This is a genomic window from Neolewinella lacunae (assembly GCF_014349155.1).
GTDB classification, from domain to species: domain Bacteria; phylum Bacteroidota; class Bacteroidia; order Chitinophagales; family Saprospiraceae; genus Neolewinella; species Neolewinella lacunae.
In genome coordinates, this window is sequence record NZ_JACSIT010000104.1 from 1 (window position 1) to 57,671 (window position 57,671).

50 protein-coding genes (1 of these 50 running past the window's edge) are annotated in these 57,671 nt (G+C 58.4%); 28 read left to right on the plus strand and 22 right to left on the minus strand.

What is annotated here, in order from left to right; translation table 11 throughout:
• Window positions 1-594 precede the first annotated feature (594 nt).
• The 3 genes from deoC (at window position 595) to rodA (ending at window position 3,162) form a co-directional block, all read left to right on the plus strand.
• Entirely contained in the window at window positions 595-1,230 is a 636-nt protein-coding gene (gene deoC / locus H9S92_RS11220; protein ID WP_187466812.1) for a deoxyribose-phosphate aldolase, read from the plus strand.
• Window positions 1,231-1,241: 11 nt separating this feature from the next.
• Complete coding sequence (locus tag H9S92_RS11225) at window positions 1,242-1,640, plus strand: SPOR domain-containing protein (protein ID WP_187466813.1); 399 nt, start codon at window positions 1,242-1,244, stop codon at window positions 1,638-1,640.
• 103 nt (window positions 1,641-1,743) lie between these two features.
• On the plus strand, window positions 1,744-3,162 hold the full coding sequence (rodA, locus tag H9S92_RS11230; protein ID WP_187466814.1) for a rod shape-determining protein RodA: 1,419 nt from the start codon (window positions 1,744-1,746) through the stop codon (window positions 3,160-3,162).
• Between the two features lie 64 nt (window positions 3,163-3,226).
• Here rodA and H9S92_RS11235 read toward each other — a convergent pair whose 3' ends face one another.
• Window positions 3,227-3,472: a hypothetical protein gene (locus H9S92_RS11235; RefSeq protein WP_187466815.1), complete on the minus strand. Its 246-nt coding sequence runs from the start codon at window positions 3,470-3,472 to the stop codon at window positions 3,227-3,229.
• A 132-nt stretch (window positions 3,473-3,604) separates the two neighbouring features.
• On the opposite strand from H9S92_RS11235, the gene H9S92_RS11240 reads away from it, so the two are divergent.
• The 6 genes from H9S92_RS11240 to H9S92_RS11265 all read left to right on the plus strand — a co-directional run bounded on the left by H9S92_RS11240 (window position 3,605) and on the right by H9S92_RS11265 (window position 11,400).
• Window positions 3,605-4,117 (plus strand): P-loop NTPase family protein, encoded by a 513-nt coding sequence (locus tag H9S92_RS11240; RefSeq protein ID WP_187466816.1) that lies wholly within the window; start codon window positions 3,605-3,607, stop codon window positions 4,115-4,117.
• A gap of 113 nt (window positions 4,118-4,230) precedes the next feature.
• Window positions 4,231-5,583, plus strand: a complete 1,353-nt coding sequence (locus H9S92_RS11245; protein WP_187466817.1) for a serine hydrolase domain-containing protein — start codon at window positions 4,231-4,233, stop codon at window positions 5,581-5,583.
• A gap of 381 nt (window positions 5,584-5,964) precedes the next feature.
• A complete protein-coding gene (locus tag H9S92_RS11250) occupies window positions 5,965-8,238 on the plus strand; it encodes an aconitate hydratase (RefSeq protein ID WP_187466818.1) in 2,274 nt (757 codons plus the stop codon).
• Window positions 8,239-8,460: 222 nt separating this feature from the next.
• Entirely contained in the window at window positions 8,461-9,102 is a 642-nt protein-coding gene (locus H9S92_RS11255) for a hypothetical protein (RefSeq protein ID WP_222936060.1), read from the plus strand.
• Window positions 9,103-9,115: 13 nt separating this feature from the next.
• On the plus strand, window positions 9,116-9,928 hold the full coding sequence (locus H9S92_RS11260) for a hypothetical protein (RefSeq protein ID WP_187466820.1): 813 nt from the start codon (window positions 9,116-9,118) through the stop codon (window positions 9,926-9,928).
• A gap of 113 nt (window positions 9,929-10,041) precedes the next feature.
• Window positions 10,042-11,400 carry an ATP-binding protein gene (locus H9S92_RS11265; protein ID WP_187466902.1) on the plus strand — a complete coding sequence of 453 codons (1,359 nt, stop codon included), beginning with the start codon at window positions 10,042-10,044 and terminating at the stop codon, window positions 11,398-11,400.
• An 85-nt stretch (window positions 11,401-11,485) separates the two neighbouring features.
• Here the strand turns inward: H9S92_RS11265 and H9S92_RS11270 are convergent, their stop codons facing one another.
• From H9S92_RS11270 to H9S92_RS11305, 8 genes are all read right to left on the minus strand, one after another.
• Entirely contained in the window at window positions 11,486-12,256 is a 771-nt protein-coding gene (locus tag H9S92_RS11270) for an MBL fold metallo-hydrolase (protein ID WP_187466821.1), read from the minus strand.
• 138 nt (window positions 12,257-12,394) lie between these two features.
• Window positions 12,395-12,850 (minus strand): hypothetical protein, encoded by a 456-nt coding sequence (locus H9S92_RS11275; protein ID WP_187466822.1) that lies wholly within the window; start codon window positions 12,848-12,850, stop codon window positions 12,395-12,397.
• The gene (locus H9S92_RS11280) at window positions 12,847-13,323 is read right to left on the minus strand and encodes a helix-turn-helix domain-containing protein (protein WP_187466823.1); all 477 of its coding nucleotides are present in this window, start codon (window positions 13,321-13,323) and stop codon (window positions 12,847-12,849) included. Before H9S92_RS11280 ends, H9S92_RS11275 begins: the two co-directional genes overlap by 4 nt.
• Window positions 13,324-13,367: 44 nt before the next feature.
• On the minus strand, window positions 13,368-13,895 hold the full coding sequence (locus H9S92_RS11285) for a hypothetical protein (protein WP_187466824.1): 528 nt from the start codon (window positions 13,893-13,895) through the stop codon (window positions 13,368-13,370).
• Window positions 13,896-14,186: 291 nt separating this feature from the next.
• Entirely contained in the window at window positions 14,187-15,179 is a 993-nt protein-coding gene (locus H9S92_RS11290) for an AAA family ATPase (RefSeq protein ID WP_187466825.1), read from the minus strand.
• A 157-nt stretch (window positions 15,180-15,336) separates the two neighbouring features.
• The gene (ppgK, locus tag H9S92_RS11295) at window positions 15,337-16,113 is read right to left on the minus strand and encodes a polyphosphate--glucose phosphotransferase (protein WP_187466826.1); all 777 of its coding nucleotides are present in this window, start codon (window positions 16,111-16,113) and stop codon (window positions 15,337-15,339) included.
• Window positions 16,114-16,266: 153 nt separating this feature from the next.
• Window positions 16,267-16,959 (minus strand): sulfotransferase family protein, encoded by a 693-nt coding sequence (locus H9S92_RS11300; RefSeq protein WP_187466827.1) that lies wholly within the window; start codon window positions 16,957-16,959, stop codon window positions 16,267-16,269.
• 11 nt (window positions 16,960-16,970) lie between these two features.
• Window positions 16,971-18,548 carry an aryl-sulfate sulfotransferase gene (locus H9S92_RS11305; protein ID WP_187466828.1) on the minus strand — a complete coding sequence of 526 codons (1,578 nt, stop codon included), beginning with the start codon at window positions 18,546-18,548 and terminating at the stop codon, window positions 16,971-16,973.
• Between the two features lie 426 nt (window positions 18,549-18,974).
• Here H9S92_RS11305 and H9S92_RS11310 point away from each other — a divergent pair, with 426 nt between their 5' ends.
• The 4 genes from H9S92_RS11310 (at window position 18,975) to H9S92_RS11325 (ending at window position 23,818) form a co-directional block, all read left to right on the plus strand.
• The gene (locus H9S92_RS11310; RefSeq protein ID WP_187466829.1) at window positions 18,975-20,636 is read left to right on the plus strand and encodes a M43 family zinc metalloprotease; all 1,662 of its coding nucleotides are present in this window, start codon (window positions 18,975-18,977) and stop codon (window positions 20,634-20,636) included.
• Entirely contained in the window at window positions 20,602-21,624 is a 1,023-nt protein-coding gene (locus H9S92_RS11315; protein WP_187466830.1) for a T9SS type A sorting domain-containing protein, read from the plus strand. The genes H9S92_RS11310 and H9S92_RS11315 overlap by 35 nt, the downstream gene beginning before the upstream one ends.
• Window positions 21,625-21,764: 140 nt before the next feature.
• On the plus strand, window positions 21,765-22,709 hold the full coding sequence (locus H9S92_RS11320) for a class I SAM-dependent methyltransferase (protein ID WP_187466831.1): 945 nt from the start codon (window positions 21,765-21,767) through the stop codon (window positions 22,707-22,709).
• A complete protein-coding gene (locus H9S92_RS11325) occupies window positions 22,706-23,818 on the plus strand; it encodes a VWA domain-containing protein (RefSeq protein WP_187466832.1) in 1,113 nt (370 codons plus the stop codon). Before H9S92_RS11320 ends, H9S92_RS11325 begins: the two co-directional genes overlap by 4 nt.
• Before the next feature lie 151 nt (window positions 23,819-23,969).
• On the opposite strand, the gene H9S92_RS11330 is transcribed toward H9S92_RS11325, so the two are convergent.
• From H9S92_RS11330 to H9S92_RS11340, 3 genes are all read right to left on the minus strand, one after another.
• Entirely contained in the window at window positions 23,970-24,458 is a 489-nt protein-coding gene (locus tag H9S92_RS11330; protein ID WP_187466833.1) for a hypothetical protein, read from the minus strand.
• Between the two features lie 344 nt (window positions 24,459-24,802).
• Entirely contained in the window at window positions 24,803-26,191 is a 1,389-nt protein-coding gene (locus H9S92_RS11335; RefSeq protein ID WP_187466834.1) for a glycoside hydrolase family 140 protein, read from the minus strand.
• A gap of 47 nt (window positions 26,192-26,238) precedes the next feature.
• Window positions 26,239-27,222: a hypothetical protein gene (locus H9S92_RS11340; protein WP_187466835.1), complete on the minus strand. Its 984-nt coding sequence runs from the start codon at window positions 27,220-27,222 to the stop codon at window positions 26,239-26,241.
• 216 nt (window positions 27,223-27,438) lie between these two features.
• Here H9S92_RS11340 and H9S92_RS11345 point away from each other — a divergent pair, with 216 nt between their 5' ends.
• The 5 genes from H9S92_RS11345 (at window position 27,439) to H9S92_RS11365 (ending at window position 32,154) form a co-directional block, all read left to right on the plus strand.
• Window positions 27,439-28,686, plus strand: coding sequence for a dipeptidase (locus H9S92_RS11345; RefSeq protein WP_187466836.1), 1,248 nt, complete (start codon window positions 27,439-27,441; stop codon window positions 28,684-28,686).
• 101 nt (window positions 28,687-28,787) lie between these two features.
• Complete coding sequence (locus H9S92_RS11350) at window positions 28,788-28,973, plus strand: hypothetical protein (protein ID WP_187466837.1); 186 nt, start codon at window positions 28,788-28,790, stop codon at window positions 28,971-28,973.
• 14 nt (window positions 28,974-28,987) lie between these two features.
• Window positions 28,988-29,848 (plus strand): hypothetical protein, encoded by an 861-nt coding sequence (locus H9S92_RS11355; RefSeq protein ID WP_187466838.1) that lies wholly within the window; start codon window positions 28,988-28,990, stop codon window positions 29,846-29,848.
• Between the two features lie 270 nt (window positions 29,849-30,118).
• Window positions 30,119-30,331 (plus strand): YgaP family membrane protein, encoded by a 213-nt coding sequence (locus H9S92_RS11360; RefSeq protein ID WP_187466839.1) that lies wholly within the window; start codon window positions 30,119-30,121, stop codon window positions 30,329-30,331.
• A 185-nt stretch (window positions 30,332-30,516) separates the two neighbouring features.
• Window positions 30,517-32,154, plus strand: coding sequence for a T9SS type A sorting domain-containing protein (locus tag H9S92_RS11365; RefSeq protein WP_187466840.1), 1,638 nt, complete (start codon window positions 30,517-30,519; stop codon window positions 32,152-32,154).
• A 271-nt stretch (window positions 32,155-32,425) separates the two neighbouring features.
• On the opposite strand, the gene H9S92_RS11370 is transcribed toward H9S92_RS11365, so the two are convergent.
• Window positions 32,426-33,004 (minus strand): YdeI/OmpD-associated family protein, encoded by a 579-nt coding sequence (locus H9S92_RS11370; RefSeq protein WP_187466841.1) that lies wholly within the window; start codon window positions 33,002-33,004, stop codon window positions 32,426-32,428.
• Window positions 33,005-33,322: 318 nt separating this feature from the next.
• On the opposite strand from H9S92_RS11370, the gene H9S92_RS11375 reads away from it, so the two are divergent.
• A complete protein-coding gene (locus tag H9S92_RS11375) occupies window positions 33,323-34,726 on the plus strand; it encodes a vanadium-dependent haloperoxidase (protein ID WP_187466842.1) in 1,404 nt (467 codons plus the stop codon).
• Window positions 34,714-35,241, plus strand: coding sequence for a hypothetical protein (locus H9S92_RS11380; protein WP_187466843.1), 528 nt, complete (start codon window positions 34,714-34,716; stop codon window positions 35,239-35,241). The genes H9S92_RS11375 and H9S92_RS11380 overlap by 13 nt, the downstream gene beginning before the upstream one ends.
• Here the strand turns inward: H9S92_RS11380 and H9S92_RS11385 are convergent.
• The 5 genes from H9S92_RS11385 to H9S92_RS11405 form a co-directional block, all read right to left on the minus strand.
• Complete coding sequence (locus H9S92_RS11385) at window positions 35,238-36,677, minus strand: S41 family peptidase (RefSeq protein WP_187466844.1); 1,440 nt, start codon at window positions 36,675-36,677, stop codon at window positions 35,238-35,240. The two genes, H9S92_RS11380 and H9S92_RS11385, sit on opposite strands and share 4 nt — an antisense overlap.
• A 110-nt stretch (window positions 36,678-36,787) precedes the next feature.
• Complete coding sequence (locus H9S92_RS11390) at window positions 36,788-37,636, minus strand: ATP-binding cassette domain-containing protein (protein ID WP_187466845.1); 849 nt, start codon at window positions 37,634-37,636, stop codon at window positions 36,788-36,790.
• A 4-nt stretch (window positions 37,637-37,640) separates the two neighbouring features.
• The gene (locus H9S92_RS11395) at window positions 37,641-38,420 is read right to left on the minus strand and encodes an ABC transporter permease (protein WP_187466846.1); all 780 of its coding nucleotides are present in this window, start codon (window positions 38,418-38,420) and stop codon (window positions 37,641-37,643) included.
• An 11-nt stretch (window positions 38,421-38,431) separates the two neighbouring features.
• Window positions 38,432-40,222, minus strand: coding sequence for an OmpA family protein (locus tag H9S92_RS11400; RefSeq protein WP_187466847.1), 1,791 nt, complete (start codon window positions 40,220-40,222; stop codon window positions 38,432-38,434).
• A gap of 359 nt (window positions 40,223-40,581) precedes the next feature.
• Window positions 40,582-41,169: a hypothetical protein gene (locus H9S92_RS11405; RefSeq protein ID WP_187466848.1), complete on the minus strand. Its 588-nt coding sequence runs from the start codon at window positions 41,167-41,169 to the stop codon at window positions 40,582-40,584.
• A gap of 211 nt (window positions 41,170-41,380) precedes the next feature.
• Here H9S92_RS11405 and H9S92_RS11410 point away from each other — a divergent pair, with 211 nt between their 5' ends.
• From H9S92_RS11410 to infB, 8 genes are all read left to right on the plus strand, one after another.
• Entirely contained in the window at window positions 41,381-41,938 is a 558-nt protein-coding gene (locus H9S92_RS11410; protein ID WP_187466849.1) for an RNA polymerase sigma factor, read from the plus strand.
• Entirely contained in the window at window positions 41,922-42,725 is an 804-nt protein-coding gene (locus tag H9S92_RS11415) for a hypothetical protein (protein WP_187466850.1), read from the plus strand. The genes H9S92_RS11410 and H9S92_RS11415 overlap by 17 nt, the downstream gene beginning before the upstream one ends.
• A gap of 20 nt (window positions 42,726-42,745) precedes the next feature.
• Complete coding sequence (locus tag H9S92_RS11420; RefSeq protein WP_187466851.1) at window positions 42,746-44,149, plus strand: S8 family serine peptidase; 1,404 nt, start codon at window positions 42,746-42,748, stop codon at window positions 44,147-44,149.
• Window positions 44,150-44,157: 8 nt separating this feature from the next.
• The gene (locus H9S92_RS11425; protein ID WP_187466852.1) at window positions 44,158-46,842 is read left to right on the plus strand and encodes a CHAT domain-containing protein; all 2,685 of its coding nucleotides are present in this window, start codon (window positions 44,158-44,160) and stop codon (window positions 46,840-46,842) included.
• Between the two features lie 166 nt (window positions 46,843-47,008).
• Entirely contained in the window at window positions 47,009-48,715 is a 1,707-nt protein-coding gene (locus tag H9S92_RS11430; protein WP_187466853.1) for a SulP family inorganic anion transporter, read from the plus strand.
• Between the two features lie 192 nt (window positions 48,716-48,907).
• Window positions 48,908-49,378 carry a ribosome maturation factor RimP gene (locus H9S92_RS11435; RefSeq protein ID WP_187466854.1) on the plus strand — a complete coding sequence of 157 codons (471 nt, stop codon included), beginning with the start codon at window positions 48,908-48,910 and terminating at the stop codon, window positions 49,376-49,378.
• A 4-nt stretch (window positions 49,379-49,382) separates the two neighbouring features.
• Window positions 49,383-50,624, plus strand: a complete 1,242-nt coding sequence (nusA, locus tag H9S92_RS11440; RefSeq protein WP_187466855.1) for a transcription termination factor NusA — start codon at window positions 49,383-49,385, stop codon at window positions 50,622-50,624.
• Between the two features lie 296 nt (window positions 50,625-50,920).
• Window positions 50,921-53,809: a translation initiation factor IF-2 gene (gene infB / locus H9S92_RS22525; protein WP_187466856.1), complete on the plus strand. Its 2,889-nt coding sequence runs from the start codon at window positions 50,921-50,923 to the stop codon at window positions 53,807-53,809.
• Window positions 53,810-54,017: 208 nt separating this feature from the next.
• Here the strand turns inward: infB and H9S92_RS11450 are convergent, their stop codons facing one another.
• From H9S92_RS11450 to bcp, 4 genes are all read right to left on the minus strand, one after another.
• Window positions 54,018-55,013 carry a hypothetical protein gene (locus tag H9S92_RS11450; protein ID WP_187466857.1) on the minus strand — a complete coding sequence of 332 codons (996 nt, stop codon included), beginning with the start codon at window positions 55,011-55,013 and terminating at the stop codon, window positions 54,018-54,020.
• Between the two features lie 7 nt (window positions 55,014-55,020).
• The gene (locus H9S92_RS11455; protein WP_187466858.1) at window positions 55,021-56,418 is read right to left on the minus strand and encodes an MBL fold metallo-hydrolase RNA specificity domain-containing protein; all 1,398 of its coding nucleotides are present in this window, start codon (window positions 56,416-56,418) and stop codon (window positions 55,021-55,023) included.
• A gap of 194 nt (window positions 56,419-56,612) precedes the next feature.
• Window positions 56,613-57,296 (minus strand): LysE family translocator, encoded by a 684-nt coding sequence (locus H9S92_RS11460; protein ID WP_187466859.1) that lies wholly within the window; start codon window positions 57,294-57,296, stop codon window positions 56,613-56,615.
• A 53-nt stretch (window positions 57,297-57,349) separates the two neighbouring features.
• Window positions 57,350-57,671 carry the 3' portion of a thioredoxin-dependent thiol peroxidase gene (gene bcp, locus H9S92_RS11465; protein WP_187466860.1) on the minus strand. The gene runs 146 nt beyond the window's last position, so only the last 322 of its 468 coding nucleotides appear in the window; its start codon lies beyond the right edge, outside the window; its stop codon occupies window positions 57,350-57,352.

Genomic DNA, 57,671 nt, shown 5'->3' on the forward strand with positions numbered 1-57,671 from the left:
CTGGATCGACCCAGAGGGTCTCAACCTAGGCGGTCCAGGCCCCTAAAGCGCGCACGGGTTAAACCCATTAGATTAGACAGCCTACCCTTAGTGGTTCAAAAAAAGGAGCGAAGCTCCAACGGGTGGTTCAAAAAACGTAAAATGTGCGGGATATGAAGTGTCTCTACCCGAAACGTGGATGTTCGGGTGGGGAAACCCTCAGCCGGGTTCTTCCTATTTGAGTTGGGATACCCTCAACCAGGTTTTCCTGCCACATCTTAGTCCCTCTTCGTGTGCTTAGTGGTTCAAAAAGGAGCGAAGTTCCTCCAATAGCTTAATCCAATGACTGCCAGCCAGTTCTGCCAGCCGTACTTCCCCTGCGCTCGCTAACCGCATTGTATGCCCCCTGCCTACCGGATACTTTTACGCTGAATTTCCGCTCCGTGCACCTATCTTGTGCCCGTTCGGCCGGGTGATTGCCCCCAGTTTATTTCCCCACCCGCCGGATAATTTGCTGTCCAAGGCCCGTTCGTTCCCTGCGTTATGCTGGAATTGATGGGGCCGTAGCCTTAATTAACTGCGGGAAAACGGACTGGTTATAGACGCGTAGACTCCTTGAATAATCTCATTGACCACACCTACCTGGCCCCCGATTGTACGGGAGAAGACATCGAAAGGGTATGCCGCGAGGCCATCACCCACGATTTTTACGCCGTATGTGTACCCCCGTTTTTTATCGGCCGGGCCAGTAAATTGCTCCACGGCAGCAGCGTCAAGCTAGCTACCGTCATTGCCTTCCCTTACGGATACGCGGAAACGGCGGTGAAAATCCAGGAAATTCGCAGAGCCATGGACGAAGGGGCGGACGAGCTGGACATCGTCATCAACCTCTCGGCGTTGAAGTCCGGGGACTGGGCCTACGTGACGGCCGATCTTGCGGCAGCCGCCACGGCGGTGCGTCTGCGGGGCAAGGTCAGTAAGGTCATCATCGAAATCGGTGACCTCAATGAACAGGAACGCCGAAAGGTTTGCGATATTTGCAATGAGATAAAACCAAATTTCGTTAAAACCTCCACGGGAACGCGGGGTGGCGCAAAGGTGGAAGACGTCCTTTACCTGCGTGCACAGTTGTTGCCGGAAATCAAGATCAAGGCCAGCGGGGGCATCCGCACCCGGCAAATGGCCGAGCAGTTGGTTGCCGCTGGCGCAGACCGCCTGGGAACTTCCGCCGGGCCCGCGCTCCTGGGCTAAAAAATACGCTTATGCTACGCTTTACCTTCCTCCTTCTTTTCGCCTTACCCGCTACCTTGCTGGTTGCGCAGTCCTCCGTATCGATAACGGCAGAAACGGGCATTGAAGGCCTGCTGGAGCTTTTCCAAACGAACAACGAGGCCCAGGACAAAGTAGACGGCTGGCGCGTTCAGATCCTGGCTACCCAAGACCGGGCCCGCCTTGAGGCCGTAGAAAGCGAATTTAAGGTCAATTACCCCAGTGTGCCCGTCGATTGGGTACACAACAATCCATACTACAAGCTCCGCGCGGGGGCTTTTGTGACCAAGCAGGAAGCCGAACGCCTCAAATTTACCCTCGGCCGGCAATTCGAAGGCGTTTACCTGGTTAAAGACGAGATCAAAGAGAGTGAGCTCCTCCGGATGTACTAACCTGATCTGCTCCCGGCAACGGCCTGGCCCGTGCCTGTATCCTCCCCTCCTTCCTCATTCCGCCCGTCGCTTCCGGGGCGGGGCTTCCGCGCTTTCCTGAGTTATGATTTCAGCCTCCGCTAATCGATCTTCCATCGATTGGGTGACCTTCATCCTTTACGCCTTCCTGGTGATGTCTGGGTTGATGATGTTGCACGCGGTGGACCGTCCGCCCGACGGTTACGGGCAAGATCTGGCCGCCATGCTCCATACGCCCGTGGGGCAGCAGGGGGTTTGGCTCCTCATTTCACTGGCGGGCTGGTTCGTGATCAATCTGCTGGTGGATCGCAGTTTTTGGGTGTTGGGAGCTTACCCCATTTATATTTTCTCGGTGGTGTTGCTGGTGGCGGTACTGCTGTTTGGCAAGGAGATCAACAATGCCACCTCGTGGTTCAGCCTCTTTGGGTTTACGTTCCAGCCGGGGGAATTTGCCAAATTCGGTGCCTGCCTGGCCATGGCCGCTTACCTCAGCCAATGGACGGAAAAACTCAACCAGCCCGTCCACATTTTCACTGGCGTCATGATCTGGGCCATTCCTGCGGGCCTCATCATTTTGCAGCCCGACCCCGGTACATCGCTCGTCTTTACCTCTTTTTTGCTGGTGATGTACCGGGAAGGCTTACCGGGTATACTCCTGGTTTTCGGCGGCTTCACTGCGGCCATGTTCCTGCTCGGCATCACCCAATCGCCCACTTTCCTTACCATCTGTTTACTCGGTTTGCTGATGGTACTGATGAGTTTTTCCGCGCCCCGCCGTACTGCGTGGTGGCTCGCCTTTAGTCTTGGCATCACCTTGCTGGGAATTTTCCTGTACCGGCAATTGGAGAATGGCTGGCCCGTCGTTGTCGTCATGGCCCTCTCCTTCACCGTGGCAGCGGGCTATCACGCCCTGAGAAAAAATTTCCGGATGGTAATCAGTAGCCTCAGCGCCCTCGTCTGGGGGGTATTGATTGCTTTTCTGGCCAACTTTACATTCAACAATTTCCTGCTGCGTCACCAAAAAGAGCGGATTGACGCGTGGTTGCGGCCCGAAGGAATGAACGAACAAGGTGCGCTCTACAACATCGTGCAGTCCAAACTCGCCATCGCCGGCGGTGGCCTCAAGGGCAAGGGCCTGTACGAAGGGACAATGACCAAGTACGATTACGTCCCCGCCCAGGAAACGGACTTCATCTTCTCCGTAGTCGGTGAAGGAGAGGGTTTCCTCGGGGTCGCCGCCGTCATCCTCGGCTTTCTGGCCCTCCTGTGGCGCATCAGCGTGCTGGCCGAACGCCAGAACCGCACCTTCGCGCGGGCCTACGCCTACGGGGTGGCGGGCATCATTTTCCTCCACATGCTGGTCAACATCGGGATGACGATGGGCCTGATGCCCGTGATCGGTATCCCCCTGCCCTTCATGTCCAAAGGCGGCTCTTCCCTGTTTGCGTTCACCATCATGATTGCCGTATTGCTGAAACTGGACCGCCACCGCAACGAGGTCTGAGCGGGTGACCGCCCCCCACGCTTCGATAACCTGCCGGTGGAGAATAACGGGAATGTAGTTTTGCTCACGCCTTCAACAAACGGCTGTAGGCATTGGCTTTGGCCATCCGGACCATGTGCTCCGCAACGCGGTAGTGTTCCAGTTCAATCGCCTCCTGAAAAGTGAGGGCACGCGCTTCATTCTTAGCAGCCAACTCTTCCAGGCGGATTTCGTCGGCTTCGCTGGTTTTCAAGGCCATCACCCGCTCCGGTGTGGGAAAATCCGGGAGCACATCAATTACCCGACTTAGTAATTCGCTAAGTGCAGCCATGGCCTTAGCGTTGGTTGGTGAACAAATATATCGGGTTATCCGTAGCAAAGGGTTCACGTGGGGTCGATTTACCGCAATTTTTGCCGCTTCGCCTGGGCATTGGCTAACTTGACGGCCCCAAAAGAGGAAGAAATGCAGCGCGTTTTAGTCATCGGTTGTTCCGGCTCGGGTAAGTCCACCTTCACCGATGCCCTGGCCAGGCACACCGGTCTGCCCGCTATTCACTTAGACCAGCACTACTTCGGCCCCGGCTGGCGCGAGCCCGCCCAGGAACTGTGGCGGCAGCGGATCACCCACCTGGCGAGCGGCGAGCACTGGATCATGGACGGCAACTACGGCGGCACCTTCGACCTGCGCATCCCCCGGGCGGATACCATCGTTTTTCTCGACGTTTCTACCGCACGCTGCCTCTGGCGGGTCTTCTGGCGGACCATTCGCAACTGGGGGAGAGTCCGCAAACACTCCCCGCCCGGTTGCCCGGAGCGCCTGGATTGGCATTTTTTTCACTACGTGGCCAACTACAACGTCACCCGCCGCAAGCGCATCCTCTCCCGGCTGGCCACGGCCGAAGCCGAGGGGAAGACGGTACACATCCTCCGCAGTCCCAGCGGCGTTCAACGCTTTTGGGCCGCCCTGGGTGGATGAAAGTGGGTCCCCAATGGATTCCCCAAAGCTGCTGGGATACGCGAATCGACGCCAAGCGTTTTCCTGCCTGGCGTCTCGCCGAAAATGATGGCTGAACTTCCTACCTTGCGTCGATGCAAGCTTCTTTTTCTCCGCTCCGCCGCTGGCTCGCGCTGCTTTTTATCGTCGGGCTGCTCCTGTTTGCGGCTTTCCTGTGGTTGCGGCCGTTGCTTAACATTGGCAGTGGCTACGCGGCCAAACACGCCTGTAGTTGCCACTTTTTGCAGGGCCGCGAACTGGAAGAAATCAGCACCCATGACCTGAATTTTTCCGTGCTGGGCTGGTTCAGTCTGGCGGTAGAGGGCCAAACGGTGCGCGCCAGTCTGCTGAGCCTGGTGGCGCGCGAGGCGCACTACCGTCCGGGCGTGGGCTGCACGCTGGTCAATGATCCTAACCAAGCCTTGGCACCAATTTTGGGCGCGGACGCAGGTGCTCCCCCCCGACCCCCCGAAGGGGGGAGTAAGGACGAAGGAGCAATGCTCGTCAACCCAACGGAGACCACACCCGCCCTCACTGCCGCGCTGGATTTTGGCATGGAACCCGTCCCCGGCGGCGGCGCAAGGGGCATCGTCGTTTTGCAAGACGGCAAATTGCTGGCGGAAACCTACGCCCCCGGCTTTGACCGGACTACGCCCCTGTTGGGTTGGTCGATGACCAAAACCCTCACCGCTCTGCTGGTGGGCCACGTACTGCTGGCCCCCGACGGCAGCAACCTGGAGGAAGTCGTGAATCGCAAAAGACTTTACCCCGCCTGGAACACCGACGCCCGGGCCAACATCCGCCTGGCCGACTTACTGCACATGAATTCCGGCCTGGCCTGGAACGAAGGTTACGGGAGCCTTACCGACGCCACCATCATGCTCCACGAGCAGCCCGCCATGGCCGCCTACGCCAGTGGAATGCCCGCCGAGTTCGCCCCCGGAGAAACCTGGCGCTACTCCAGCGGCACTACCAATATCCTGGCTGATCTCGTCCAGCGCCAGCTCCCGCCCGGTACCGACCTGGCGACATACCTCCGGGCGTACTTTCGGCCCGTGGCGCCCAGCCTGCTCGTTGAGCCCGATCAATCCGGGCTGCCCGTCGGGAGTTCTTACGGATGGGCGACGGCCCAGGACTGGGCAAGACTCGGGCAATTCATGCTACAGGACGGCGTGTGGGGCGGAGATACGCTGTTGCCGCCGGGCTGGATCGACTGGCTGCAGCAACCCGCAGCGGGCAGCGAGGGTACTTACGGCGGGCAGCTCTGGCTCCCCGGGCCCGATATGCCCTCCCTGCCGCCCGATGCCTTCATGATGCGGGGATTTCAGGACCAGAGGGTATTCATCATCCCTTCCCGGCGGCTGGTTATTGCCCGCCTGGGCCACGGCGAGGACAAGGTGACGGACTTTGACGGCCTGGTCAGTCGCATCCTCGCGGCCGTAGAATAATTTTATCTTCGCCTTATGCAGCGCCCCTTCTTTCGTCCTTTTCCCCTGGCTTACGCTTATTTGCTGGGGGCACTTTTGTTGCTTCTCCTCCAGGGCTGCCGGGCGGCGGGCTGTGGTTGCCCAATGTATTAGCCAACCGGTAAGGAAGGCGGCCGCAGCAGGAAAAAAAGCCAAATGAGCGCGGGCAGAGAAAGATAAATGCCTTAAAGGCTCTACTTTTGTCGACTTTCGCGCGGATGATGTGTTAGTAGGGCGGAAACAGGGCCGGGGTTCTTGCGGCCATTGCTCTGTTACGACCAACCTGGCACCTGCGACCGCGCCCCGGCCGCACGCCGCAGCTACTACAAACGCCCACCAAAGCAGTAAAAGAAAAGTTGAAACATGGCATTTGATATTGATCTGATCCAGAAAGTTTACGCGGAACTCCCCGGCAAAGTCGCCGCCGCCCGTAAGGCCTTAGGACGCCCCCTCACCCTGACCGAAAAGATCCTCTACACCCACCTGCACCCCGAAAACCCGCTGCAGGAATACCAGCGGGGTGGCGATTACGTCTTTTTCCAGCCCGACCGCGTGGCGATGCAAGACGCAACGGCCCAGATGGCGCTGCTGCAATTCATGATGTGTGGACGCGAAAAAGTGGCCGTGCCCAGCACCGTGCACTGCGACCACCTCATTCTGGCCAAAGACGGTGCGGACCAGGATCTGGCCGTGGCCAACGCCGAAAACAAGGAAGTGTACGACTTTCTTTCCACCATCAGCGACAAATACAACATTGGCTTCTGGAAGCCCGGAGCGGGCATTATCCACCAGATCGTACTGGAGAACTACGCCTTCCCCGGCGGCATGATGATTGGCACCGACAGCCACACCCCCAACGCCGGTGGCCTGGGCATGGTGGCCATTGGGGTCGGCGGTGCCGACGCCGTGGACGTCATGGCCGGTATGCCTTGGGAGCTCAAGCAGCCCAAGGTAATTGGGGTGAAACTGACGGGCAAACTGAGTGGCTGGACGACACCCAAAGACGTCATCCTCAAAGTGGCGGGCATCCTGACCGTTAAAGGCGGCACCGGGGCCATCGTGGAGTACTTCGGCGAAGGTGCCCGCAGCATGAGCTGTACGGGCAAAGGCACCATCTGTAACATGGGGGCCGAGATTGGGGCTACTACCTCGACTTTCGGCTACGACGAAAGCATGAGCCGTTACCTCAAGGCTACCGACCGGGCCGACGTGGCCGCGCTGGCCGACCAGGTGGCGGAGCACCTCACCGGCGACCCCGAAGTGTACGCCAACCCCGAGCAGTACTTCGACCGCGTCATTGAAATTGACCTTAATACCCTGGAGCCCCACATCAACGGGCCGTATACCCCCGACCGGGCTTTCCCCATCAGCGAATTTGCTGCGGCGGTGGAAGAATTTGGCTTCCCTCCCGTGTTGGAGGTGGGCCTGATCGGTTCCTGCACCAACTCCAGCTACGAAGACCTCGACCGGGCGGCCAACATTGCTAAAGATGCTGCTGCCAAAGGCCTGCGCGCCAAGAGTGAGTTTACCATCACCCCGGGTTCCGAGCAGATCCGCTTTACGGTGGAGCGTGACGGCATTTTGCAAGCCTTCGAAGACATCGGCGGGGTAGTGCTGGCCAACGCCTGTGGCCCCTGCATCGGGCAGTGGGCGCGGCATACGGACGATCCCAACCGGGCCAACTCCATCATCACCTCCTTCAACCGCAACTTCGCCAAGCGCAACGACGGTAACCCCCAGACCCGTGGTTTTGTAGCCAGCCCCGAGCTGGTAACGGCAATGGCGATTTCGGGTTCCATGAAGTTCAACCCCCTGACCGATACGCTGGTCAACGACAAAGGTGAGGAAGTAAAACTGGCTCCCCCCCAGGGTTACGAACTGCCGCCCAATGGCTTTGCCGTGGAGGACGCCGGCTATCAGGCTCCGGCCGAAGATGGCAGCAGCGTAGTCGTCGCCGTAGACCCGGCCAGCGACCGCTTGCAGCTGCTGGAGCCCTTCCAGCCCATCCGCAACGAGCAATTGCAGAATATGCGCATCCTCATCAAGGCAAAGGGCAAGTGTACTACCGACCACATCTCGATGGCTGGCCCCTGGCTCACCTATCGCGGCCACCTGGAGAACATTTCCCAGAACTGCCTCATCGGGGCCGTCAATGCCTACAACGACAAGACGAACACGGTCATCAACCACCTTACCGGGGAGTACCACCCCGTGCCGGAAAGCGCCCTGGCTTACCGCGATAACGGTGTTGGCCAGATCGTGGTGGGAGAAGAAAACTACGGGGAAGGCTCCAGCCGGGAACACGCGGCAATGGAACCGCGCTTCCTGGGGGTCCACGCCGTACTGGTAAAGAGCTTCGCCCGCATTCACGAGACCAACCTGAAAAAGCAGGGGATGCTGGCCCTCACCTTTGCGGAACCTGCCGACTACGATCTCTTCCGCCAGGACGATACCGTAAGCATCGTCGACTTCACGAGCTTTGCCCCCGGCAAGCAGCTCACCATCGAACTCGGCCACGCCGACGGCACCAAGGACACCGTAAAAGTGAACCACACCTACAACGCTGCCCAGATCGACTGGGTACGTGCGGGCTCGGCCTTGAACAAGATTCGCGAAGAAGTGGTGGGCGGGCGTTAATTCTCCTCCCGCGCTAACGGCGGAATGCTACAGGCGGGTAACGGAAGCGATCGGCTTTCCGTTACCCGCTTTTTTTATGGTCGAATTAGGCGGCATACCCGACAACGGTTTTTTATTGACAATTGGAAGGGCGGAACTGCAAAATGCCGCTAACCAAGCAATTAGGGGCGATTTTAACGCAGAGGCGGGCAGCGCTTACGGCGCAATGGGCGTTTGAAGGGCATGCACCGAACCGTTCTCCTCCTTCTGGGCATGGCCCTTCTTTTTTGCAACCTGACTTGTCCGGATGAATGTGACTTCTTCCCCTCCGGCGGCCAGCTTACCGTGCAGTTGGAAAACCCGGCGGATGGGTACGACTTGGGTGAGACAATTTGGCTCAGCGCCGACTTTTCGACGCTTCAAAGCGTTGATGGCCGGGAATACACCATAACTGACAACGGGGGCCTGGTGGTTACGCAGCTCTTCCGTTTGGCCGCAGACAGTATGACTTTACTGCCCGCCCGGACGGCCTTTCGGACCCAAACGACGGAAGGTGAAATTGTGGATGCGGAGGATGGGGGAGACCCCGCCGCCTTATACCTGCGCTACACTTGCTCTGGTGGGCGCTGCGCATTCCGGCAAGGCGTTGTTCCGGATAGTACCGGGCTGTACATCCTGCAAATCACGGGCTCTGCTATTGATGAAGTAAACAGCGCCTTTCACATCTGCTATCCCCCTGCCTTGAGGAACACCACGCTGGAAGGAGGAGGCAATTTGGCGGAGAATGGCCTGGCTGGCCCCTTCAATTATCCACGGGCACAAGGTGGGTTCTTCTGGTCCGAGCCAGGAGCTGAGCAAAATTCCTTCCTGATTCGTGTCGAGTAAAAATCCATCTCTCATGCGTAGCGGCCTAACTTTTCTTTTCCTGCTGGCGGGTTTTGGCCTGGCGGCCCAGATTTTCGGGCCGGCGGCCGTTCCACTTGATCCCAATATGGTGCGCAACCGCGACGAAGGGTACTTCACGCTGGAGGCCAGTGCTGGTATCAACTTCGCTACTTTGCGGGAGCCAGTTGTCCGCTGGGTAGACCCGGGTGAAATGCGCTGGCAGCCCGGCCTGGATTTGGGGCTAGCGGGCCTACTACACATGAGGAGAACCGTGGCGGTAGAACTGGGAGCCCACATTTTACAAGAAAGGGGAGAAAGCCTGGGGTACGGACAATCCTCCTTCGATGGTTTATTTGGGTCTGGGAGTGAATTCGATCCCTCGGCCGACCGCGTACGGCAAGGAGACCTTACTTTTGACGAATGGTGGCTACGGGGACAACTGCTGTTTCGCTTCCGCATCGGCAACTTTTCCATTAACCCTGGTGTAGGGATTTCGGCAATTTTAAGCGGAGAGGAGCGCTTTAATTTCACGCAAACCACCAATGTCATTTACGACAATTCTACGGATACCCGTATTGTTTTAGATCAACCCCTCCAGTCCACTGGCAGCATTGAAGCATCCTACCGCAATGCGCCAGGGTTCCTCAGTGGACTATTGGGGTTGGGCTTTCACGCAACGGACCGCCTGTACCTGAACCTCCAGTTGGAACGGGGGCTCCGCGTCGGCGCAGCCTACACGGAATCCGAACGGAAGCGCGGCCGCCTGGGCCTGACGGCGAACTACCGCCTCCTCGGTGGGGCAAAGCGGAAGCTTGCGGAGCGATGAGTGCGGGGTGCGCTGCAGCTGAAATGCACAAATAAGGGGTTATTTGTGCGGGAATATGCCCTGATTAACCCCTTATCTGTGCAACATTTGCACAAATAAGGGGTTAATTGTGCATGGTTTACTATAGATCCGCCGAAAAGTACCTTGAACAATGGGCTGCAAGCCGTGACCGTAAGCCTCTGCTTTTGCGCGGAGCACGGCAGGTGGGCAAATCTACCTTGGTCAAAAAATTCAGTAGCCATTTCGAGCACTACTTTGAACTTAACCTAGAGCGAGACCGCACCTGGGTAGAAACTTTTGATAAGGCTGCCGACGTAGAAAGCTTTTTGGCCACACTCTTGCTGCGCAATCGTATCTCTTCGCTAGAGGGAAGTACCCTGTTATTTATTGATGAAATTCAGGTGAGCCCAAGGGCCATCTGGATGCTGCGCTATTTTTACGAACAGCGACCGGATCTCCACGTTATTGCTGCCGGTTCTTTGCTGGAGTTTTCCTTAGGAGACGTGAAAAGCTTCCCCGTGGGGAGGGTACAGTACTACTACTTGCATCCGCTCACTTTTGCGGAGTTTCTCGCTTGGCAAGGAGAAGAAGGGCTGCTGGCTGTCTATCAGCAAGTACCCATACCAGAATACGCCACCGAGATCCTTTTTGAGCAATACAACCGCTATCTGTTGATTGGTGGTATGCCTGCGGTAGTCAAAGAGTTTATCGAGTCGGGTAGTTTTGGGGGCTTGCCGGGAGTGTATGATTCCATCTGGCAGTCCTATCTACAGGACATTGAGAAGTACGCTGAAACGCGGAAGGACCGGGACATTCTCCGCTTTCTCTTACAAGCAGCGCCCTCGGAAGGTGGGCGCATCACCTTCAATCGGTTTGGGGGTGGCTCATTCAGTTCCCGGGAAGTGGGTACCGCCTTTCGGACGTTGGAGTTGACCGGCGTTCTTAGTCTCATTTACCCCACCAGCCAACTTGCCCTGCCCATCGTCGCTGATCGTAAAAAAAGCCCCAAACTTCAGCTGCTGGATACGGGCTTACTTAGTCATGCACTCGGTATCCAGGCGGAGTTGATCAGTCTACAAGACCTACAAACCGTTTTCAATGGCCGGCTGGTGGAGCACCATCTTACGCAAGAGCTGGCGGCACGAGCCGTGCTTAAGGACGAGAAGCCGTGCTTTTGGGTGCGGCAAAACGCAAATGCAAGCGCAGAGGTAGACCTGGTTTTTTCCCACGGCAAATACGTCTTACCCGTGGAAATCAAATCGGGCCCTCAGGGTAAGTTGCGTTCATTACACCAATTCATCGAGCGGGCTCCGCACGGAATGGCCATTCGCTTTTTGCGCAACAATTATAGCATCGAGCAGCACGTAACGGTAGGCGGAAAGCCCTACACTTTAATGAACCTGCCGTACTTTTTGATGGGCATGATCGAAGCATACGCTGCTCACCTGGTGGAAGTCGCCCGCCCGGATTGAGCTGGCTGGTTGAACCGCAGTGCGGCGAATATTCACGTCACATTCGCCGCACGGTGGCCCGACCGAGCTCGACCAAGCTCCTCCGCTACTTATACCAATCTTCCAGGCGGACTTCAATGCTCTTATCTCCTTCATTGACGAGGGCGGCAAAGGCCTTAGTGTCCATAAAGGTGCCATCGCCATTGCGGTAGTGGTAGGGGTAAACGACGCGGGGCTTGAACTCCAGCACGGCATCGGCGGCGGCGGCCATTTCCATGGTGTAGGGTTGGTTCATGCACACGAAGGCGTAGTCGATGTCTTTGAGGTTGCGCATTTCGGCGACGTCTTCGGTGTCTCCGGAGAAGTAGTAGCGTTCACCGCCGATTTCGATGACGTAGCCGTTGAACTGCCCGGGGGGGTGGAAGCTGTCTTCGCTGGGCGGCAGGTTGTAGGCGGCCACGGCGGTGATGGTGACGTTGCCGCGTGGAGCGTCGTCGCCGTTGGCCAGCGTGGTGATTTTGGCAAATCCGAGGCTATCGGCTTCGGCGGTGACGGCGGCGGGGGCGAAGAGTTCGGCCCTGCTGAGGTCGAGGCCGGCCAGTACTTCCTTGTTGAAGTGGTCGCCGTGGGTGTGGGTGATGACGACCATGTCCGGACTGGGGAAGGAGTCGTACCTGGCCGCATCATCGTAGGGGTCGATGAAAATGGTTTTGCTGCCTTCCTGTAAGACGACGGCGGCGTGGAAAATAGGGGTCATTCGCACGGGGCCGTCAGGGTGTTCCACGACCATATCCTTGTTCATCCCGGCTTCGGGTGCTTCGCTGCCGCCGCAGGAGAGAAGCGTGGCGGCCAGTAAGATGGGTATTAAAAAGCGCATAGTAGCTTGGTTTTAACAAGCAACTAGGGCTGGCGGGAAAAGGTTCAGGCGGGGCGTGGGACTGGCCTTGCTCCTTGTCCCGTGGAGAGCACCTGCGGCCGCGCCAAAAAGAAAGTGGGACTGAGATTCGTACAACCGCTATTCGCTGTGCTGCGCTTGTTGGAGGGGGATGGGTGCAAAATCAGCATCCTTGAGCAACTCCAATACGTTAACTGCACCCAGAAAAGCCCGGACTTGGCTTTGTTGCTGGCGAGCGTGTAAAAAACCACGCAGCGCGCCAATCACGAGCATAGAAAAATGGACGTATAGGTCCTGTTCAATGCTGACCGAGGTCTGGTCTTCGTTCATCCGTTCCGTCCAGGACGCCTCGGTTATTTCGAAGCTTCCACCAAGCCTAGAGATCAAGTAGATATTCCCTTCCTGGGAAAATTCGGCTGATGCCCGGCAGGTTATGACTTTTTCGGCCGCATCGAAACCGAAATCAAGCGATACCATGGCTTTTCCTTTTTTGCCTCCCTGGTAATTTTTAGGGAAAGTGGCGAACTCCTCGTGGTGAAAGGAGCGGAAGATAAAGTTTGCGGGTTGGAGACTCATGCTGCCATAGCGTAATTGGGACTTTCAGCGGGGGCTGGAGTTTCCTCGGTAATAATAGAAGTTTCGATCCTACCTTGCAGTAGCTCGCTAATGTCAAAATTATAGCGCGGAGCGCTATCGGCGGCGGAGGGCTGCTCGTTAACTTCTCCCTGAAAGCGAGCGTTTCTGGCCGCTACGTACGCCCGGTTACGTTGTTGGCCGAAGGGTAGCAACTGACCGTTCATGCTGTCGTACCGCAAAGGAGTGACTACCAAATCCTTTCCAAAAACCGCGCTAAGCTTACCGATGGTGCGGCAGGTGAAATTATGGCTGGGCTGTAGCCATTTGCTTATTTCGGAAGGGGATTTGCCGAGGGCGTCCGCTAAGTCTTTTTGTGTCCAGTTTTTTTCTTGGAGCGCTAGGTAAATTTGGTCCACAATGTCGTTTGCCAAGTTGACGGTGTAGCGCGCGTCATCGGTGATCAGCTCCTGCATACGCCGCCAAGTGTCGGATGGTTCCCGTTTTCTGTCTCCTCTGCTCATAAATAAATTGTTTCTTTTTCTAGGATGGCTTCCACACGTTCGTAGGAAATCGGTTTTGTTTCTTCCGCTAGCCGTTCGTTAAGTTTTCGGGCCAAAGTATTGGCGAGCATAAAATGGGCTCGGACGCCGTCACTCTCTTGTGCGGTGTCTTCTGCTTTAACTCCGCCACCACAAAGGACCATCACATTGTCTGGCAATAAAACGCAGTAAAGGCGAAGTGGCCCGTCCGTAGGCATATAGCCAGCCGAAACCAGACTGCGATCTTTTGACGGAAGCGCCCTAGCCTCCCTTTCGTGGCGTAACTGGTAGTTTTCAAATCCGTGGGTTAGAATAACATCAATTTGCGCAAGTATTTCCTTGAAGTCAGGTTCCTTCTCCTCTTCCATCTCATAGCGATCAAGAAATTTGTCAAACTCACTTTTGACCGCATTTCCTTCAACGCTCTGGGTATGCAAGATGGCCGTGTAGACCGAAGCCCCTCCTTCCGCAGAGTCAAAATACTTGAACGTAACAAAGGTATTCACTTATAAGTTAATTTGCAAACACGACTTTCTTTGACTTGTTCAGACGTGTTAAGGGTTTATTGTTTTGCAAATGTATAACACTATGACTATCAGTGTGAAAACGATATACTGTAGAAAAGGGTGAGCGGTTTGCTTAGCAAAACCAAATGGAGATGCTTGCTAAAGCTAGGCGAAAAAAGTCAGGCTGGGCGTCGGGCTTGCATTGCTCCATGTCCTAACTCCCCCCTTCGGGGGGTCGGGGGGGAGCACCTGCGTCCGCGCCCAGCATAAAATACTGCGAATTAAAAATCCCTACGGCACCTCCACCACGTTGAGTACGCGGGCGATGATGTCTTCCTGGCGGATGTTTTCGGCTTCGGCTTCGTAGGTGAGGCCGATGCGGTGGCGGAGCACGTCTTCGCACACGGCGCGCACGTCCTCGGGGGTCACGTAGCCGCGGCGTTCGAGGAAGGCGTTGGCTTTTGCGGCCAGGGCCAGGTTGATGCTGGCGCGGGGGCTGCCGCCAAAGCTGATGAGGGGCTTGAGATCGGCCAGGCGGTAGGCTTCGGGTTCGCGGGTGGCGAAGACGATGTCGATGATGTAGCGCTCGATTTTGTCGTCCATGTAAATTTTGCGGACGCTCTCGCGGGCGTGCAGGATTTCGGCGGTGGTGGCTACTGGGTTGACCTGCTCAAAGCCCTTGGCGAGGTTGCGGCGCATGATTTCGCGCTCGTCCTCGCGGGTGGGGTAACCGACGGTGCACTTGAGCATGAAGCGGTCGGTTTGGGCCTCCGGCAGGGGGTAGGTGCCTTCCTGTTCGATGGGGTTTTGGGTGGCTAAGACGAGAAAAGGCTCTTCGAGTTTGAAGGAGTTCTCTCCGATGGTCACCTGCCGTTCCTGCATGGCTTCGAGGAGGGCCGACTGCACCTTGGCGGGCGCGCGGTTGATCTCATCGGCCAAGACGAAGTTGGCAAAAACGGGGCCTTTGCGAACGGTAAAATCGTTGATGCTCTGGTTGTAAATCATGGTCCCGACGATGTCGGCCGGCAACAAATCGGGGGTAAACTGGATGCGGCTGAAATCCGCATTGATCGTTTTGGCCAGGGTGTTGATGGCCAGCGTTTTGGCCAGCCCCGGGAGGCCTTCGAGCAGGATGTGGCCGCGGCTGAGGAGTCCGATCAGGAGGCGATCGATCATGTATTGCTGCCCGACGATGACTTTGGCCGTCTCCTGGCGGATGCGTTCGATCACTTCGGAGTCGAGGCGAATCTGTTGGTTGAGGGCTTCAATATCGATGCTGGCCATGGTAGAATGCTTGGTGCTTTGGAGGAGGTGGTGGGTGGAGTTGGGCGCTAATATCGCTCAATTTATTGATGGGGGCGGGGTGGTGAAGCTGAGCATTAGAGGCGGTCTAATGGATGTACCTACACCCACAGTTGCCCTCTGGTTATTCGGTTATCCCTCACCCCACCCCCTCCAACCGCGCGCACCGCGCAGCGTGGTAGGCCGCGCCGATGGTGCCCGCGTCGTTGAGCAGGGTAGCTTGTTCGAGGATGGCGTTGACTTTGAGGTGGCGTTTGAACTCAGGGAAGTACTTGCTGGCCCCACCGCCGAGGATGATCACGTCGGGGTTGAGGACGAAGTCGACGTGGCTCAGGAACTTGTTGAAGCGCTTGCCGAAGGCTTTGAAGCTCATGCCGCTGTCTTTGCGGATCTTGTTGCTGATGTACTGCTCGGCGATCACCTTTTGGTTGCGGAGGTAGATCTGCCCGATTTCGAGGTTGGGCAACAGGTCGCCGTTGAGGAAGAGGGCCCCGCCGAGGCCCGTGCCGATGGTGACCATCAAGACGGTGGCGTCTTCGGCGTACTGCCGGCCCGCGCCGAACTTCATGGTGGCGATGCCGGCCGCATCGGCATCGTTGAGCGCGTAGAAGCGCAGGCCCGTCCGCTGCCCAAAGACCTCCCCGATGTTGGCCCCGATCCAGCTGTCGTCAATGTTGGAAGCCGAGGAGGCCACGCCCCGTCGCACGATGGCGGGGAAACCGACGCCCACCACGCCCTGGTATTGGAAATGGTCGACCAGCATTTGTACGGTACCGGCCATGGCCTCGGGCGTTGCGGGGGCGGGCGTATCGAAACGCAGGCGCTCGGAGCGCATCGTCCCCGTGCTGACGTCCACCAAGCCGCCTTTGATGCCGGTGCCTCCGACGTCGATTCCGAGAATTACGTGGTCTTCCATAGTTGCAGTGCGGGGTTTAACGGGGGCGGGAGGTCAGCCCCGGGATTCCGGGACGTGAAAGTAAGGCGATCCGGTGGGATGCAGCCTGCGCAGCGTGCATAAATTGCCGCCGGAGTGGGTTTTAGCCCCGTTCCGGCGGCGGGGGGGCCTTGTTTACTTCAGGGTCAGCGCTCCGCCGCCACTGATCATTTTGCCGATTTGCTCCTGGAAATCCTGGCGCTTGTTCTTGTAGGGGAAGGGCTCCGTGGGTTCGGCCAAACCGAGGAATTGGCAGAGTGGCCCCCAGCCGTCGGCGACGGAAAATTCCAGCAGGCGGTCGGCTGGGACGGTCGCGCGCACGGCGTCCAGGTGGGCCTGGTAGGTGGCCAGGGTCTTTTCTTTGTCCAGGAAAGTGCCCCCAAAGAAATCGTTGAGCAGAAAGTCTTCCACCAGGCTCAGGGCGGCTTCGATGTTGCGGAAGCGTTCGTTTTCCACGCCCTTTGCTACCATGTCGGCTTTTTGCTCCGGGGTACGGCCTGCGGCGGGAAAGACGGTTTTGAGCATGCTCTCGTACCAGTCTGCGGGGTCGCGGTAGTTGAGGATAAATTTGGTCGTGGGGTAGTGATCGACGAAGGCGGCAAAATCCAGGCAGCCGGGGAAGTCGGTACTGCTCTGGAACCCCTCGAAAAGGCCAGCGTAGTCGGCCGTCTCGCCCGCCAGGTGACGGCGCCAGCGGGCCGTCAGCGCGGGAGTGTTGAAGAGGTTATCCATGTGCAGGCAGGGGCCGACACCGAGGGTTTCCAACGCGGCTTTGAGGGAAGTGGTGCCCGTGCGGGGCAGGCCCAGGGCAATAACTTGAGGTTGCATTGGGGGAGTAGTTATTGGTTAGGAAGTAAGGGGTAGCGTTCGCCGCGGAACACCAGGTCGAACTGTCCCCAGCTCGGTTCCTTGGTGCCCATTTTGTCTTTGAAGTATAGATCGGCTTCGAAAACGACCTGGTTGCCGGGGTAGGTGACTTCCACCATTTTGGCGTGGCCTTCCTTGCCGCTGGCGCGGAGGTTGCCGGAGGTGATGAGTCGGTTGCCGGTGGTGGGGAGCTGGTCGACGTCGCTGGTGATGGGCGAAGACATTTCCAGTCCCCGTTCTTTGCCGTATTGCCACACCTGCCGGACCGTTTTGCGCTCGGTGTCAATCTGGTACTCGACGGCGCGGGAGTACTGCGGGGCGGGGTCGAAGTGGCGGCGCAGGCCGTTATCGAAGAGCAGGAGGTTGCCGTTGGGCAGTACGTTGAGAGCATGTTGGCCCATGGGCCAGTCGAAATCAGGGGCCGCCACCCGCCCCTCCTGCACTTCGGCGGGGTAGGGGTTGCCGTCGGCGTCAACGGCAGTGAGGAGGTAATCGGCGGTATTGAGGCCCGTGCCATCGAAGCCCGCCTTGCCCCAGCCGACGTGCGGGGCCAGGATCCAACGCAGGCTGTTGTCCTGGTTGATTTTTACCACGCCCTGGTTGCGGCCGGAAACGAGCAGGGTATTATCGGAGGGATCAAGGGCGACGGAATTGACGTGGAACCAGTCGGTAGACGGATCCATCCCGTAGTCGGCGGGGAAGATGGCGCGGTTGACGTCGAGGACGGCCCGCAGGTCCCAGTCTTTGGCCGTGCGGTTGTTGGCGCGGTCCCAGAGCACGACGTGATCGAAGCGGGTGGGGATTTGCTGGCCGTTGCGGACGACGTAGCTGTCTTTTTTGGAGCCCGTCATGAGCAGCATGCCATCGGGCATTTCCAGGAGCTCGTGGTTGCCGGCGTTGCCCCACATTTGTTCTTGTTTGACGGTGCGGCCCAGGTCGTCCACTTCCAGGATGTCGATCCAGTTGAGGTAGAGCCAGTTGCCGTTTTTGAGGCGGTAGGGGGTGTAGGTGATTTGTCCGTTTTCGCTTAGGTCCATGAACCAGCGGATGACGCCCTGGTCGTCGAACATAAGGGTGTAGGGCAGGAATTTGCCGTTGTTGGCGATGAGGAGGTCGATCAGGTGAAAGCCCGGCTCCATGTTTTCGCGCTGGAGGGTGGTGACCTCGATGCTGGGGAAAGTGGCGGGCAATGGCTCGGTGGTCAGGGAGGTGGTGCCCGAGTAGGTTTTGCCGTCTTCGGTCGTCAGGGTGATGCTGAGCTCATTGACCTGGCCGGGGTAGAGGCCGAGGACGGGAATTTCGTGGAGGCGCTGGGCTTCCCGGAAATCCCGCGTAACGGGCGTGGGCCCGGGGATGGTGATGCTGACCCGGCAGGGTTCCTTGGTGGTGAACTTTAAGAGCGCGCCGAGGGGGACGCGGCCGGAGGGGTTCAGGTCGGCCTGCACCTCACCCCTAAGCTGGTCTTCCAGTGGGCCGGGGCCGTTGGAGCAGGCCCAGAGGCCCAAAGTGAGCAGGAGGCCCAGGAGGATAGAGATGCGATAGCTACTCATGTTCGGTTTTGCTTGTGATGAACTCAACGCACAGTTCGGGGTGCAAAATTAGCACCCTTTTTGGGGATCGTTTGGACCTTTTATCCCCGCTGCCAGGGCAATCACAAGATCGCTTCTAGTTTACGGAGTCGCAAAAGGGGACCCAATGTTACACAGCGTTTCTACCTCTAGGGTTTTTAGTCCGCATCAATATTTCGAATGCATTGGAGGGCATGAGGCTTCTCTAGAGGTGAAAATTATGGGTAATGAATTTGCGTGCGTCCAGAGACCTGCTTCTAGGCCAGCACTTGAAACAAGATTAGAGGCTTATTGCGGTTAAATTCTGCCCGACGAATGTTAAATTTTTCACGCACCTGAATTATTTATGAAAACATCAAGCGCTCAGCCTATCTTTGAAGTATTCAAGAAAATAAACCACCCCTTATAATGTTCATCGCTTCATCGCTTCATCGCTACATCGCTTGCCTTGTAGTCATACTTTTGCTAAGTATCTCGGCTTCAGCACAACAAGATGATCCAACCTGTGTGACGGATGAATGGCCCGAAGCCTCACCGCGCACAATTCAGAAATCCGCCTACCCATTCTGCTCTTTTACAGAGAACTACATTAATAGTGGCTGTTTGACCACTTACATTAGGGTAAATATTCACTTTTTTGTTGACTCAGATTGTAGCGGAACTATTGCTGCGGCCGCAACAAGCAACCAACTGGAGCAGCAATTGGCCTTTCAGCGGGCGGACCAGTACATCGCTACAACCAATGATTTTTTAGCCAACATGAGCGAAAACCCCCAATGGAACCAAGCAGAATGGGGGGCACCAGTTACGCCAGGTCAATGCGTAATGCTGCGGTTAGTACTTAACGATGTGTATATTCATTGTGAGACCAGGAACCGCATAGTTCTGGATGGGAATGATAATTCTGCTTACTATAGCCAGTATTTTGGTGAAGCGTTCAATATTTTTATCTCTGACGTAAGCGGTGGATGGAATGGGTTTGCATTGGGACGTGGTTCAACTACATTAGTAAATGAAAACTTTAGTGCCCAGCTTCTAATACACGAGCTCGGGCATGGATTAGATTTACGCCATTCTTTCGGGGGAACAGCACAAAGCAATGATGGTTGTTCCGATACCCCCCTCATTTCCTGGACTTATGACCAAAACGGTGACGGATCTATCGATACCACTGGAAATCGGTGTTGGAACCTATCAAATGTGGTGAATGGCGTTGACCTGTGCCAACCTAACGGGACTACGGTGGTGAACCCTCACCCATGTTGCGAGCAGCGTTACCAGAACAACAACATGATGACCTACGCCTCTTACGCTAGTGATCCCAACGTTTCCGCCTTCACCCCTTGCCAAATGGGTAAGATGCTGGACAATTTGTTGAACGATAAGTGCGACTTGATTGATGAGATTAACCCTGGTTGCCCGCCAGCATCTGCGCATATTGGGTTGTTGCCTATCGTTGACTTCAGTGAAGATTGTAAGTTCAGCTTCTACTTTCAGGCGAGCACTAACGAGGTAGAATATCGGGTTACCTACGAAGTACAGCAACCCAACGGCAGCTTTACTACTTTTCGTCAGACCGATTGGTTAGATGGGCAAGCTGGCCAAGACCGGGTAGCGGTGGGGTCAAATGAACACGATAAATTTGCCAACATCGTGCTGCTTTCCAACACTACGTACAATGTGATCATTGAAACTCGGAATTTGTGTGGTGATACCGATCTCTTTGCTCGGCAGTTCACTACCGGAAGTTGTGATTTGCGGCCAGACGGGGGCGGTCCTTTTAACCCCATTGAGCCAGGCAGCGTAGTAGTTTATCCCAACCCTACAATTAACGGAACCAGTTTAAGCTACGCTACGAATGCTGAAGCGGACATTAAAATTTATCTCACTACTACTTCCGGAAACGGAAACTCAGTGCAAACCTTACTGAAGCAAGCGGATTCCGGAAATAAGGAAGCTGGTACCTACACCGTTTACTTTCCAGCTCACGAACTTGGCGAAGGATTAAACTACATTAGTATTCACGCCGACGATAATGTCTTGGTACGCAGAGTACAAAAAAACAACTAAGACCATGCTGAACAGGGACGTATATTTTTATTTTTTTGCCATTGCTTTTTTTGGTGCTTTCGTCAGTACCCAAGCGCAAGACTCTATCCTGGTCACCATCCCCTTCTACTTTGAAGATGGAGTGGGCAATAAGGATACTGTTACCATAATTATTTCTGACCACCAAAATGATTCGACCAATGTAGCACTTAGTTCAGAGAATACCGTGGATGTGCCTTTTGATAGCGTATTTGAGGTTAGGGCTAGTGATTTTTATAGGCTGGAAAGTTTCGATCCTCCCCGATTTACCTACAAAAAGCAGGTGATTTGGCGGGAATACTTAAGCGAAGACCCCAATAACTGCGGGAATTGGATTATGGACGATTTCATTTCCTTTGCGATGAACGTCAAATATCCACCTTTAAAAATTTCTTGGGATCCCTCTGTCTTTGCAGATGAAAGCCCATTTAACTGCATGGCGGAGAGTTCGTGGATAATTAATTCATTTTCTCCTACCATACTTTTTGAGTGGTGGGAAGGTGCTGCTCAAGGATTATGGCAATATGCATGTATGGCGACGGACTCAACAACGATATTTTACCCGGTTAGAGAATACGGCTCACTGGGGGACAGGTTATTCCGAAGTTACACATTTCTACCCATTGAAGGCAGCTCAAATTTAGTGGATACCCTTGAGCTTATTAATGTTTACTTTTCGCGCCCTGGCTTTGAGCCTTGTTTTAGAAGGGTAGATACGGATTCGCCTGCCCAGCTGGGTGGAGACTTGTTGGTTTACCCCAATCCGGCGGGAGAGGTGTTGTACTTGCGAACGGCGGAGAATGGGCGAATACGTACCTTTAGCGTGTACTCGGTGACGGGGCAACGGATGCCGGTTATTGCCCTGGCTGGCGGCGGGTTGGATGTTTCTCGCCTTCCCACGGGAGCCTACTTTCTTCGTTTGGATTACACCGATGGCAATAGTGCGGTGTGTAAATTCTTGAAAAGGTAAAACCAACCCACCTCGCCCCCGTCCCCCGCTCCTCCAAGCTCCCCCAGCACCTGCGGCCGCGCCCAAAAAACGCTGCGCCCCCGCAAAGCCACTCCCCCACACCCCGCCTTTATCCCACGGTCCTTACCTTCGCCGGGGTCATGGATAAAGACTATTCGCCCTTCGCCAACCGCCTGCGCAAAATGGCGCGCCACTACGATAAGTGGGCGCGCCGCCAGGAATTGGAAGCCTACCGGATTTACGATGCGGACCTCGATGAGTTCCCCATCACCATCGATCGTTACGGCGAGCAGCTCTACGTCTCCGTGTACCACCGGCAGGGCGAGCAGTGGACCGAAGAAGACTGGCAGGAACACAAACTGGCCTACCGCGAGGTCATCACCCAAACCCTGGAAATGGGCCGCGATGCGGTGTTTTTCAAGCTGCGCAAGCGGCAGTCGGGCACCGATCAGTACGAAAAACTCTCCATCGTCCGCCGCGAATTTACCGTCGTGGAAAACAGCCTGGGCTTCATCGTCAACCTCACCGACTACCTCGATACCGGCCTCTTTCTCGATCACCGCCAGACCCGCATGATGGTGGCCCAGGAAGCCAAAGACAAGGTGGTGCTCAACCTCTTCGCCTACACCTGCTCCTTCAGCGTCTACGCCGCCGCGGCCGATGCCAAGCGGGTGGATAGCGTGGACCTTTCCAACACCTACCTCGACTGGGGGCAGCGCAATTTCACGATCAACGAGATCGACCCCGCCGCCCACCGCTTTATCAAGGCCGACGTCATCACCTGGCTGGAAGAACACCACATTGCCAACTACGACCTGATCATCCTCGATCCGCCCACCTTCTCCAATTCCAAGATGATGAAGGAGGTGCTCGATACCCAGCGCGATCACCTCCGGCTGATCAACCTTTCGCTGCGCCTGCTTAAACCCGGCGGAAAACTCTACTTCAGCACCAACTACCGCAAATTCCGCCTCGACGAAGCGGGCGTCATTGGCGCAGCGCACATCCGGGAAATTACCAAGCAGACCCTCCCGCCGGATTTTCGCAAGATGGGCCTCCACCGCTGCTGGATTTTTGAGAAATGATGGAAACCCAAGACCCCCACGACTACCTCCGCAAGTGGCGGCTCATCCTCGGCCAGCAGTCGGACCCCGACGGCGCGGCAGGCATCCCCCTGCCCGATCGCCTGGCCGGCATCGATAACACCCTGGAGGCCCTCTACGCCAACCAGGACCGGAAGGCGGGCCTGGGCAGCTCCAGCCCCAACGTCAACCGCTGGCTCGGCGACATCCGCAAGTACTTCCCCACCGACACCGTCCACCTCCTCCAGCGCGACGCTCTCGAACGCCTCGGCCTCCAGCGGATGCTCCTCGAGCCGGAGCTACTGGAAACGATCGAGCCCGACGTCCACCTCATCGGCACCCTGCTCAGCCTCAAAAACCTGCTGCCAGAAAGGAGCCGCGAGAGTGCCCGCGCGGTGGTCTTGCGGGTCGTTCGCCAAATCGAAGCGCTCCTCAAGCGGCCCGTGGAGCAAGCCATCGGCGGCCGCCGCCGGCAGCACAACCGCAACCGCAAGCCCCGGCACGCCGACATCGACTGGCACCAAACCATCCGCGCCAACCTGCGCCACTACCAACCCGAGTACAAGACGGTGTTGCCCGTTCACCTGCGGGGGCAGGCGCGCGCCAACGCGGGCCTGAAGCACGTCATTTTGCTCATCGACCAATCCGGTTCCATGGCCGCCTCGGTGGTCTACGCCGGGGTACTTTCCTGTATCCTGGCCAGCATCCCCAGCCTGCGCACGCAGGTGGTGTGCTTCGATACCAGCGTGGTCAACCTCACCCACGAGCTGCCCGACCCACTGGAGCTCCTTTTCGCCATCCAACTGGGCGGCGGCACCGACATCGGCCGGGCCCTCCGCTACGCAGAAACCCTCAATACGAACCCCCGCGATACCGTCCTGATCCTCCTGAGCGACCTCTTCGAAGGCGGCTCCGTAGAGGCCATGCTGGCCAGCGTGCGCCGCCTGCAACAGAGCGGACTCACCTTTTTGCCCCTGCTGGCGCTCAATGACGAGGGGGCACCGGCCTACGACCGCACCGTGGCGGCGCAACTTACGGAGCTGGGCTTGCAGCCCTTTGCCAGTACGCCGGGGGCGTTTGCTGAGGTGTTGGCACGGGCGCTTTATAGATGATTTGGGTCCCCCCCCCCCGCTTCGCGGGTTTTTTCACCACTAAGGCATTAAGGGCACTAAGAAACACTAAGGATTGGAGAAGTATAATGCCTTAGTGATTCTTACTTAACTTAGTGTGCTTAATGGTTCAAAGAACAAAAAGCGAAGCTTTTTAAAAGCTGGTATCCACAATCCGCAGCCGTTTGTACTGGCTGGTTTTGAACCGCTTCTGCCCCAAAAAGCGGTTGATCAGGTAGCCGCTGGCGAAGGAAGTGAGGGCAATGGTGGCGTCGCGGCCGGAGAAATTTGTCGTCGGGTCTTTGTCCGTAGCGTAGCCGATGAGGCCGATGCCGGCCCAGGCGGTGCCGAAGGTCATGAGGGAGTAGCCCGCAGCGGCCCCGAAAGTGCTGCCGAGGTGTACCGATTCAATCTCTTCCAAAAGGATGAATCGTTCGTTGATGACCAGTGCCTGGATGTCGGGCCGCATCTCCATAATGCGCCCTTCCTGCCAGAATTTATCGCCCTCCATCCGGAATTTCAGGGCCTCGCCCTCGTACATCCGCTCGGCCTTCGAGTCGGTCATCCGTTCAAAGAGGAGCACTTTTTGGGCGCGGACGCAGGTGCAGAGTAAGACCAGTAAGAGCAGGGTAAGGAAACGCATGGCGGAAAGATAGCACCGGAGAAGGGATTGGTTGGTTGTTGGGCACGGCTATTTTGGTCTACGGGTATTTACCCCTTCAGCGCCACTTTCGGCTGCCGAGTTTCTTTAAGGATCGGCGGCACCTCCGAACAGACTGCCCGGTCTCGGCAAGGTATGCCCCGCATAAACGCCTCTCCGTACCAGCCAGCTTAGGGAGCTTTCTGAGCAAGAGCCTATGGCTGGGCTTCGTGGTACCTGCTTTTCCGGCATTCCCTTTCCACGGTCCAGGACCAGCTGCTTCGGGGCTACGGTTTTCGGGGCGCTGGTTTTTTTTGGCCTTCGGCGGGGGGGCTCGTGGTAGAAACCTAAGGCATTTTCCCCGGCGCAACAAAGCGCCTCCTGGCGTCGTCTACAACCAGGACCCAGTCCTGGCCCGCACCTGCGGTAGGTGGGGTGATGTAGAGCCGGGGTGCCCGTTTCAGGTTGGGGCCCGGGTAAGCATTGCCCGTTCGGGGATCAAACCACCAACTGTTTAATTTGGAACTTGCCAGACTGGAGAAATCAATATTGGTGGCCTTTCCGGTGGGGAAATAGATCATCGCAAAGCTTCCCTCGCTGTCCCGCGTAGCCATCACGTGGTTGTGGTCGTCGGGCTGGGCGTCAACGATCATCGCTGCGGCTGGGATACGGGTAAAGAAGGGGCGGGAAAGCAGCAAATTTTTGAGGTGTTTAACCTGGTTGGCCATGGGCAGATCCAGGGCTTGCGGCCAGGGGCGGAGGGGCTGATTAATGGGTGTTCTGCCCGGCTTATACATCTGCCAGACGTCGTGGCAGCCGTAGGTTTGCCCGCAGGCTCCGGCAAAAACGTTCCAGTACATGATGCGCCGGATATCTTGCGGAATGCTGTGGCCCAGCTCTTTGGCGTTGAAGCAGTTCGGGTGGTCTTCGTAGAGGGGCTCACCGTCCAGTACGGGCTTCGTGGGCTGTAGCTGGTAGTCGTGGGTGATGTGTTGGTAAGTCCCCTGATTGGCGCAATGACCAGTTTGGTGCATATTAAAGTCCAGCCACTCCTGGTGGTGGAACCAGGTAGAAGATCCCCCATTTTCTTTGGGCTGAGGGTGGTAACTCATCATAGTCTTCGCGTAGCCACCCGCAGCCTGGGCAATGCCCTCGGCCAGGGCGTTCCAGACGGCCTCGTCCTGGCTTCCCGCCCGTGGGTTACGGTCTCCGCCGATGATCCACACGATGTTGGGGTATTTGGCGTAACGCGCCCCCAGCCACTTGCCAAAAGCCCGGGCATTTTCGGGGTTCAGCACTTCGGGCCCTTCGCCCCAACGGTCTTTGTAGAGTTTATCGCCCCAGGTGGGCAGCAGGGCCATCGTGATGCCGAGTGTGGCGGCCTTCTCGATGGTGTAGTCCACGTGGGCAAAGTACCCTTCATTCGGGGTGCGGGGGTCATTGTTGATCAGCGGTTTTTCGCCGTAGGGGTTTGGTTCGTTGAGGCCATCCAGTTCGGCCAGGATGACGGCTTGGACTACGTTGAACTCTTGCGCGGCGCGTTTCTCCAGGTACAGGTCCACTTCTGACCGGTCGCAGCGGTGGAACAGCTCCCAGGCAGTATCCGCCAACCAGAAAAACGGGCTGCCATCGGCCTTGGCCAGGAAGCGTCCGTTGGGGCTAACCACCAGGCTCTGGGCACTCAGCCCGAGGGCCAGCGTCAGCAAAAAAAGGAGTGCAAGGATTTTCTTCCGCATGGGTGGTTCAACTGTAAGTATCCGCTATTCCCTGGGTGAAGCCCCAGTTATTTTTGTCGAACAAAAGTGGGAATCTCCTCACCGTCCAGGCCCATCGTGAAATACTGGAGCGTATCGTTAAAAGCACGGATGATGACGTGGCATTGTACGTCAAACTCGCCTTTTTCAATGAGGCAAAACTCGTTGGTCCCTCCCGCGCCACTAAAACCGCAGGCGGTTTCCTGGCAGCCCGGCAGGAATTCCAGTTTATTGCTTAGGGTAAGTGACCCGGCACGGTAGTACAAGACCTGGGTGGGCTGGAACTCCAGTTCCTCTTCGGGGTCAGCGACGGACCGCCAGCGGCCCAGGTAATTGGGAGGGGTGCGGCCCAGGTCAGTGGAAATGGAGATGACCACGGGGCGGGCCTTTCGCAGGGTCGGGTCGTCGCTTTTCAGCTCGGTGCCGTCACCCAGCAGTTCCATTGGCGTCTCCTCGCCTTCGGCGGTAAGGAGGAAGGAGGGAGAGAAACCAGCAGCGAAAGCCCCGCCGTTCCAGTTGACCACTTGCCCGCCATAATCCCAGCCGAAACCACTGATGGTGAATGGCTGCCCGTTGATTTTTTCTACCTCCCCAATGCTGGTACCGATGCTGAGGCCGTTGGTGCTCGTCCAGTCGGAGCGCATTTCTTCGCCCTCTTCGTAGTTGCCGGTGATGCGGATAAAGGAGGGGCGGAGGGTGTCGTAACTTTCGTTGTAATACAGCTCTGCCCTGCGCCGGGGGTTATCGGGGAAAAGGATAACGGCTTCTTCTTCGTAGCCTTCGCCGATGAAGATGGTGCCCAAGACGGCGCTGTCTCCATAAAGGGCCAGGACCTGCGACCGGGAGGCACTATCGGACACAATGGGCCCAAAGCGTTTTCCGGGCTCAAAGGTGAAATCGAGAATGCGGGCAGGTACTGCACTGTTGGCGTCTACCACGGGGCCCTCCGCGTTTTTACAGGCGGCAAAGGCCGTAGCAAGGGCAATAAGAAGGATGAATCTGGGGGTGGACATGGGTGCATACTATGTTGCTGCGAAGGTAAAAAATGGGCAGGCAATTTTTATGAGCACCCGATAAGAAGTTTGCTGGGCGCGGATAGCGTGTACCGGCCGGGGAGGGTGTTGCGGCGGCCCGCCCGTTACCGCAGCGTACCCTATATTGAGCCCTCTTTTCCTCCCTTTACCCCCTTCCTCCTTTACTTCCTTTCTCCTTTATTAAAGCACACCCCAATGTTCCGTCTCACCCTCCTTGCCTTGCTGGCCGGATTCCTCTGCACCTGCGGCCGCGCCCCCCAGGAAGACCCTTCGCCAATGACCGACGCCGAGCTGCGCGCCCACGCCAATGAGCTGGCCCACCGCTACCTGATTACCGACGGACACGTGGACCTGCCCTACCGCCTGAAGGTGAAAAATTTCCGCCTGGACAAAGAATACCTCGGCATCCCCATCGAGACCAGCGAGGGGGATTTTGACTACGTCCGCGCCGTAGAAGGCGGGCTTGACGCGCCGTTTATGTCCATTTACATTCCCAGCGGACTCCAGGCCGAACCCGGCGCCAGCCCCGCCCTGGCCGATAGCCTCATCGCCATGGTCCGGGGCATCGCCGAGGCCCACCCCGATAAATTCCGCATCGCCACCAGCCCCGCCGAACTGGAACAGAATTTCCGCGACAGCGTCATGAGCCTGCCCATGGGTATGGAAAACGGCAGCCCGATCGAAGACAAAATCGAACGCGTCGCGGAATACCACGCCAAGGGCATCCGCTACATCACCCTGACCCACGGCAAAGACAACCTGATCTGCGACAGCAGCTACGATACCACCCGCACCCACGGAGGCCTGAGCGAATTCGGCCGCGAGGTGGTCCGCGAAATGAACCGCGTAGGCATCATGGTCGACATCAGCCACGTGAGCGACTCCACCTTCTGGCAAGTCGTCGAAATGACCGACGTGCCCGTGATTGCCAGCCACTCTTCGGCCCGCAAATTCACCCCCGGCTTCGAGCGCAACATGGACGACGCCATGATCAAGCGCCTGGGGGAAGAGGGCGGCGTGATCCAGATCAACTTCGGCTCCACCTTCCTGGATGGTAAACTGCGCATCCGCCAAGACAGCCTGCGGGGCATCCTTCAGGAACGCCTCGCGGCAGCGGACCTCCAGTACCGCGACGAGGCCGCCAAACCCCTCATCGAAGCCTTTGAAAAGGAATTTCCCACCCTTTACGCCGACGTAGAAACGGTAGCCGACCACATCGACCACGTCGTCGCCCTCGCGGGAATTGACCACGTGGGCCTGGGCTCCGATTTCGACGGCGTAGGGGATTCCCTGCCCACCGGCCTGAAAGACGTCTCCGATTACCCCAACCTGATCTACACCCTGCTCAAACGGGGCTACTCCGACGACGACATCCAAAAAATCTGCTCCGGCAACGTCCTCCGCGTATGGCGGGCCGTGGAAGCGGCCGCTACGGCACAGTAAACATCCGCTGCTGGATTCCCCCCCCATCTTTTCACTGGCTCCGGGCCGCTGGGATGCCTTACCCGCCCAGCGGCCCGGAGCGCCCTTCAACCCCCGTCAACATGACCACAAAGGCGACCTATTACCTCCTGAGCAGCCTCGTTCTGCTGCACATTATTTGGGATTACTTGCTAGAAGACCGGCTTGGGCTTTCCGACACCAACAATGAAACGGTGGAAGGCATTCTCGTCCTCCTCCTCTTGGGCACTTTGGCTTACCATGGTTATTTGCGTTGGCGGGGGAAATAGTCAATTCAAGGCCTATGCTACTTTGCCGCCTTTTGCCCTTGGTCCTGGTGCTGACCGCCTGCGGAACCAGTCACCCGCCCAGGCGCATCCGCTTGCCGCCGGCGCTAACCGAGGCCTCCGGACTGGTGATTAGCGGCGAGCGTTTTCACTGGCACAACGACAGTGGAGACGGCCCCTACCTCTATACCACCGATGCCACGGGGCGGCTGCTCCGCACCGATACCCTGGCCGCCCGGGCCAGCGACTACGAAGACCTGACCAAAGACCCGGCGGGAAACTTCTACGTCGGCGACTTCGGCAATAACGGCGGGCGGCGCAAGAACGCCGTCATTTACCGCTACCAGCCCAGCAGCGGACGCACCGACAGCATCGTCTTCCGCTACCCCGGCCAGAACGGCGCGGGGCGCGACGTGGCCGGCAACTACGACTGCGAAGCGCTGGCCTACCACGGCGGCTATCTCCACCTCTTCACCAAAGACCAGCTCTTCGGGCGCGGCAATTTCCTGACCTACCACTTCCGCGTACCCGCGCAGCCGGGCACGTACGTCGCCGAACTGCGCGATAGCCTCCGCCTGCCCCGGCGGGTGGTGACGGCGGCGGCCATCGATTCGGTGCGCGGCGAACTGGTCTTGACCGCCTACAACTTCAAAATGCTCCTGGGCTTTTTGCCCTCCAGCAGCGCTTCCCTGATCACTTTGCGGGATTATCCCCCGGGGCAATTCCTGCAAGGGCGCGTCCGGCGGCGCAACCTCAGTTGGGGGGTGCCCACCCAGTTTGAAGCCGTGGATTTCTACGACGACCAGTGGCTCTACGTGGCCAGCGAAGGCACCCGCCTGCGTAAGCACGCCCTGGCACGGCGGAAACGGCGGCGCTGAGGCCCCCGGCATGGCGTTCCTCAGGGGAGCGATGCGGAAAAGAGCACGTGAAAAACTGCGGAGCCAGGGTACGCCACGCAAAATGATAAAAAACTTTGGCTTAAGTGACATTGGTCACCGTGCAGGGCCAGGGTGGGCACCACTTTTGCAGGGTACATGAAAGACCCAAAGATCATCTACAAATTCGTACTGATGTGCCTGCTCTGCGTTGGGCTGGTCGCTTCCGCCGTCCTCATCGTGCAGTATTTCACCCGCTAAACTTTTCGCAAAATGAAAAAGAACATGTCTTCTACCGATCGGATCATCCGCGTGATCATCGCCGCCGTACTTATCGGCCTTTTCTTCGCCAACGTCGTGGTGGGTACCCTGGGCATCATCCTCCTCGTCTTAGCCGGCGTTTTTCTGCTTACCAGTACGGTCAGTTTCTGCCCGCTCTACACGCTGTTCGGGATTTCCACCTGCCCGGCTCCGGAGCGGAAGTAGGGAAGCCTCTTTTGGGCGCGGCCGCAGGTGCCAGGCAAGTTGAAGGAGCAAAGTACTGGCCGAACGGTAACTTTTCTTTTTCTTCGTCATAGTTCTACAGGAAAGGGGGCAAAGCTTCGGGCGAAGCTGTGCCCCCTTCTCAGGAAACTCATATCATTATGCCACCTCGTCTCGACTAGTACCTCATGAAACGGATTACCTCGACTTTACTGACATTGGCCTTCGCCACGGCACTTTACGGCCAAACCACCTGGACGGAAGTTCCGCTACCCGCAACCAGCCCAGGGAGCGGCCAACTTTTCGAGCTGAAGCTGGCCGGACCGAATTTGGCCTACGCGGTCGGCAACAAAATTCCTGCTTCCGGCCCCAACGAAGGTTTGATCTTCAAATACGATGGGGCCTCCTGGACGGAAATGCCCAACCCCGTAGTAGGAAATGGTTTGAGGATCAGCAGCATTGCACCCGTTAACACAAATGACCTATACATTTTGTCTGCCACCCGAACGATCCACCACTGGGACGGTAGCAGTTGGACAGATATTTCGGCCAACCTCCCAGGTTACAACGCAAACGAAAATTTTGACAACCGAGAGTTGCGAAAATTGCTGGCCTTTGCGAGCAACAATGTGTGGGCCTTTGGGAAATTTTTCAATACAGCCTCCGGATCAGGCGACTGGGAGACCTACGCTGCCCATTATGACGGAACCTCCTGGTCTTCAGTATCGCTTCCGCAGTCCAGCACGAGGGATGGAAATATTGCTGGACTGGTGATGGAAGTAGACGCTAGCGGGCCAGCCGATATTTGGATCGCCACCAGGGGGTACATCGAAGGCCCCGGTTTAACCCAATTGGGCATTTGGCACTACAACGGTACGGCTTGGTCTTTCACCGGAGAGACCATCGCTGCGGCAGGAAATGTCTTCCTGCGCGATGTCGACGTAGTAGCCCCGAATGATGTATGGTTCACCGGCTATTATTCTCCTGCCGCAGGGACCCTGACGGCCCTTTACGTCCACTTCGACGGAAGCACTTACACCTACACGGAGCAAGTTTTACCCACCACCGACTACCAGCGGTACTGCATCGGGGCCCTGAACGCAACCAATGTATGGGCTGGTCACCAAACCGATGGAACGGATTTTACATTTTTCAACGGAACAAATTGGACCCCCCAAAGCACCATCATCACCAATGACACTGGCGGGGGGATTCGAGACCTCAAAAGGAGAAATTCCTGCCTGTGGGCCGTGGGATACACCGGAGGACCCACCGCAGAACCGTTGTTACTGGAGACCTGTTTGCAGTCATTGCCCGTTGAATTGGCCTACTTTGAGGCGGTCCGGGAAGAAAAAATGGTACGGCTTCAATGGCAAACTGATGTCGAAATCAACAGCGATTACTTTGAGGTGCAGAAATCGACGAATGGCCGCGACTGGATGCCCGTCGGCAGGGTCTACGCCCGTATAAACGGCCCTGGCCCCAACCAATACGAACAAGCAGATCCCAGCCCCGTGGTGGGGGAAAATTTCTACCGCCTCCAAATGCTGGATCTGGATGGCACGTCCACTTTTTCCCCCGTGGTAAGTGTAGTATTTACTCTTGATAAAGGATTTACAGTTTATCCCAATCCCTCCACCGGGGAATTCACCATATCCATGGGGGGCAATACCGGGGAGCTCCTACGGGTCTACAATTTACTCGGGGCACTGGTACATTCCGAAAAAATAGGGGAAAATTACCGGCTTGACCTAAATCATCTGGAGGCCGGGGTTTATCTTCTGAAGAGCAGCAGGGAAGCCCAGTTGGTTTTGATTAAGCATTAAGCGGCATAAGCCGTTGGAGGTTCATGGAGATTTCGTTGGGTGAGGGAGGGCTGTAAACATTGGCTCAGGTTACCGCACAGACAAAAAAAGGAACCCACCGCCAGCTGCTTGCAGTTGTATAACGGCTGATTAATACCACGCAATACTGCGCAGCAAACGGGCTGGGCTGGCAGTGGGAAGAAGTTTAGACGCGCTCTTCTGGGCGCGGCCGCAGGTGCCGGGCAAGTTGAAGGAGCGATGGAGAGAGGACGGAATGTGCTCTCCCCTTCCCTCATCGAAACTGCTTAGGCTTCTGTTGCTGATGCGCCAACTCCGCAATCTCGGTAATGCGTTTTTTCCGGGTCTCGGGCCGTTTGGCGAGGACCAGCCACTGCAGGATGTTTCTTTGGTCGGTCCGGCTTAGGCCCCGGAAATAGCCTTGGGCGCGTGGCCACTTGCCGAACTCCGCCTCCAGGTCGGGGGGGATGATGAGGGCCTCTACCTCGTCCAGGATGGTCCAGGAGCCATCTTGCCTGGCCCGCTCAATCACGGCGTAGCCCGCTGGGGTCATGAGGCCTTCCTGGCCCAGGCGGACGATTTTGTCTTTGTTGATCTTCGACCACACGCTCCGCGGCTTCCGCGGACAAAAAAACTGCCGGAAGCGCTCCTCGTCCAGCTTCTGCGTTTTGCTGTCGATCCAACCGAAGCAGAGGGCTTCGTCGACCGCTTCGCTCCAGGAAAGGGAGGGTACCGCAGACGTTTTGCGGTAGTAAAGAAGCCAGACGGAAGACGCCGTGGCGTGGTGCGCTTGCAGCCAGGCCCGCCACGCTGCGCGGCTTTCTGCGTAAAACAGCTCGCTTTCTTTTTCCATGTTGCTGGCTTATAGTGCGCTTGGATAGACGGCGGCGTGGGGGAGGGCCGCTGCGGCTGCCAGCGCAAGGGCAAGAATAAGGGAAAGATTGTTAATTTTAAAACAAATTGTAATTTTATTTTACGTTTCTCCTCGCTCCGTGGCAAAAATAGCTTTGGCAAACTGGCCTTTGGGCCAACTTCCTTGGTTCTCAAGGAGGAATTCCCCGGGCAGGCTTAAGTCAGAGCGGGCAAAATCGGTAAGTTTGTCTGCATTCTTGCTGTCGGAATCCGACACCTTCTCAAAAAAAATTATCTTTGTGGGCCAATCATAATTTCCATGAAAGAAAGCTACAAACACTTACCTGCCAGGTACTTCTGGCCAGTTTTATTTTTCCTGGCCGTGTTCATTTCTGGATGTCAGCCCGACGATGACGATATCTTTGACGCTGAGCTCCCTTCCCCTGCGGCCATCGACGCTGAAGTGGCCCTGCGCTACCACGAGCTGTTCCTGGACCTGGAGCGCTTCACCCCTGGTTACCGCCCGCCGGTATCGGCCCGTGCCGCTGCCTACGTTTCCTGGATCGGTTACGAGACCCTGGTGCCCGCCATGGGCGGCAGCAACTCGCTGGCCCCCCACTTTAACGTTAGCGGCCTGCCCGAGCCCGAGCCCGGCCGCCCCTACCACTGGCCAACGGCCCTGGTGGAAGCCTACACGCAGTCGCTGGAATACTTCTTTCCCAATGCTCCGGCTGAACGTCTCTTCGCCATCTACGAATTGCGCAACGAGTTCTTTGAAATCTACAAGCAACAGGTTTCCCACGAAACCTTCACCCGCTCTTCCGCCTACGGCCGGGAGATGGCCGCCGTCATCTGTGCCTGGTCGGCTACCGATGCTGCTGGCCACGAAGCTTACCTGCGCAACAGCGACCCCACCTACGTCCCACCAACTGGCCCGGGATTGTGGCAGCCGACTTTCCCTGACTTCACCCCCGCCCTGCTGCCCCGCTGGGGTACTGTCCGCACTTTTGCTGCCGACGAGACCGACGTCATTCCCCCGCCCCTGGAGTACAGCACCGATCCCAGCTCCGCCATCTACCAGGAGGCCCTGACGGTGCGCAACATGGTCGTCGAAATCAAAGCCGGTGGCCTGGAAGAAGACCGATGGATCGGGGAATTCTGGAGTGACGATTGTCCCATCCTGACCTTCACCCCCGCTGGCCGCTGGTATGCAGTGGCCAACCAGCTGGTGCAGGGTGAAAACCTCCGCCTTGACCGGGCCGTTACCCTTTACGCCCACCTTGGCATGGCGCTCAACGATGCGGGCGTACGCGCGTGGGCCGAGAAATACCGCTACAACTACGAGCGGCCGATCGATTACATCCGCCGCGTCATGCCCGGAAATGAAGACTGGAACACCATCATGTGCCCCGATGGCTCCGGAAACTACTTCACGCCACCTTTCCCGGCCTACCCCTCCGGGCACGCCACCTTTGGCGCGGCAGCCGTGGTAACCTTCGAAAAATTCTTCGGCACCAATGTGGGGATGACCGACCGCTGCCACGAAGGCCGTACGGAGTTCCGGGGTGACCCCCGCACCTTCGCCCGCTTCCGCGACATGGCCATCGAAAATGGCTACTCCCGCATCCCCCTTGGCGTTCATTTCCAAATGGACTCCGACTTTGGCCTCGACCTGGGCTACCGGATCGGAACCAAAGTCAATGCCCTGCCATGGGGACGGTAGTGCCCCGCCCGCTTCTCCTGTTGGTCCTCACGCTGGCGTGGGCATCTTGTGACCAAGGTGCCCACGCCAGCGTAGACGAGCACTGGGAACAGTTGCAACCCCTCGTCCACAGGCAGCAACGCTTGCGCTGTACCATGGACAGCTTACGACAGCAGGCCGTCCAGCTCTGGGATGGGGTAGTGGAAACACTGGATGCCCAACTGCCAGCAACGATGCCCGCCGAAGAGCGACGCAATATGCTTGCCGTGCGCAATCGCTCCCTCATCCAGATGTTTATGGCCTACGACTCGCTCTCGCCCGGCATTCAACAGCGCGTGGAAATTGCCGGAGTGCAGGATTCGCTCCTTGCCCTGGCCATCAAAGCCAATAATGCCCAGACGGAAGCCCTCGCCCGTACCTTGGACAGTACCCTGATGGCCCTGAAGCCGCAGATGAGCAGCGCCGAATTCCGGACCCTTACGGAACAACTTGCGGGGGGCAGCGACAAGAATGCCTCGCCGCCCTGTGCCCATTAATCCTGCTTTCCTGCGCTAATAATCCGGATGGTTTCCGCCAGCACCTGGTCTTCGCCGGGGGCTAAGCCAGCGGACAGCGGGTGTTGAACGGGCACGCCATAACCGAATGCCCCCAGCGAGGAATTGGACACTATCTGGTAGCGGGGGATGCGCACCCGAATTGCCGAATGGGGCAATACCAGATCGTAATAAACCATCGCGTTCGCCCCGCTTTCCGTCCCCCCCGTTTCGCCGCCGAAGAAGGTAGCTCCATGTTCGTGGAGGTGGGCAGCCACCAGGGCTGCCTGCGAGAAGGTGCTTCCGTTGGTAATTACGTTCACTTTTCCGGTGTGAAGGACTTTGCTGGGCTGGTAGGTGAAAGTGTGGGTCTTTTGGCCCGCAATTTTGTGCTTGCTGGGTTTGATGGAAAAGGCCATTCTGGTGAGCTTGTTCCAGAAGTCCATACTGACGTGCTTATTCTTCGTGACTTTGCGCTTGGGCTCGTTGAAGTTGAACTCGAAGGGATCCGGCGTCAGGTGGCTCAGCAGGCGGTTGCCGTTGCCGAAATAGCCGCCGGAATTGTTGCGCAAATCCAGGACCAACTGGGCTGCGGGGTATTGCTGGAGGTGCTCAAACACCTCCGCGTAGTATTTTTTGAACGCCTTCCGGTCGCTGAAACTGCTGATTTTAAGGTAGGCCAGGTTTTGCGTTTCGTCCAAGGCATAGGTGCTCCAGTCGTTGGCGTAAACGACCTCAAATGCACCGGGCAAGGCCGTCTCCACGGGGGCTTTTAGGGGGCTGTTTGCGTTGTTGACCCACGTTTCCTGGACGTCACCGGCCTGGTTTTTAAAGCCCACCAGCACCTCCCGCTGGATGCCGCAGAGAAAGAGGAAATAGGTTCTGAACTTGCGAATGGTTTCCGCTTCCACCAGGGCGGTGGTGTAGCCGTCCCGTTCCTGGAACTGGGCCATTTCTGCTAGAACATCTTTAATAGGGATGCTATCAAGGCTAAGGAGTTCATCGTTGGTGGAAAAGGGCAAGTCCTCATCGGTGGTGTTGGCGATGTAGATTTTCCCCTCGGCGCGCTTGATCTCAAAAGGCAGGAGTATTTTTTGCCCTTTCAAGGAATTGTACCAGGCCTCGGAGGGTTTCCCAAAGGTGTGGCCACACTTGACCCGGGCAATCAGGTGACGGGCTACGAGGTGAAACTTCAGTTCCGTCAGGCTATCGGGCAAGGCCTCCCGCTGGCTTTCGTAAAAGGCGCGGAATTCTGCCTCGGGAGTGTAGTGGAAAGGCGCGGGGTGGTAGTTGATTAAGGATGCGTACAGTACGTCGTAATCTTCCATCAACTGGGCCTGGGTCAACATCTTCTCGTAGGGCCCTTGCGGGTCCTGGGCGCTCAGCATCCCCCAACTCCCAAACAGCAATACGTATGCACACAATTTTTTCATTTTCATCTTTTCACTGGATAACTACGGGTTTGCGTTGACAACTGCCTTTGCCCTGGACTTGCCCCGCTCTCCTCCGGCTCCTAACCTGGCACCTGCGGCCGCGCCCTGGTGCTACGCTAACTCGCTAAAATCGCCTCCTTGATCTCTTCCACCAGGGCCTTGTGTTCGGGGCTGAAGTGATCTTTCCAAGCCAGGCCGCGGGTTTTGAGATCGAAGTGTTTGACCAGGGTACCGACGGGGTGCAAGGTGCCGTCGGCATTCGTGGGGTAGCCCAGCACGTAGAGGGAGTCGGCCATCTCCACGGCCAGGTCAATATCGTGGGTACAGAAAATGATGGTGGCCAGTTCGTGGCTCTGGTTGATGAGCCTGAAGGCGTTGATGGCGTTCTGGATATTGCCCACGTCGAGGCCCGAAAAAGGCTCGTCCAGAATGATGTAGTTGGTTGAACTCAGCACTTGTTCCAGGATGGCCGTGCGCTGCCGCTGTCCGCCGGATAGCTCATTGGGGTACTGGTGCCTGACGGCATAAAGGCCCCAGTCTTTGAGGTACTGGGTGATTTTTTTGTCTTTTTCCGCCGCCGGGAGGCTTTGCTTGCGCATGGCAAATTCCATGGCCTGCTGGATGGTCTTGTGGCGGAAGAGGACGTAATTCTGGCTTACGAAGCCTACGTCGCCTTCCCGCACCTTGCGCAGCGGTGGGTTCTCCCCCTCCTTAATGGGGGCCTGGAGATCGGAGATCATTACTTCGCCCTGGGTAGGTTGCTCCAGGCCCGCCAGGGAGCGGAAGAGGGTGGATTTGCCCCGCCCGGAGCGGCCAACGAAGGCAATCGTCTGCCCCTGCACCACGTCGGGCCGTAAGACGTCTTTTTCCGTGAACGTGATGTGCTCAATGATCTGTTTTTCGCCGTAGGCCACCCCCACGTTTTCTACGTGCAGAATCGCCTCGGCGTGTTGATAGGTAGCCATGGCCTCAGATTTTGGAATAGCGGAACAGCATGCGCCGTAAAAAATTAAGGAAAACGTCAATCCCCAGCCCCACCAACAGAATGATGATTTGCAGCGCAACAATGCGGCCGTGGTTCATGAATTTATCGCTGTTCTTAATCAGTACGCCCAGGCCACCGGCCGCCACCAGGATGGACTCCACCGTCACCAGCATCATCCAGGTGATGGCCAGGTTTTGGCGCAGGACTTCAATGACGTAGTCCAGGCGGCCCTTGATGACCACTTCCCAGAGCACTTCCCAGCGGCTGCACTGCAAAGAACGGGCGTGGTCGAGTTCCTCCTGCGGAATAGCGGTAATGACGCCGAGCAGGGAAGTGATGAAGTAGAGGCTCATGAACACTACCAAGACGAGGATCTGCATATCCCGCGCGTCATTGACCACCATCGCCAGGTAGAAGGTGATGCCGGTAAGTGGCAAATAGCGCATCCGCGATAGCATGATGGCGACGGGACGAAAAAAGGGGACCACCGAGAGGTAGGCGAAAAAGAGGGAGATCAGGATGGAGATCACCGTCGCCTGCAGGCAAAGCCAGAGGCTGGAGGCGATGTGGCGTACGAGGCCTTCGGCAAACAGATCCCGAAAGCCTTCCCAGGCCAGCGACGGCGGGGGAAAGAGTTTGGTGGGCCCGGAGGTCCCGATGAACCAGAGGCCGAGCAGCAGCACCACCCAGATCCCGGAGATCAGGGCGGTGTGCTGGCGGGCTAGCCGTTCGAAGGGTTTAAACCAACTTCCGATAGTGGGCACTTTGAGGAGGATTAGTTGAGCAAGTTAATCACCACGCGGCGGTTCTGGGCGCGGCCGGTAGCGGTGGCATTATCGGCCACGGGCTCCGTTTCACCCTTACCCTCCACTTTCTGGAAGCGGTTGGCGGGGATGCCGCGCTGAATCATGTAGGTTTTCACCGCTTCGGCCCGCGACTGCGAGAGTACGAAGTTGGCGTCGGCGTCTCCCTCGGAATCGGTGTGGCCTACCATTTCCAGCTTGGCGTCTTCGGCCTGGATGAGCAGGTTGTAGATCTGGTCTAAGACGTCCTTAGCCCCGGGTGCGAGCGTGGCCCGGCCGCTGGCGAAGTTGATCTTCCACTCCCCGGAAGCGAGGACGGAGCGGGCCTTCTGGGTATAGTCGGTCGTGTAAGCCGCGCCAGCGTCGATGTCTTTGACGTTGGAGAGGAAACTGAGGTTGACGGCCTCGGCGTAGGGGACGATGCGCTTGACGTTCTGGTTGAAGCCGGCGGGGTTGAGTTCCTTGAGGTAGTATGACACCTGGTCGTAAACGGCCTGGTAGCGGTTTACGCCGTCGGTAAGGCCATAGTACTGCCGGGCGTCGGCGAGGTTGAAGACCCGCGAGCCGCCCATGTTGTAGCTGATGCCGCCTTTTTCGCCCTTCTGGCCCTGGAACATTGCCTTCCAGTAAGCGGCGTCTTCCATCTGGTAGGTTGCCGTTACGGCCTCGGCCGCGCGCTGCCGCCAGGAGTCGTAGAGCTTCAGCTGGTTGGAAGAGGTGAAGGAAGACTTGAGGATATTGCTCACCATTGCGGGGTTGCGCTCACACCATTCCTTGACGGCGATGAGGGTGGTGGCCATCTGGTTGTTGAATTCTTTGGTGGAGACGATGTCGGTAAAACCCGTCAGGGCGTCAAAGACCATTTTGTCGCCCGGCGTCCAGGTCGCACAGCCATCGATGGCCTTATTAATGGTGTTGCCCGTCAGTTTGCCGTCGACGATTTCCTTAAGGGGGATCGTCCAGCCTTCCCGTTGGGACTTGATCAGTTCCTTGGCCGACTCGATGTAGTCGTCGTTGGCCGAGGGGTAGAAGTTGACGGCGTTGGGGTCGTAGGTAGACGGATCGGGGTTGACGGGGATGCCGTTGGCGAAGGCGTAGTTGACGGAAGTCACCCAGTCTCCGTCGCCGATGACGGTAGAGATCAGGGCACCGCGCATGGACTGCGGGTCGAGCTTCCACTTCGGCGGGCCGATGAGTTTGTCTTCGCCGTAGCTGAGGCCTACCGCGCCGATGACCTGTACGTGGTACTTTCCGGGGCCGTACTTATCGTCAATGGCTTGCTGTACGGAACTGATGTAATAAGGTGCGCCGTCGCCCATCATCATGATGGCAAAAACGCCTTCCTCGGGGTGGGCTTTGCCAGCGTCAAATTCCTGGATGAACTTCATCTGGAGATTGCGCAACTCGGAGAGCCAGTCCTGGCGGATGATTTCCAGGTTGACGTTGTTGCTTTCCATGACGGAGCCCTCGGTGGTGAAAGGGCCACCGTTGGCGGCGATGATGCCCGACTGGGCGTTCCAGGCGTAGGCGGCGATGCGCGCCAGGGGTTGGCTGGCTACTTTTTGGGAACGGGCCTCGCCGGGCAGCGGAATTTGGGCAGCGTCGGTTACGTTGTTAACGTCGCTATCCGTTACCTCGATGCTTTCCAGTTGCCGGGATTCTTCTACCTTGATGCCCGGGGCAAACTGGTAGAGGAAGTAAGCAATCACGCCCACGATCAGCAGCGTGATCAGGAGCTTGGAAAAAGTGGTGAGTCTGGCCATTGCGTGTGGGTATTTTATGCTTGGATGAATAAGGCAGGAGCGGAAAAGGCAAGCTTTTTCGCGGAAGAACGGGTGGGATTTCGCAGCCAAGATAAGTGATTGTTGGCACCTGCGGTCCATGCGGCCCCCGAAAACACGATCAACGGGTTGGAACGACGATGAACTTCCCCGAAAAGTCGATCAGGGTGCCTCCGTTGGGACGCTGAGAGGTGGGCCCCGGACCTCCCCGGCTTTCCCCGGGGAGCCTCGCCCGGCACCTGCGGCCGCGCCCGAGCGTTGCGGATTGACGAAAAAACAGGCCGCCCCCAAAATGACTTCGGAGGCGGCACTGTTACGGGTTTGATGATAATAATTTGGGGCTACTGCACCCGCACCTTGTACTGGAAGGTATTGCCAACGGATTTGCCGTCGAAGTGGATGCTGATGATGTAGCCATTGACGTTGTTGAGCTGGTGCTGCCGCGTTTCGCTTTTGTTGCTCTGCTGGGAATTGATTTCGTTGAACCAGCCCGTGTGCAGTTTGGTGTAGTTGCCGTTTCTATCGACTTTGCAGATGACGTAGCTCGTCTTGCCTTTGCCATCGAGTTCGTTGATGTTGACCGTCATCGAGTTCTTGTTGGAAGGGACGCACGAGAGGTACATGCGACCGCCGGTGCTGACGATGCGGCCTTCTTCCCAGCTGCCGAAGTCGAGCCGGCGCGGGCCGATGGTGGACCAGGCGCTGGAGCGCTGGTTCCAGTACTGGACCATCTTGCTCGTCAGGCCCGTGTAAGTACCGGGGTTCGCCAGGCAATTAGGGAAGCTGGCGGGCGAGCAGCCCTTTTCTTTCAGCACCTTATCGATTTCCTTATTCAAGTCGGAGATGACGCTGGGAGCAGACTGGCAGCTCTGGGCCGTGGCAAAACCGATGCCGCACAGCAGGAGCAGGGTAGAGAAAAAGTAACGCATGAAGAACGAATTTTAAGGGAGGAAAACCGGTGGCGGAAGCTCCGGCGGGATGAAGCATTGTCGCCGCCCGGGCGAGCGGCGGGAGAAAGGCTGCAGCGGCAGTTGGCGACGGCCATTTTCCGGATTAGGGACGGTGCCGCAAATTCAATTCCACACGGCCCCCGATTTTTTTTTATTTTGGCGGGGCCATAACACTAGTTTGCTCTACACTATGCAAGGAATGACCGACCTGGAACTGGTCCGGGCCTTCTGCGCCGAAGACCGGCGGCAGGCCTTGGGGATCCTCTACCAGCGCTACGGCCATCTGGTGGTGGGCCTGTGCCTGGACTACCTCAAGGAACGGGAAGCGGCGCGCGACGCGACAATGGAGATTTTCGAGAAGGTCACGCTCAAAGTCTGCGACCAGCCCATCGAAACCTTCCGGGCCTGGCTCTTCTACACCAGCCGCAACTACTGCATCGACCTGTTGCGCAAGCAAATCCGGGAACGGGAGCGCCAGGAAAAAATACCCGGGCCGGAGCTTATGGAAAGTGAGGCCGGGGAGCGTCCCTTAAGTGAAGCAAGGCTGGCCCTGCTGCCCGAGGCGCTGGCCCAACTGCCAGTTGCCCAGGCCCGTTGCGTCCGCCTTTTTTATTTATCAGGGATGACTTACGTACAAGTTTGCGAGCGTACCGGCTACGACCTCAAGCAGGTAAAAAGCTACCTGCAAAACGGCCGCCGCAATCTGCGTATTCACTTAGAAAAACTGGCGCATGAGCGATCAGAGTAAACAAGAAAGGGAAAAATGGCTCCGGGGCAGCGCGCCCGCAGGTGGCGACGACGACTTTGCCCGCCACGCCGCGCGCGGCCGCCAGGAACTGGCTTCCGAGGAGGAGGCCAGTGCTTTGCTGGCTGAGCTGGACGGCCTGCTCGCCACGCGCTTCGGGGCTGCACCGCCGCTGGCGCAAACGGACTTGGGCGCGGCCGCAGGTGCCGAAATAAAGACAGGGAGCAAGGCACACCAAACCCGGGTGCGTCCGCTAAGCCGGTGGTGGACCGCCGCAGCTGCCGTATTGCTGCTCGTGGCCGCCGGCCTCTGGTACACCAGCCAGGGAACCGGACCGACGCCGGAAGAAGCCTACGCCCAGGCCTTCACCCCCTACGCCAACGAGCTCAGCGGACGCAGCATGGGCGATACCCCCGAGACCCCCGAACGCAGCGCCGACCTGGAGGCCGCCCTCCTGGCCTACGACCGCCGCGACTACGCTGCTGCGGCGACGTTCTTTGCCGATTACCTCAACACGGCACCTGCGCCCGCGCCCGCAAACGCCACCGCCGCCCGCCTGTACTACGGCATCAGTTTGCTGGCCGCCGGCAACGCGACGACCGCCGACACCATTCTGGCTCCGCTGGAAAGCGACCCCCGCTACGGCCCGCCCGCCCGCTGGTACCGCGCCCTGGCCCTCCTGCGCAAAGGAGACCTGCCCGCCGCCCGCCTGGCCCTCGAAAGCATCATCAACTCGGCCGAATCTCCCTTCCGCAGCCGCGCCGAAAGCCTCTTAGCAATCATTTCTTAGTCTTCCAATCCTCATCCCACATGCGTATCTACACCCTCCTCTTGCTGGCCAGCCTCGCCTGGTCAACACTGGCCAGCCAGCCTGGCCCACCCGACCCCCTGGACCCCGCCTACGCGCAAATCTTCCAGGCTTACAAAAACAAACTCCAGGAGCACGGCTACCCCGTCGGGCGGGCCGGCAACAGCGCCTACGTGCCCGGGCAGTACGTCCTTAAATACCAGGGCAGCAACGCCAGCAGCGATTTTGCTGCCGACCTGGCGAAACTGAAAATGGACTTCGGCCCCAACAACGTCAAACTCATTAGCCAGTGCGGCTGCGGCAGCGATTTCCAGATCTACGCCGTCGAATTCAGAACCCTGGGCGGTGAAGAGAAGGGCAAAGCGGGCAAAACCCAGGTGGCCCAAAGCATCGGGCAGGAAGAGGTGGAGCCCAACTTCTACGTCGTCCCTGAACTCCCCCAGATTCAGGACCGCCCCGCCTACAACCAGCTGCCCCCCAATTTCGCCGTCCTGCCCAGCGGGAAGCCCGGCACCCCGGTCACCATCGCCCTGCTCGATTCCGGCATCGACCCCTATTTCCAGCACCCCCAGGTAACCAACGGCTACGCTCCTCTCTACCTGTGGAAGAATGAAAGTAAAGACCCCGACCCCTTCTGCCTGCCAAACGACGTCTTCGGCTGGGACTTCATCAACGACGACAATGCGCCGGTCGATGACAACTCCCACGGCACCCACATCGCCAGCCGCATTGCCCAGCAGCTGAAAACCAACGCCCCCGACGTCAACTACCGCTTCATGTCCGTCAAAATGCTCGACCACGACGGCGTTGGCACTACCTTCCACGCCGCCTGTGCTGTGTACTATGCCGCTTACCATAAAGCCGACGTCATCAACGCCAGCTGGGGTTTTTACGGAGAACGCGATGCCATCCTCCGCGGTGCCTTCGAGTACGCCGAAAGCCAGGGCGTTGCTACGCTGACCTCGGCGGGCAACGAGCGGCAAGACATCAGTGAGGTGAATCATTACCCGTCCTCTTTTACCCTGGAGAGGGACCCCTTGAACAGCATCTTTTTCACCTCCGCAGCGCGTACGAAAACCCAGTTATGGCCCCTGACCAACTACTATTTCGACGAAACGGCCCGGGGCAGCCACTTCCGGGCCGCCCCCGGTGCTAACCTGTGGGGACTTATGCCCCATCACCTTGGCTTGCCGGATAATGTGGCCAGGAAATCGGGCACCTCCATCGCGGCACCTTTTGCTACGGCGCTGGCTGCGTACTACCACCATCTGCACCCCGGCGCCGACCCCGTGGCGCTGACGGAGGCGCTGAAGGCCGCCATTGAAGACCAGGGCACCGCAGCTACACTGAACTATAATGGCCTGGCCATACCTTATAAAGTCTTCAGTTGGGTTATCTTGCAATAAACCATTGCATGAACAACCCGAAAATGCAGCACTGGCCGCTGCTGATCGCCCTGGTGGTCAGCAGCGGCCTCTGGGGTCAGTCCAGTCCCGCACGATCGGCTTACGACTCGCTCTACCAGCTGGCCGAGACCTACCCCGATGATTCCATCGCCCGTAAGTCCTGGCTCCTGCACCAGGCGGGCCGGCAGGCGAGTGCGGATGGTGACCTGCCCGCAGCCGTAGCGGCCACTCAGCGGGCCCTGGAGTTGCGCCTTTCCGACGAGATCAATTTTACGGACGAGGTACTCGTCTCTGCCTTCAACATCGGGAGCTTCCTCAGCATCCAGGGAGCTTACCGCGATGGCCTGGAATACTACAATATGGTATTGCGGCGCTCTCCCAACCGCAAAGTAGGCCAGGCCCTGTTTCAGGTGGGCTTCAACAATGGCGCGATGGGGGAATTTACCGCCGGCGTCCGGGCCATGGAGGCGGCGGCCAAATTGCCTCCCTTCAGTGAAGACGATTACACGCTGGGTTTCCTGAAAATGGAGCTGGGCCACCTGCACGTGCGCAAGGGCAACCCCGAGGGCGGCCGGGCGGCCATCCCCGTCCTCCACGAAGCCCTGGCCCTTTTTGCCGGTTTTGAAGATTCCGACTACGAGCGGATGCTGTGCCTGAATTACCTCGGCTGGGCTTACCTGGAGGCGGGTGCGCCGGACGAGGCAATCCGCCAGCTGAGCACCGCCGAAAAGCTGGCCAAAAGCCTGGAGATTTATGATGAAGACCTCTCGGCCATCTACGGCAACCTGGGCCTGGCCCACCGCCGCGCCCACCGCCCTGAACTGGCCCTGGACTATTACCGCCGGGCCCTTCGCGTAGAAAAGGCCCAGGGCGAAGACGTTCAACCGCCCAACGCGGCCATTGCGACTTTCCTGGACAACATCTCCACCGCCAAGCTCGCCAGTGGCCAGCCCGACTCCGCCCTCCACTACGCCCGCGAAGCCCTCCGCTGGGGCGTCAAAGACTACCGCCCCAGCCCCAACACTGCGGATAACCCGGCCCTGGAGTTGCTGCGCGACCAACCCCTCTCCTTGCTCATTTTCCTGCAGGACAAAGCCCGTGCCCACTACGCCCTCGGCCAACGGGGCGCGCCCGCTGAGTACCAGGCCGCCCTGGCGACCTACCGCCGCGCGGATGAATTGCTGGACCAAATGCGCCGCGACCAACTCCTCGAAGACACCCGCAATTACTGGCGGGCCGACGCCCGGGCGCTCTACGTCGAGGCCCTCACCGTTGCCGTGGCCGCCCAGGATGCCGCCGCCGCCTTTTACTTCATGGAAAAAGCCCGCGCCCGCCTCTTGCTCGATGAACTCAGCGCCGGTCGGGCCATCGAGCTCCTGCCCGAGGCAAGCCGCGAACGGCTCCAGGCTGCCGCCCGAGCAACCCGGCAAGCGGGCAATACCCCCGTCGATTTGCAACGCTTTCGCCAGCTTCAGGACAGCATCTTCACGGCCTTTCCCGCCTACGCGGCCGCCAGCATCGGTGCATCCCCCCCCGCCGCTACCGCACTGAAAACCTTGCTGGGCGACCGCGCCCTGGTGGAATACTTCATTGCCGATGACCTGGCCGTAGCGCTGGTCTGGAGCCATGCCCAAGGACTGCAAATCATCGAGCTGTCCCCTCCCCGGGGCTGGCAGCCGACCCTCCGGACCTGGCTGCAGGAGGTGGCCAATCCTGACCAGCAACTCTCCGCGGCTGCGGCCAAACGCCTTTACGACGTACTGATTGCGCCACTGGGTTTGCCAGCGGGCGCTCCGCTGCTCATTGTGCCCGACGGCGATCTGTACCTGCTGCCCTTCGGAGCCCTGCTTACGGGGCTGCCCGCAGAGCAGGCTGGCTACCAGGATTGGCCCTGGCTGGCCGCCGAACGCAGCGTGCACTACGCCTTCTCCGTGCAGTTGCTCGACTTCGCCCGCCTCCACCGGGGCCGGGGCAACGGGCGCGCCCTCGGCCTGGCACCGGTTGCCCGCCTGGGGCCTAAGGACAGCCTGGACGTCCACCTGGAACTGCCCGCCACCCTCCGCACCGTGCGCCACCTGGCCCGCCTCTTTCCCACCGATACCCTCGTCAATGCCGACGCCCACCGCGCCGCCTTCCGTGCGCGGGCCGATGCCTACAGCCTGATCCACCTGGGCACCCACGCCTATTTGGAAGACGGCGGCAGCTTCTTACTCCACAACGCCGCAAAACCCCGCTATACGATGCTCGACCTCGCGGAACACCAGTTGCTGGCCGACCTGGTCGTCATCGGAGCCTGCGAAACGGGCAAAGGCGATCAGCTGTTGGGAGAAGGCATCGCCAGCCTGGGCCGGGGCTTTGCCCGCCGGGGTGCCCCGAGCCTGGTGATGAGCCTGTGGTCCATCGACGATGCCACCACCGGGGAGTTGCTGCAAGACATGTATTCCGAACTGGCGCTGGGCGCTGGCCCCGGAACTGGCCTACACAACGCCGCCAAGCGTTACCTGGCAACCGTTACCCACCCCGGATTTGGCCACCCTTACTACTGGGCCGGGCTGGTTTACTACGGACCGGACCTGGCGGTGGAAACAGGGGGAACCGGGGGGTGGCCCGCCTGGATTTGGGCTTTACTGGGGGTAGGGGGGCTGCTGGTCCTGGCGGGGTGGATCTTCCGACGGCGAAAGCTGATGGCTTAATTGGCTTACCTTTCCCTGCTCCTTCGTCATCACCCGAGCACCTGCGCCCGCGCCCGCAACTGCCTGCTCCCGGCGCCCGGAATTTGAATTCTTGGTGCGCTGGGGATTACCTTGGGCCTTCCCGGGGGATTGCCTGGGCGCAATCTCTGCCAAAACCTAAGTGCCCATGTCCGCTCGCTGGTTTCCGGTACCGGCTGATTACCGTGAGAAAGGCCTCGCTGCCGATCTTCAGGCGGGGCTTATCCTGGGCATTCTGCTCATTCCCCAGGCCATGGCCTACGGAATGCTGGCGGGCGTAGCGCCGGTGTATGGGCTGTACGCCGCGCTCGTGCCCGCCCTGGCTTATGCCCTCCTGGCCAGCACGCCCCACGTTAATGTTGGGCCTACTGCCCTGGCGTCTTTGCTGTGCCTCAACAGTCTTACGGGCCTGGCGGAGCCGGGCACGGCTACGTATTTGGCCTACGCTGTGGTATTGGGTGCGCTGACGGGCGTCCTGCAATTGGCGGGCGGCCTGCTGCGGCTGGGGGTGGTGGTGAGCCTGTTGAGCCGTCCGGTGCTCTCCGGCTTCGTTTCAGCTGCTGCGGTGCTCATTACCGTCTCGCAGGTCCGGGTATTGCTGGGCTTCAGCGTTCCCCCGGCGGCCTATTTTCACGAGGAATTGCTGGGGATTTTTCAGGGTTTTCCGGACCTGCACTGGCCAACGGCGTTGCTGGGGCTGGGCGGGCTGGCTTTTCTTTTTGCGGCTAAAAAATGGCTGCCCAGCCGCTTCCCGGATACGCTCGTGTTGATTGCCCTCACTACCCTCCTGCTGGCCACGGTGGGCCAGGACTGGGGCATTGCCACGGTGGGGGAGATCCCGGCGGCGCTGCCGCCTTTGGTGGTGCCCGCTGTTGATTGGGCGGTCGCCCGGCAATTGCTGCCCGCCGCCCTGGTGTTGGCTCTGATCAGTTTTATCGAAACCGTATCCATCGGCGAAGCTTTTTCGGCGCGGCACAATTATTACCGGGTGCGGCCCAACCGGGAACTGCTGGCGCTGGGGCTTAGCAAAGTGGCGGGAGGCTTTTTTCAGGCGGTTCCCTCTTCGGCCAGTTTCAGCCGTTCCGCCGTCGTGGAGGATGCGGGTGGGCGTGGCCCGTTGAGTAATCTCGTGGCGGTGGCCCTGCTGCTGCTTACCCTGCTGTTTTTCACCCCCGCCTTTTATCATTTGCCGGTGACGGTACTGGCGGCCATTATCGTTTTTTCCGTCCGCAACCTCTTCGATGTGGCCGAAATGCGGCGGCTTTGGAGGTTGGCCCCGAAGGAGTTCCTGACGCTGCTCACCACTTTTCTATTTACCCTCTTCGCTGGCCTGCTGTACGGTATTGCGGGCGGGGTGGTGCTTTCCCTCTACTTTGTTTTCGCGCGGGCGGCGCGACCCCATTTGGCGGAGCTGGGCCGGGTGCCGGGTACCAATGCTTTCCGCAACCGCAACCGCTTTGCTGCGGCGGAGATCGACCCCGCCATTCTGATCGTCCGCTTCGATGCGGAGCTGTACTTTGGCAACGCGGAGTACTTCCGGGATAAACTCCGCGACCTGGCCGACCAGCGCGGCGCAGGCCTGCGGGCAGTGGTATTGGATGGTCACGCCATTCATGACATCGACAGCAGTGGCCTCCACGCGCTCAATCAATTTATGGATGATTTGCGGCAGCGCAACGTTGAATTGTACCTCTGCGGCATGATCGGGCCGGTGCGGGATATGCTCTTCAAATCCGGCCTGATGGCCAGTCTGGGGGCCAACCACAACTTCCTGTCCATCCAGGATGCCCTGAACTTTATTGCCAGCAGCGAGGCCGACCGGGGCTGGGATCTGCCAGCCGTGCAACACGATTAGCCGGAGGGGACAACGACCCTTTTTGCCCAAAACAACCTTAGTTCCCGGAAATGCGTTATCTTTGCCCCAACAAGGCAGTAAAAAGCATCGGAGAGGGAATCGCAAGATTCCCTCTTTTTTGTGCCCTGCCCCGCCTTTTTTCCCCGGGGCGCGGCCGCAGGATGCCGGGAAATGATAAATGAGCAATGTGCTATGGTCGGCAAGATCACCGAAATGTTGGAAGGTTTTTTCGCCACGGAAGCGGAGTTTGGCGATTGCTTCGTAGTCGATGTCGTTCAGACGAATACGCGCCTGGAAGTCTACGTCGATTGCGACTCAGGAATGACCTTCGGCAAGTGCCAGCGCATCAGCCGTTTTCTGGAAGCCTACCTGGATGAGGAACAGCCGCTGGGCGACCAGTACACCCTCAACGTCAGCAGCCCCGGCGTCGATCGTCCCCTGAAGTTCTTCCGGCAGTACGTCAAAAACATCGGCCGGACGCTGGAGGTGACCACCCACGAGGGGGATCAGTTCAAAGGCCAGCTCAAGACCGTCGAAGAGGCCTTCGTGGTCCTCGAAACGAAGGTGCGGCGGCAGGAAGGGAAACGCAAAGTAACTGCGGTGGAAGACGTGGAAATCGCCTTCGCCGCCATCAAGAAATCAGTAGTAAAAATTAGCTTCTAACGCCATGAATTTAGTAGATACCTTCAAGGAGTTCAGCTCCGGCAAAGCCATCGACAGCCCCACCATGGTAAGGGTTCTCGAAGATGTGTTCCGTACCCTCATCAAGAAGAAGTACACCACCGACGATAACTTCAACATCATCGTAAACGCCAGCCGGGGAGACCTGGAGCTCTGGCGCGTGCGCGAGATCGTCCCCGACGGGGAAGTGACCGACGAACTGGCCGAAATCTCCTACTCCGAGGCCCTGGCCGTCGACGAAGATTACGAGATCGGGGAAGAATGCTACCAGCAGATTTTTCTCGAAGACTTCGGTCGCCGCTCCATCATGGCGGCCCGCCAGACCCTGATCAGCCGGATCATGGACCTGGAGAAAGACGAACTCTACCGCAGCTACAACGAACGGGCCGGCGAACTCGTCCTGTGCGAAGTCCAGCAAATCCTCAAGCGGGAAATCCTGGTCATTGACGACGCCAACGGCCGCGAACTCGTCATGCCGCGCGTCGAAACCATCCGGGGCGATTACTTCCGTAAGGGAGACATGGTCCGGGGAATCATCAAAGAGGTGGAAATGCGCAACAACAACAACCCGGTAGTCATCGTCTCCCGTACGGACGAGCGCTTCCTGGCCAAGTTGATGGAGCAAGAGGTGCCGGAAATCGAAGACGGCCTCATTACCATCAAAGGCATCGTCCGCATCCCCGGAGAGCGGGCGAAGGTCTCCGTAGAAAGCTACGACGACCGCATCGACCCCGTTGGGGCCTGCGTCGGGATGAAAGGTTCGCGGATCCACGGCATCGTCCGGGAACTGAACCAGGAAAACATCGACGTGATCCACTACACCAACAACACCTCGCTTTACATCCAGCGTGCCCTTACCCCGGCGCGGGTATCGAACATCGACCTGGATATGGAGGCCCGCCGTGCTAAAGTGTACCTGGAGCCCGACCAGGTCAGCCTGGCCATTGGCAAAGGAGGAACGAACATCAAACTCGCCAGCCGCCTGGTAGAGTTTGAGATCGACGTATACCGCAACAACGAAGTAGAAATTGACGACGTAGACCTGGAAGAATTCAAGGACGAAATCGAAATGTGGGTACTGGAGGCCTTCAAGTCCATCGGTTGTGACACGGCCCGCTCCGTACTGGAGTTGAGCGCCGAGGAACTGGTGCGGCGGACGGACCTGGAGGAGGAAACGGTACTCAACGTACTGAGCATCCTCGCTGCCGAGTTCGAAGAGGAGAACTAAGCCTGAACGGGCTTCGTGCCTGTTTAGCGGACAAAAGGGGCAGCACTTTGGCTGAAATCCACCGGGCAGGGTGCACAACCTTCTGAAATTCTGGATTGTTTATCCCGGAAGCGGGGCAGGGAGATACGGTTATGTAAAGCTTGTGTCTTATCTTTGCATCGCTTCCGGGAAACTGTCCTGGGACCGTTCTCTTCAAGCAGCGTTGGGAAGAGGAAAAATTCCGGCAATTTAGGGTAGTTCTAAATCGCCCCGCGTCGGCACAACGCGGTTAAACATTGGCGTGCATAAAAGATCGAATGAGTAAACGACTAATTAAAGTAGCGAACGAATTAAACGTGGCCACCTCGACTATCGTCGAGCACCTGACCGGGAAAGGTTTCGAGATCGAGAATAAACCGACCGCGCAACTTACCCCCGAGATGGAGAACGTGGTGCGTGATGCGTTTGCCAAGGCCCTTTCGGATAAGAAAAAAGCGGATGCGCTGGAGTTCAATACGCGTCCGACGGCCACTCCTGCGCCGCCGCCGCCCGCACCGGGCCGGGGTAGCACCTTGCCGCCTCCTCCTCCCCTGAGTGGCCGCCCCCTGCCGCCCCCTCCGCCGCCGCCCAGCCGCGTCCCGCCCCCGGTTGTACCTCCGGTCCCTGCCGCCAAAGCTGCTCCGGTGGATCCCCCGCCAGCCCCCCCCGCTGCGCCCAGTACTCCACAGGCTCCCCCGCCAGCCGCCGCAACGCCTGCCGCGTCTACGCCACCAGCCGCAACTCCACCAGCCCAGCCAGAGCGCAAGGCACCAGGACTGAAGGTGATTGGTACGATCGATCTCGATGCCGCCAAGCGCGCCGCCAAGCCAGCCCGCAAGCCCGAGCCCCAACGACCCGCTCCGGCGCCGAAGGCCCAATCGCCCGCGCCGCAGCCACCGGCCGCAGCCCCCAAAGCGGCACCCGCCTCCGCCAGTTCCGACAATGCGCCACCGCCCGCTCCCGCCGCCGGAACGCCCACGGACGACTCCCAGCCCATCCGCGCCGCCCAACCCACCCTGCGCGGATTGAAGGTGATGGGCAAAATCGAAATCAAGAAGCCGGAGAAGAAGGACGCCACCGACCCCAACCGCCGCAAGCGGAAACGGAAAAAAGTAACCACCGGCCCCGCCGGCAGTGAAGGAAATACCAGCCGCCCCGACGGTGGCGGACGCCCCGGCGGAAGCGGCCCAGGTGCCGGAGCCGGCCGCGGCCGTACCGCTGGCCCAGGCAACGACTCCCGCGAGGTCTCCGCTAAAGACATCGAGGACAAAATCAAGGCCACCATGGCCCGCCTCCACGGTGGCGGCGACAAGAAAAAGCGCCAACGCCAGAAACGGGACAACCGCGAGCGCATCCGCGAACGCCAGGAAGCCATCGAGGCCGAACGCTCCAGCGACAAGCTCCAGGTAACGGAGTTCGTCACCGCACAGGAACTGGCCAACCTGATGGACGTAGGTGTGGGCGATGTCATCATGGCCTGCATGAACGCCGGTGTCATCGTCTCCATTAACCAACGCCTCGACGCCGAAATCATCGAACTGGTGGCCGAAGAATTCAACCACGAGGTAGAATTCATCACCGCTGAGAAAGAAGAAGAAGAGGAAGTCGTCTGGGTAGACGCCCCGGAAGATCTGGAAGAACGCCCGCCCATCGTCACCGTTATGGGCCACGTTGACCACGGTAAGACCTCTTTGCTGGACTACATCCGCAAAACCCACGTCACCGAGGGCGAAGCTGGTGGCATTACCCAGCACATCGGTGCCTACGAAGTGGTCAGCGATTCCGGTAAGAAGATCACCTTCCTCGATACCCCGGGTCACGAAGCCTTTACGGCCATGCGTGCCCGCGGTGCTAAGGTTACCGACATTGCCGTCATCATCATTGCTGCCGACGACGACATCATGCCCCAGACGAAAGAAGCCATCAGCCACGCTGAGGCCGCCAACGTCCCCATGATCTTCGCCATCAATAAGGTCGATAAGGAAGGAGCCAACCCCGATAAAATCAAGGGTGAACTCGCCGCTATGGGCTATTCCGTCGAGGAATACGGCGGCAAGTACCAGTCGCAAGACATCTCCGCCCTCAAAGGCATCGGGGTCGATGAGCTGATGGAAAAGATCATGCTCGAAGCAGAAGTCCTGGAACTCAAGGCCAACCCCAACCGCCCGGCCATTGCAACCATTGTGGAAGCTTCGCTGGAAAAGGGACGCGGCTACGTCACCAAAATCATCGTCAATCACGGTACCCTGCGGGTGCAGGACATCATCGTGGCCGGTGAGAATAGCGGCCGCGTCAAGGCCATGTTCAACGAGCGCAACAAGCGGGTCACGGAAGTTAAACCCGGCAGCCCCACGCTGTTGCTGGGTCTCGACGGTGCTCCCCAGGCCGGTGAGATGCTCAAGGTGATGGCCAACGAGCAAGACGCCCGTCAGCTCGCCGGCCGCCGGGCCCAAATCGCCCGCGAACAGGCCAACCGTGCGTCTAAGCGGATCTCGCTCGACGAAATCGGCCGCCGCCTCGCACTCGGCAACTTCAAGGAACTCAACCTCATCGTTAAAGGTGACGTGGACGGATCCGTGGAAGCACTCGCCGACTCGCTGATCAAACTGTCTCAGGAAACCGTTCAGGTGAACGTCATCCACAAAGCCGTTGGCCAGATCATCGACTCCGATATCCTGCTGGCAACGGCCTCCGATGCCATCATCGTGGGCTTCCAGGTGCGGCCCAGCAGCTCCGCCCGGAAACTCGCCGAGCGGGAAGGTGTCCAGATCAAGACCTACTCCATCATCTACCAGGCCATCGAAGAAATCCGGGACGCCATCGAAGGAATGCTCGAACCCACCAAGGAGGAGCGCACCCTTTGCCAGATATCCGTCCGCGAAACCTTCAAAATCTCCAAGTTGGGTACTATTGCGGGTTGTTACGTCGACGAAGGAAAAGTCACGCGCAATACCCTCGTCCGCGTTATCCGCGACGGCATCGTCGTCTACCCCCTCAAAGAGGGGATGGTTGGCGAATTGGCGAGCCTGAAGCGCTTCAAGGACGATGTCAAAGAAGTTCGCGCGGGTATGGAATGCGGTCTGAACCTGAAGGGCTTCAACGATGTCCAGGAAGGTGACGTCATCGAGGGCTACGAAATCATCGAAATCGCCCAGAAGATGAAGTAAGCCCACCGGGTTTGCCACAAACTTTTTACAAAATCAATAACCCCGACTGGAATCATTTCTGGTTGGGGTTATTTTTTTGCCCTGTTTTATCGTGCCTGGAACGGCCAGGCGTGCGGGTCACCGTGCCGTTTTTTTTTGGGGGGCGCGGACGCAGGATGCTGAGGAAGTGGAAGGAGCAATGGAGGTGCTGCCCGCGCAGGGCTTGCCGTCATTCGGGTGGTTTGCGCCACTGCCGGCTGCCGATGCGGAAGATGAGCTGCTGCTGGCCGGGGAAAGATGCTACGTAACGCCGTAGCAAAGCCGTCTGGCTGACTAAGCTGGCCGGGCTAAGGGCCTCGTACCGCAGGAGGTCGCCCCGGTAGAGGTAAAGGCCACCGAGGTAGGTGGAAGATTTGACGGCGTAGCGGGTGGGGCTGAGGCGCACAAAGCGGCTGGTGTCGGCTAGTTGGGTCAGGTCGGGCTCGTTGAGGAGGTAAACGAGTTGGTCCTGGCGGTAGACAGCGGCCCAGTCGTAGACGGCCACGGCCAGATCCAGGGGCAGGGGGTAGGCGGGCTGGCCTGCGAGGTAGCCCTTAAGGATGTTGGTATCGAGGATGGAATTTTCGGTGGCCCAGTCGTCGAGATCGCCGGTGTTGTAAGCCATCAGGGTGGCGCGGCGGACGGGCGGAATGCCCTGGCTGGAACGATCCCGGTACTGGTGGAGGCGTACGGTGCAGGTCAGCAAGAGTCCGGGGCGGAGTTCTTCCACTGCGCGTAGCAAGGCAAAATATTGCACCTGCGTCCGCGCCGTCCAATCACAGTCCATTTGCAATTCTGCGTACCCTGGCGCGAGGATACGATCGAGCAGGCGCAGGATGTCCTGGGCCAGGCGGGGAATTTCGCTGGCGGGCAGTTGCTGCAAGACCTCGTTGGTGAGGAAGACGACGGGGATGAGGGGGGGCAGGCCCGCCGAATCCCGGGCGGTGAGCAGTGCCGTGGGTTCCGCCCGGCCATTTTCCCAGGCTACGTCAAAAGCCTTTACGTAAAGCCGCGTGCTTCCCGTTTCCTCAAGCATCTGCCGGGCCGTGGAATCCAGGACGAGGGTGCTTTCCCAGTGATAGAAGTTGGTTTGCAAGGGCTCCGGTGCTGCTGGCTGGCAGGCCATGCCCAGCAACAGGGGCAGCGCCGCCAGCCAAAAGGAGATTGGAGGAACAGGGCAAGGCACGGTCCGCTCAAATTTCCACAACTTCCTCCAGGTGGGGTGCGCGCCAGGCCTGGAAGCCCTTTTCTTCCAGGCTGGCTCCGAAGGCCTCCATCCGGTCGATGGTGCCGTGAACGAGGAAAATCTCGCGGCATTTCTCGCGCTGGTTGGCCAGGAAGTCGAGCATCTCGGAGCGGTCGCCGTGGGCGGAGAAGCTGTCCATCACCACCACTTTGGCCCGCAGTTCGTGGTACTGGCGGAACAGTTTGAGGCCCGTGGCGCCATCCCGTAGTTTGCCCCCCGGGGTTTCGGGGGAACAGTAGCCGACGATAAAAATTGTGTTGCGGGGGTTGCCCATGGTATTGGCCAGGTGGTGCTTACTGCGCCCGGCGTTCATCATGCCGCTGGCCGAAATGATGATGGCTGGCCCGTCGAGACTGTTCAGGGCTTTGGATTCATTGGCGTCGTGGATGTAGGTCAGCCCATTGAACCCGAAGGGATCGTCGTCGGTCAGCAGGTATTCGTTCAGGTCGGAGTCAAAGCACTCGGGGTGGGCGCCGAAGACGGTGGTGGCGTTTACGGCCAGGGGGCTATCGACGAAGACCTTGATTTTGGGCAGTTGCCCGCTGCTTTCCAGCTGGTCGAGCATGTAGACGATCTCCTGGGTTCGCCCCACGCTGAAGGCGGGCACGAGGAGTTTTCCGCGACGCTCCACGCAAGTGTCTTTGATGATGCTCAGGAAGCGGGCCATTTCGTTGGGGGCGGACTCGTGCTCGCGGTCGCCGTAGGTGGATTCGCAGATGAGGTAGTCGCACTCGGGCATGGGCTGGGGGTCGCGCAGGAGGGGCCGGTTGGGGCGGCCGATGTCTCCGGTGAACCCGACGGTAACCACGCTGCCGTCGCTTTTGCGGATGCGCAGGGTGACGCTGGCGCTGCCCAGAATATGGCCACTGTCGCGGTAGGTCATTTCTACGTCGGGGTGGATGCGTTCCCAGTGGTTGTAGGGCAGGCCGATGAAACGGTCGAGGGCGGGTTTGACGTCCTTGCGGGTGTACAACGGCTCTTTGCTCTGGCCGAATTTGCCGTTCTTCTTGTTAAAGTATTCGGCGTCTTTTTCCTGGATGAAAGCCGAATCCAGCAGCATGATGGCGCAGAGACTGCGCGTGGCGTGGGTGGAGTAGATGTTCCCTTGGAAGCCGTCGCGGACGAGCTTGGGGACGCGTCCGGTGTGGTCGATGTGCGCGTGGGAAAGGATCAGGCAGCCGATGGACGCGGGTTGGAAGGAGAAGTTTTCGTTGAAAGACTCCATCTCAGCGCTGCGCCCCTGGTAAAGACCGCAATCGAGCAGAATTTGAAAGCCATCGTCGAGGGTAATTAAGTGGGCGGAGCCGGTGACTTCGCGGGCAGCACCGCAAAATTGGATTTTCATGACTTGATCAGCTTTGCCGCAAGGTAGGGGATTAGTAGTTCATAGTTCATAGTTCATAGTTCATAGTTCATAGTTCATAGTTCATAGTTCATAGTTCATAGTTCATAGTTCATAGTTCATAGTTCATAGTTCATAGTTCATAGTTCATAGTTCACTAGTGACGGGACTATTGAACTACTGAACTACTGAACCAACTACACCATCCACACCCGTACGCCCAGGATGAGGCCAAAACATCCCAGGGCGAGCGCGCCGGTGCGCTGGACCTTGAGGAGTACTTCGGGGCGCAGGATGTCGCGCAGTTTCCTGGCCGCCACTATTTTTATGGTATCCGTCAGGATGATGGTGCCCAGGACGCCAGCGTAGATGGCCCAGGCCTGGGGCTCGGATAGTTGCCGGTCGTGCACTTGGGTGATGGAGAAAAAGGACCAGAAACCGACGGTGAAGGGGTTGAAGGTGTTGATGGCCAATCCCTGGGCGAAGGCGGAGAGTACCCCGCGCTTGGTGGGCATGATGCGGTCTCCGGATAGGTCAGGCGGGGAACGGAACCACATGAATAGCGCCGATCCGACGAGGATGAGACCGCCGATGCTGCCTACGATTTCGTTGAAGTAGGTATGGTTCATGACCTTGCTCAGTCCGCCCATCCCCAGGTGGATGGCCCAGATGAAGGCTGCGTCGCTGCACCAGATGCCGAGGGCTCCTGCCAATGCGGCCAGCGTCCCTCTCCGCAGGCTGAGTTGCAGCAACAGCACCAGCAGGGGCCCCGCAAGTAAAGACAGGAGGAGACCGGCACGAACGCCTTCCAGAATGTAGCCAGTAAGATTAATGATCCGCTGTTTTGACGAGATAACGCAGTGCGGGGCCGGAAGGATCATCCGCCGGCGGGCCGCCCTGGGAAACGGGCCAAAGATAAGCGCACCCTCCTGGTTCAGGCCTTGGGTTCGTCGGCCAGGATCTGGTCGGCGTGCTCGCTGGTGTTGACCTTGGTGTACACCCGGTCGATTTTGCCAGCGGCGTCAATCACTACGGTGGTGCGCAAGACCCCGTCGAAGGAACGGCCCATAAATTTCTTGGGTCCCCAGGTGCCGTAGGCGTCCATCATCCGGTGCTCTTCGTCGGCCAGCAGCGGCATGGGCAGTTGGTATTTGGTGATGAACTTCTGGTGTTTGGCCGGGGAATCGGGGCTGACACCGAGGAGTTCGTAGCCCCGGGCCCGGAGTTCGGCGTAGCCATCGCGCAGCGAGCAGGCG

Bases quoted from the DNA above. Each gene is read 5' to 3' on its own strand.
- H9S92_RS11240 (WP_187466816.1), top strand. From the start codon at position 3,605: ATGCAGCGCGTTTTAGTCATCGGTTGTTCCGGCTCGGGTAAGTCCACC.
- H9S92_RS11400 (WP_187466847.1), bottom strand. From the start codon at position 40,222: ATGGCCAGACTCACCACTTTTTCCAAGCTCCTGATCACGCTGCTGATC.
- H9S92_RS11380 (WP_187466843.1), top strand. From the start codon at position 34,714: ATGGGGACGGTAGTGCCCCGCCCGCTTCTCCTGTTGGTCCTCACGCTG.
- H9S92_RS11425 (WP_187466852.1), top strand. From the start codon at position 44,158: ATGAACAACCCGAAAATGCAGCACTGGCCGCTGCTGATCGCCCTGGTG.
- H9S92_RS11335 (WP_187466834.1), bottom strand. From the start codon at position 26,191: ATGCGGAAGAAAATCCTTGCACTCCTTTTTTTGCTGACGCTGGCCCTC.
- H9S92_RS11290 (WP_187466825.1), bottom strand. From the start codon at position 15,179: ATGGCCAGCATCGATATTGAAGCCCTCAACCAACAGATTCGCCTCGAC.
- H9S92_RS11350 (WP_187466837.1), top strand. From the start codon at position 28,788: ATGACCACAAAGGCGACCTATTACCTCCTGAGCAGCCTCGTTCTGCTG.
- nusA (WP_187466855.1), top strand. From the start codon at position 49,383: ATGAATTTAGTAGATACCTTCAAGGAGTTCAGCTCCGGCAAAGCCATC.
- H9S92_RS11280 (WP_187466823.1), bottom strand. From the start codon at position 13,323: ATGCAGGAGCTGATCACCGATGACGCGCGCTACACCGTCAACTTGGCA.
- H9S92_RS11355 (WP_187466838.1), top strand. From the start codon at position 28,988: ATGCTACTTTGCCGCCTTTTGCCCTTGGTCCTGGTGCTGACCGCCTGC.
- H9S92_RS11375 (WP_187466842.1), top strand. From the start codon at position 33,323: ATGAAAGAAAGCTACAAACACTTACCTGCCAGGTACTTCTGGCCAGTT.
- H9S92_RS11305 (WP_187466828.1), bottom strand. From the start codon at position 18,548: ATGAGTAGCTATCGCATCTCTATCCTCCTGGGCCTCCTGCTCACTTTG.
- H9S92_RS11310 (WP_187466829.1), top strand. From the start codon at position 18,975: ATGTTCATCGCTTCATCGCTTCATCGCTACATCGCTTGCCTTGTAGTC.
- H9S92_RS11340 (WP_187466835.1), bottom strand. From the start codon at position 27,222: ATGTCCACCCCCAGATTCATCCTTCTTATTGCCCTTGCTACGGCCTTT.
- H9S92_RS11405 (WP_187466848.1), bottom strand. From the start codon at position 41,169: ATGCGTTACTTTTTCTCTACCCTGCTCCTGCTGTGCGGCATCGGTTTT.
- H9S92_RS11385 (WP_187466844.1), bottom strand. From the start codon at position 36,677: ATGAAAATGAAAAAATTGTGTGCATACGTATTGCTGTTTGGGAGTTGG.
- H9S92_RS11265 (WP_187466902.1), top strand. From the start codon at position 10,042: ATGGTTTACTATAGATCCGCCGAAAAGTACCTTGAACAATGGGCTGCA.
- H9S92_RS11370 (WP_187466841.1), bottom strand. From the start codon at position 33,004: ATGGAAAAAGAAAGCGAGCTGTTTTACGCAGAAAGCCGCGCAGCGTGG.
- H9S92_RS11245 (WP_187466817.1), top strand. From the start codon at position 4,231: ATGCAAGCTTCTTTTTCTCCGCTCCGCCGCTGGCTCGCGCTGCTTTTT.
- H9S92_RS11420 (WP_187466851.1), top strand. From the start codon at position 42,746: ATGCGTATCTACACCCTCCTCTTGCTGGCCAGCCTCGCCTGGTCAACA.
- H9S92_RS11235 (WP_187466815.1), bottom strand. From the start codon at position 3,472: ATGGCTGCACTTAGCGAATTACTAAGTCGGGTAATTGATGTGCTCCCG.
- H9S92_RS11360 (WP_187466839.1), top strand. From the start codon at position 30,119: ATGAAAAAGAACATGTCTTCTACCGATCGGATCATCCGCGTGATCATC.
- H9S92_RS11255 (WP_222936060.1), top strand. From the start codon at position 8,461: ATGCACCGAACCGTTCTCCTCCTTCTGGGCATGGCCCTTCTTTTTTGC.
- H9S92_RS11455 (WP_187466858.1), bottom strand. From the start codon at position 56,418: ATGAAAATCCAATTTTGCGGTGCTGCCCGCGAAGTCACCGGCTCCGCC.
- H9S92_RS11390 (WP_187466845.1), bottom strand. From the start codon at position 37,636: ATGGCTACCTATCAACACGCCGAGGCGATTCTGCACGTAGAAAACGTG.
- H9S92_RS11330 (WP_187466833.1), bottom strand. From the start codon at position 24,458: ATGCGTTTCCTTACCCTGCTCTTACTGGTCTTACTCTGCACCTGCGTC.
- H9S92_RS11365 (WP_187466840.1), top strand. From the start codon at position 30,517: ATGAAACGGATTACCTCGACTTTACTGACATTGGCCTTCGCCACGGCA.
- H9S92_RS11325 (WP_187466832.1), top strand. From the start codon at position 22,706: ATGATGGAAACCCAAGACCCCCACGACTACCTCCGCAAGTGGCGGCTC.
- H9S92_RS11410 (WP_187466849.1), top strand. From the start codon at position 41,381: ATGCAAGGAATGACCGACCTGGAACTGGTCCGGGCCTTCTGCGCCGAA.
- H9S92_RS11250 (WP_187466818.1), top strand. From the start codon at position 5,965: ATGGCATTTGATATTGATCTGATCCAGAAAGTTTACGCGGAACTCCCC.
- H9S92_RS11300 (WP_187466827.1), bottom strand. From the start codon at position 16,959: ATGCAACCTCAAGTTATTGCCCTGGGCCTGCCCCGCACGGGCACCACT.
- rodA (WP_187466814.1), top strand. From the start codon at position 1,744: ATGATTTCAGCCTCCGCTAATCGATCTTCCATCGATTGGGTGACCTTC.
- H9S92_RS11260 (WP_187466820.1), top strand. From the start codon at position 9,116: ATGCGTAGCGGCCTAACTTTTCTTTTCCTGCTGGCGGGTTTTGGCCTG.
- H9S92_RS11415 (WP_187466850.1), top strand. From the start codon at position 41,922: ATGAGCGATCAGAGTAAACAAGAAAGGGAAAAATGGCTCCGGGGCAGC.
- H9S92_RS11275 (WP_187466822.1), bottom strand. From the start codon at position 12,850: ATGAGTCTCCAACCCGCAAACTTTATCTTCCGCTCCTTTCACCACGAG.
- H9S92_RS11430 (WP_187466853.1), top strand. From the start codon at position 47,009: ATGTCCGCTCGCTGGTTTCCGGTACCGGCTGATTACCGTGAGAAAGGC.
- H9S92_RS11460 (WP_187466859.1), bottom strand. From the start codon at position 57,296: ATGATCCTTCCGGCCCCGCACTGCGTTATCTCGTCAAAACAGCGGATC.
- H9S92_RS11320 (WP_187466831.1), top strand. From the start codon at position 21,765: ATGGATAAAGACTATTCGCCCTTCGCCAACCGCCTGCGCAAAATGGCG.
- H9S92_RS11270 (WP_187466821.1), bottom strand. From the start codon at position 12,256: ATGCGCTTTTTAATACCCATCTTACTGGCCGCCACGCTTCTCTCCTGC.
- ppgK (WP_187466826.1), bottom strand. From the start codon at position 16,113: ATGGAAGACCACGTAATTCTCGGAATCGACGTCGGAGGCACCGGCATC.
- H9S92_RS11225 (WP_187466813.1), top strand. From the start codon at position 1,242: ATGCTACGCTTTACCTTCCTCCTTCTTTTCGCCTTACCCGCTACCTTG.
- infB (WP_187466856.1), top strand. From the start codon at position 50,921: ATGAGTAAACGACTAATTAAAGTAGCGAACGAATTAAACGTGGCCACC.
- H9S92_RS11315 (WP_187466830.1), top strand. From the start codon at position 20,602: ATGTCTTGGTACGCAGAGTACAAAAAAACAACTAAGACCATGCTGAAC.
- H9S92_RS11345 (WP_187466836.1), top strand. From the start codon at position 27,439: ATGTTCCGTCTCACCCTCCTTGCCTTGCTGGCCGGATTCCTCTGCACC.
- H9S92_RS11435 (WP_187466854.1), top strand. From the start codon at position 48,908: ATGGTCGGCAAGATCACCGAAATGTTGGAAGGTTTTTTCGCCACGGAA.